General features: G+C 37.0%; 55 protein-coding genes and 1 tRNA gene. 21 read left to right on the forward strand and 35 right to left on the reverse strand.

Translation table 11 applies throughout. The annotated features are described in order from the left end of the window. The coding region (locus VZD24_RS15270; protein ID WP_373693830.1) for a T9SS type B sorting domain-containing protein at nt 1-111 on the forward strand (111 nt) is incomplete at its 5' end. Nucleotides 112-287: 176 nt separating this feature from the next. Here VZD24_RS15270 and VZD24_RS13980 read toward each other — a convergent pair. From VZD24_RS13980 to VZD24_RS13990, 3 genes are all read right to left on the reverse strand, one after another. Next, nucleotides 288-440, reverse strand: a complete 153-nt coding sequence (locus tag VZD24_RS13980) for a hypothetical protein (RefSeq protein ID WP_279450059.1) — start codon at nt 438-440, stop codon at nt 288-290. Between the two features lie 241 nt (nt 441-681). Beyond that, a complete protein-coding gene (locus VZD24_RS13985) occupies nt 682-2,202 on the reverse strand; it encodes an OmpP1/FadL family transporter (RefSeq protein WP_279450060.1) in 1,521 nt (506 codons plus the stop codon). A gap of 111 nt (nt 2,203-2,313) precedes the next feature. After that, the gene (locus VZD24_RS13990) at nt 2,314-3,390 is read right to left on the reverse strand and encodes a hypothetical protein (RefSeq protein WP_279450061.1); all 1,077 of its coding nucleotides are present in this window, start codon (nt 3,388-3,390) and stop codon (nt 2,314-2,316) included. A 71-nt stretch (nt 3,391-3,461) separates the two neighbouring features. On the opposite strand from VZD24_RS13990, the gene proS reads away from it, so the two are divergent. The 3 genes from proS to rpsT all read left to right on the forward strand — a co-directional run bounded on the left by proS (nt 3,462) and on the right by rpsT (nt 5,369). Then, nucleotides 3,462-4,937: a proline--tRNA ligase gene (gene proS / locus VZD24_RS13995; protein WP_279450062.1), complete on the forward strand. Its 1,476-nt coding sequence runs from the start codon at nt 3,462-3,464 to the stop codon at nt 4,935-4,937. 81 nt (nt 4,938-5,018) lie between these two features. Then, nucleotides 5,019-5,090: transfer RNA gene (locus tag VZD24_RS14000), tRNA-Glu, on the forward strand. A gap of 27 nt (nt 5,091-5,117) precedes the next feature. Then, on the forward strand, nt 5,118-5,369 hold the full coding sequence (gene rpsT, locus VZD24_RS14005) for a 30S ribosomal protein S20 (RefSeq protein ID WP_279450063.1): 252 nt from the start codon (nt 5,118-5,120) through the stop codon (nt 5,367-5,369). Nucleotides 5,370-5,437: 68 nt separating this feature from the next. Here rpsT and coaD read toward each other — a convergent pair whose 3' ends face one another. The 3 genes from coaD to surE form a co-directional block, all read right to left on the reverse strand. Further along, nucleotides 5,438-5,890, reverse strand: a complete 453-nt coding sequence (coaD, locus tag VZD24_RS14010; RefSeq protein ID WP_279450064.1) for a pantetheine-phosphate adenylyltransferase — start codon at nt 5,888-5,890, stop codon at nt 5,438-5,440. Nucleotides 5,891-5,993: 103 nt separating this feature from the next. Continuing rightward, nucleotides 5,994-6,281, reverse strand: coding sequence for a hypothetical protein (locus VZD24_RS14015; protein ID WP_279450065.1), 288 nt, complete (start codon nt 6,279-6,281; stop codon nt 5,994-5,996). 52 nt (nt 6,282-6,333) lie between these two features. Further along, complete coding sequence (gene surE, locus VZD24_RS14020; RefSeq protein WP_279450066.1) at nt 6,334-7,113, reverse strand: 5'/3'-nucleotidase SurE; 780 nt, start codon at nt 7,111-7,113, stop codon at nt 6,334-6,336. A 172-nt stretch (nt 7,114-7,285) separates the two neighbouring features. On the opposite strand from surE, the gene VZD24_RS14025 reads away from it, so the two are divergent. The 5 genes from VZD24_RS14025 to VZD24_RS14045 all read left to right on the forward strand — a co-directional run bounded on the left by VZD24_RS14025 (nt 7,286) and on the right by VZD24_RS14045 (nt 12,513). Then, nucleotides 7,286-9,496, forward strand: coding sequence for a carboxy terminal-processing peptidase (locus VZD24_RS14025; RefSeq protein ID WP_342687966.1), 2,211 nt, complete (start codon nt 7,286-7,288; stop codon nt 9,494-9,496). Nucleotides 9,497-9,558: 62 nt separating this feature from the next. Next, the gene (locus tag VZD24_RS14030) at nt 9,559-10,665 is read left to right on the forward strand and encodes an ABC transporter permease (RefSeq protein WP_342687965.1); all 1,107 of its coding nucleotides are present in this window, start codon (nt 9,559-9,561) and stop codon (nt 10,663-10,665) included. Between the two features lie 57 nt (nt 10,666-10,722). Further along, nucleotides 10,723-10,965, forward strand: coding sequence for a hypothetical protein (locus tag VZD24_RS14035; protein WP_279450069.1), 243 nt, complete (start codon nt 10,723-10,725; stop codon nt 10,963-10,965). Next, nucleotides 10,965-11,162: a type II toxin-antitoxin system RelE/ParE family toxin gene (locus VZD24_RS14040; RefSeq protein ID WP_279450070.1), complete on the forward strand. Its 198-nt coding sequence runs from the start codon at nt 10,965-10,967 to the stop codon at nt 11,160-11,162. Before VZD24_RS14035 ends, VZD24_RS14040 begins: the two co-directional genes overlap by 1 nt. A 535-nt stretch (nt 11,163-11,697) precedes the next feature. Further along, a complete protein-coding gene (locus VZD24_RS14045) occupies nt 11,698-12,513 on the forward strand; it encodes a DNA/RNA non-specific endonuclease (protein WP_342687964.1) in 816 nt (271 codons plus the stop codon). Between the two features lie 80 nt (nt 12,514-12,593). On the opposite strand, the gene rodA is transcribed toward VZD24_RS14045, so the two are convergent. The 6 genes from rodA to purH form a co-directional block, all read right to left on the reverse strand. Beyond that, complete coding sequence (gene rodA / locus VZD24_RS14050) at nt 12,594-13,850, reverse strand: rod shape-determining protein RodA (protein WP_279450072.1); 1,257 nt, start codon at nt 13,848-13,850, stop codon at nt 12,594-12,596. Continuing rightward, nucleotides 13,850-15,712, reverse strand: coding sequence for a penicillin-binding protein 2 (gene mrdA / locus VZD24_RS14055; RefSeq protein ID WP_342687963.1), 1,863 nt, complete (start codon nt 15,710-15,712; stop codon nt 13,850-13,852). Before mrdA ends, rodA begins: the two co-directional genes overlap by 1 nt. Continuing rightward, nucleotides 15,709-16,218: a rod shape-determining protein MreD gene (mreD, locus tag VZD24_RS14060; protein WP_279450074.1), complete on the reverse strand. Its 510-nt coding sequence runs from the start codon at nt 16,216-16,218 to the stop codon at nt 15,709-15,711. The genes mrdA and mreD overlap by 4 nt, the downstream gene beginning before the upstream one ends. Next, nucleotides 16,205-17,035, reverse strand: a complete 831-nt coding sequence (gene mreC / locus VZD24_RS14065) for a rod shape-determining protein MreC (protein ID WP_342687962.1) — start codon at nt 17,033-17,035, stop codon at nt 16,205-16,207. The genes mreD and mreC overlap by 14 nt, the downstream gene beginning before the upstream one ends. A 104-nt stretch (nt 17,036-17,139) precedes the next feature. After that, the gene (locus VZD24_RS14070; RefSeq protein ID WP_279450076.1) at nt 17,140-18,168 is read right to left on the reverse strand and encodes a rod shape-determining protein; all 1,029 of its coding nucleotides are present in this window, start codon (nt 18,166-18,168) and stop codon (nt 17,140-17,142) included. A 62-nt stretch (nt 18,169-18,230) separates the two neighbouring features. Next, nucleotides 18,231-19,763, reverse strand: coding sequence for a bifunctional phosphoribosylaminoimidazolecarboxamide formyltransferase/IMP cyclohydrolase (gene purH, locus VZD24_RS14075; protein ID WP_342687961.1), 1,533 nt, complete (start codon nt 19,761-19,763; stop codon nt 18,231-18,233). Between the two features lie 211 nt (nt 19,764-19,974). Here purH and VZD24_RS14080 point away from each other — a divergent pair, with 211 nt between their 5' ends. Continuing rightward, complete coding sequence (locus tag VZD24_RS14080) at nt 19,975-21,231, forward strand: ABC transporter permease (protein ID WP_279450078.1); 1,257 nt, start codon at nt 19,975-19,977, stop codon at nt 21,229-21,231. Between the two features lie 179 nt (nt 21,232-21,410). Here VZD24_RS14080 and VZD24_RS14085 read toward each other — a convergent pair whose 3' ends face one another. Continuing rightward, nucleotides 21,411-21,866, reverse strand: coding sequence for an XrtF-associated fRMsr-like GAF protein (locus VZD24_RS14085; protein WP_342687960.1), 456 nt, complete (start codon nt 21,864-21,866; stop codon nt 21,411-21,413). Nucleotides 21,867-22,011: 145 nt separating this feature from the next. Here VZD24_RS14085 and xrtF point away from each other — a divergent pair, with 145 nt between their 5' ends. From xrtF to VZD24_RS14140, 11 genes are all read left to right on the forward strand, one after another. Continuing rightward, complete coding sequence (gene xrtF, locus VZD24_RS14090) at nt 22,012-22,554, forward strand: exosortase family protein XrtF (protein ID WP_279450080.1); 543 nt, start codon at nt 22,012-22,014, stop codon at nt 22,552-22,554. Beyond that, nucleotides 22,554-22,988 (forward strand): exosortase F system-associated membrane protein, encoded by a 435-nt coding sequence (locus VZD24_RS14095; RefSeq protein ID WP_342687959.1) that lies wholly within the window; start codon nt 22,554-22,556, stop codon nt 22,986-22,988. The genes xrtF and VZD24_RS14095 overlap by 1 nt, the downstream gene beginning before the upstream one ends. Before the next feature lie 38 nt (nt 22,989-23,026). Further along, nucleotides 23,027-23,569, forward strand: a complete 543-nt coding sequence (locus tag VZD24_RS14100) for a DUF3347 domain-containing protein (protein WP_342687958.1) — start codon at nt 23,027-23,029, stop codon at nt 23,567-23,569. A gap of 55 nt (nt 23,570-23,624) precedes the next feature. Continuing rightward, complete coding sequence (locus VZD24_RS14105; protein ID WP_342687957.1) at nt 23,625-24,044, forward strand: HYC_CC_PP family protein; 420 nt, start codon at nt 23,625-23,627, stop codon at nt 24,042-24,044. Nucleotides 24,045-24,129: 85 nt separating this feature from the next. After that, nucleotides 24,130-26,943: a heavy metal translocating P-type ATPase gene (locus VZD24_RS14110; RefSeq protein ID WP_342687956.1), complete on the forward strand. Its 2,814-nt coding sequence runs from the start codon at nt 24,130-24,132 to the stop codon at nt 26,941-26,943. A 112-nt stretch (nt 26,944-27,055) separates the two neighbouring features. Beyond that, entirely contained in the window at nt 27,056-29,290 is a 2,235-nt protein-coding gene (locus tag VZD24_RS14115; RefSeq protein WP_342687955.1) for a TonB-dependent receptor, read from the forward strand. A gap of 74 nt (nt 29,291-29,364) precedes the next feature. Further along, nucleotides 29,365-29,730, forward strand: a complete 366-nt coding sequence (locus VZD24_RS14120) for a heavy-metal-associated domain-containing protein (RefSeq protein ID WP_279450086.1) — start codon at nt 29,365-29,367, stop codon at nt 29,728-29,730. Between the two features lie 78 nt (nt 29,731-29,808). After that, nucleotides 29,809-30,129 carry a four-helix bundle copper-binding protein gene (locus VZD24_RS14125; RefSeq protein ID WP_279450087.1) on the forward strand — a complete coding sequence of 107 codons (321 nt, stop codon included), beginning with the start codon at nt 29,809-29,811 and terminating at the stop codon, nt 30,127-30,129. Between the two features lie 332 nt (nt 30,130-30,461). Further along, nucleotides 30,462-30,998: a DUF8685 domain-containing protein gene (locus VZD24_RS14130; protein WP_342687954.1), complete on the forward strand. Its 537-nt coding sequence runs from the start codon at nt 30,462-30,464 to the stop codon at nt 30,996-30,998. Nucleotides 30,999-31,395: 397 nt separating this feature from the next. Further along, a complete protein-coding gene (locus VZD24_RS14135) occupies nt 31,396-34,605 on the forward strand; it encodes a SusC/RagA family TonB-linked outer membrane protein (protein ID WP_279450089.1) in 3,210 nt (1,069 codons plus the stop codon). A gap of 47 nt (nt 34,606-34,652) precedes the next feature. Then, entirely contained in the window at nt 34,653-36,074 is a 1,422-nt protein-coding gene (locus tag VZD24_RS14140; RefSeq protein WP_342687953.1) for a SusD/RagB family nutrient-binding outer membrane lipoprotein, read from the forward strand. Nucleotides 36,075-36,299: 225 nt separating this feature from the next. On the opposite strand, the gene VZD24_RS14145 is transcribed toward VZD24_RS14140, so the two are convergent. The 22 genes from VZD24_RS14145 to VZD24_RS14250 all read right to left on the reverse strand — a co-directional run bounded on the left by VZD24_RS14145 (nt 36,300) and on the right by VZD24_RS14250 (nt 57,296). Then, nucleotides 36,300-37,274, reverse strand: a complete 975-nt coding sequence (locus VZD24_RS14145; protein WP_279450091.1) for a YpdA family putative bacillithiol disulfide reductase — start codon at nt 37,272-37,274, stop codon at nt 36,300-36,302. Between the two features lie 63 nt (nt 37,275-37,337). Then, nucleotides 37,338-39,614: a T9SS type A sorting domain-containing protein gene (locus VZD24_RS14150; protein WP_342687952.1), complete on the reverse strand. Its 2,277-nt coding sequence runs from the start codon at nt 39,612-39,614 to the stop codon at nt 37,338-37,340. 120 nt (nt 39,615-39,734) lie between these two features. Then, on the reverse strand, nt 39,735-40,394 hold the full coding sequence (gene rpe / locus VZD24_RS14155; RefSeq protein WP_342687951.1) for a ribulose-phosphate 3-epimerase: 660 nt from the start codon (nt 40,392-40,394) through the stop codon (nt 39,735-39,737). A 232-nt stretch (nt 40,395-40,626) separates the two neighbouring features. Next, nucleotides 40,627-41,490, reverse strand: coding sequence for a sigma-70 family RNA polymerase sigma factor (locus VZD24_RS14160; RefSeq protein ID WP_279450095.1), 864 nt, complete (start codon nt 41,488-41,490; stop codon nt 40,627-40,629). 131 nt (nt 41,491-41,621) lie between these two features. Continuing rightward, complete coding sequence (locus VZD24_RS14165; RefSeq protein ID WP_342687950.1) at nt 41,622-42,230, reverse strand: hypothetical protein; 609 nt, start codon at nt 42,228-42,230, stop codon at nt 41,622-41,624. Between the two features lie 3 nt (nt 42,231-42,233). Continuing rightward, nucleotides 42,234-42,779, reverse strand: a complete 546-nt coding sequence (locus VZD24_RS14170) for an RNA polymerase sigma factor (protein ID WP_342687949.1) — start codon at nt 42,777-42,779, stop codon at nt 42,234-42,236. A gap of 15 nt (nt 42,780-42,794) precedes the next feature. Further along, nucleotides 42,795-43,436 (reverse strand): Lcl C-terminal domain-containing protein, encoded by a 642-nt coding sequence (locus VZD24_RS14175; RefSeq protein ID WP_279450098.1) that lies wholly within the window; start codon nt 43,434-43,436, stop codon nt 42,795-42,797. 12 nt (nt 43,437-43,448) lie between these two features. Beyond that, nucleotides 43,449-44,480, reverse strand: a complete 1,032-nt coding sequence (locus VZD24_RS14180) for an FIDD domain-containing protein (protein ID WP_342687948.1) — start codon at nt 44,478-44,480, stop codon at nt 43,449-43,451. Nucleotides 44,481-44,622: 142 nt separating this feature from the next. Beyond that, the gene (locus tag VZD24_RS14185; RefSeq protein WP_342687947.1) at nt 44,623-45,822 is read right to left on the reverse strand and encodes a glutamate-5-semialdehyde dehydrogenase; all 1,200 of its coding nucleotides are present in this window, start codon (nt 45,820-45,822) and stop codon (nt 44,623-44,625) included. 28 nt (nt 45,823-45,850) lie between these two features. Continuing rightward, nucleotides 45,851-46,621, reverse strand: a complete 771-nt coding sequence (gene proB / locus VZD24_RS14190) for a glutamate 5-kinase (RefSeq protein ID WP_279450101.1) — start codon at nt 46,619-46,621, stop codon at nt 45,851-45,853. Nucleotides 46,622-46,640: 19 nt separating this feature from the next. Further along, the gene (proC, locus tag VZD24_RS14195; RefSeq protein ID WP_279450102.1) at nt 46,641-47,441 is read right to left on the reverse strand and encodes a pyrroline-5-carboxylate reductase; all 801 of its coding nucleotides are present in this window, start codon (nt 47,439-47,441) and stop codon (nt 46,641-46,643) included. Nucleotides 47,442-47,932: 491 nt separating this feature from the next. Beyond that, entirely contained in the window at nt 47,933-48,709 is a 777-nt protein-coding gene (locus VZD24_RS14200) for a CPBP family intramembrane glutamic endopeptidase (RefSeq protein WP_279450103.1), read from the reverse strand. A gap of 238 nt (nt 48,710-48,947) precedes the next feature. Beyond that, a complete protein-coding gene (locus tag VZD24_RS14205) occupies nt 48,948-49,247 on the reverse strand; it encodes a type II toxin-antitoxin system RelE/ParE family toxin (RefSeq protein WP_279450104.1) in 300 nt (99 codons plus the stop codon). After that, on the reverse strand, nt 49,240-49,488 hold the full coding sequence (locus VZD24_RS14210) for a type II toxin-antitoxin system ParD family antitoxin (RefSeq protein ID WP_143381536.1): 249 nt from the start codon (nt 49,486-49,488) through the stop codon (nt 49,240-49,242). The genes VZD24_RS14205 and VZD24_RS14210 overlap by 8 nt, the downstream gene beginning before the upstream one ends. A 211-nt stretch (nt 49,489-49,699) precedes the next feature. Further along, nucleotides 49,700-49,984 (reverse strand): helix-turn-helix domain-containing protein, encoded by a 285-nt coding sequence (locus VZD24_RS14215; protein ID WP_150940938.1) that lies wholly within the window; start codon nt 49,982-49,984, stop codon nt 49,700-49,702. 2 nt (nt 49,985-49,986) lie between these two features. After that, on the reverse strand, nt 49,987-50,325 hold the full coding sequence (locus VZD24_RS14220; RefSeq protein ID WP_342687946.1) for a type II toxin-antitoxin system RelE/ParE family toxin: 339 nt from the start codon (nt 50,323-50,325) through the stop codon (nt 49,987-49,989). A gap of 220 nt (nt 50,326-50,545) precedes the next feature. Then, nucleotides 50,546-51,139 carry a DUF4145 domain-containing protein gene (locus VZD24_RS14225; protein WP_342687945.1) on the reverse strand — a complete coding sequence of 198 codons (594 nt, stop codon included), beginning with the start codon at nt 51,137-51,139 and terminating at the stop codon, nt 50,546-50,548. 20 nt (nt 51,140-51,159) lie between these two features. After that, the gene (locus VZD24_RS14230; protein ID WP_342687944.1) at nt 51,160-52,539 is read right to left on the reverse strand and encodes an IS110 family RNA-guided transposase; all 1,380 of its coding nucleotides are present in this window, start codon (nt 52,537-52,539) and stop codon (nt 51,160-51,162) included. A gap of 395 nt (nt 52,540-52,934) precedes the next feature. Then, complete coding sequence (locus VZD24_RS14235) at nt 52,935-53,318, reverse strand: hypothetical protein (protein WP_342687943.1); 384 nt, start codon at nt 53,316-53,318, stop codon at nt 52,935-52,937. A gap of 216 nt (nt 53,319-53,534) precedes the next feature. Further along, a complete protein-coding gene (locus VZD24_RS14240) occupies nt 53,535-56,204 on the reverse strand; it encodes a carboxypeptidase-like regulatory domain-containing protein (RefSeq protein ID WP_279450133.1) in 2,670 nt (889 codons plus the stop codon). Beyond that, nucleotides 56,189-56,959, reverse strand: coding sequence for a GLPGLI family protein (locus VZD24_RS14245; protein ID WP_279450134.1), 771 nt, complete (start codon nt 56,957-56,959; stop codon nt 56,189-56,191). The genes VZD24_RS14240 and VZD24_RS14245 overlap by 16 nt, the downstream gene beginning before the upstream one ends. A 64-nt stretch (nt 56,960-57,023) precedes the next feature. Then, nucleotides 57,024-57,296, reverse strand: coding sequence for a hypothetical protein (locus VZD24_RS14250; RefSeq protein ID WP_279450135.1), 273 nt, complete (start codon nt 57,294-57,296; stop codon nt 57,024-57,026). Nucleotides 57,297-57,671 lie beyond the last annotated feature (375 nt).

Below are 57,671 nucleotides of genomic sequence, written 5' to 3' on the forward strand. Positions count from 1 at the left end.
GGTACCTTCGGGGGCAGGCCCATGCCATCGAGCGATTACTGGTTCCGAGTGGAGTACACCGAGAACGAGATCCCAAAGGAATTCAAAGGACATTTTACCCTAAAACGATAAATAGAAATTAATCAGTAATAAAAAAGAAACCCCACATTTTTGTGGGGTTTTTTGTTTTATAGTATTGAAAACACTCAAAATACCTTAGAATCTATAGATGATTATTGATAAGAGTTATTATAGAAATTTTTAAATTAAGTTTAGGTCAAGATTGAAGGAGGGGCATTCATTCAGAATTATGTTTTTGTCAACCATTCTTTTTGCCTTTTTTTGATTTTTATTAAAATCACTCCGTTTTTTACATCATTGCCATATAAATACTTGGCGCCTAAATCATCTTTTTTAAAGACTGCATAAATTGAATCAATATCTTCTTTATATAAATTCAATTTACATTTTTTTAAGGACTCGTACGTTATGAGTTCACCGTTTAAAACCAACGAAGGTCTGCCGTTAATAAGGCCGGCTCGCTTCAAATTTTTTATATGTTCAATGAGAAAAGTTTTGTCCGGATTATTATCATTTAAAAGATATGGACTGTTGTTGCAACTCAAAAAAGTTAATAGAATAAAAACAAAGCTTAGCTTCTTCATAAGGTGCTAACATTTTAGCTTAAAATTCAACATAGATTTAAAAATTAAAGCCAAGGGACAAAACGAAATTGTTGTAAACCGAATTAATTTCAGCAGTATCGGTTAAACCAATTGAATATAATTGCTGATTTCTTTTTTGTTCAGAACGCGAGTAGGCGAGATCGCCTGTAAAGCTTCCAAAATTATATCCCGCTCCTAAGGAGAAACCGAATACATCACCCAAAATTTCAGTATTTTTGTACGGGCTTTCTTCGTAATGAATACCACCCCGCAAACTTAACTGATTAACGCGATATTCGCCACCAGCTCTGTATTCAGACGTTGCTTTTAGGGTGTTCTCAACAGTATTGTTTAAATCTCTAAAAAACGAATCGTGCGTAGGACTATATTTAATAGATCCATAGTCCTTAAAGGAATAATCGAAACTAATTAAGCCGTTTTGACCAAAAATATACGCAGCACTTGCCGTGGCCTTCGCAGGGGTTTTTAAAGTATAATCTTCAAATACATTTATTACTCTAGGATTAATAATTTGAGTGGTGGATTGTCCTTCAAAAACACGGCGACTTTCGAGGTATTGAGTAGTTTCTTCCGAAATTTGATACCACGTAGGAGTGTCAAAACTCAACCCCAAACGCAGATTGTTTGCTACTTTTGCAATGGCCCCAAATTGTGCAGAAATTCCAGCGCCATTTACCGTTAAGTTATTTTCAAAGCCAATGCTATTAATTGTTGAACCGCTATTATTGTTGGTTTCCAATAAAAACGAACTTTGATTAAAAAAGATTGTATGCGTATTTACATTCACCCCAAAATATAAATGGTCGGTAATTTGAGATGCGAGATTGACTGTAAATTTACTGTTATAACCTTCTGATAGATAGGCGTATTGCTGTTTAAAACTGCCATTTGCAATATTAGACACATAATCTGTATTGGAAGGATTATTGGGGTCTACGGCATCAAAAAGATATGCCTGATACCCAAGAAATGCATTTTGGGCGGTAGTCCCTTTAGATTCTCCCAAATATTGGTAAAGGCTAGAAATTGTTTCAATACCCTGCAATTGTAATAAGTTTAAGGGGAGTCCTTGTGCTTGTTGTAAGAAAAAATCGCCTATAGACGTATTGCCAGTTCCCTCAATATACAATTGGTTTTCGAAGTTTTTAGATATGTTATAATTGAAACCAATGGCCAACTTTTTAAAATCTGATTCTTCGTTTGAATTATTAATTATAAAAACACCGCCTAACTGATTTAACTGGAAATTATTAGCTAAACTTTTTGTGTTGTTGTTGAAATAATTAGATTCATTTTTAATATCGAATAAAGAAGCTGAAAAAGTAAGTGAAGAATTGAGAAATACCGCGCTTCCGGCCGGATTTACGTCAAGTGCCGAAAAATCGCCACCCAATGCTCCCATCGCACCACTTAGTGCGGTATAGCGGGCGGTGCCAATATTTTCCCCAGTACTGTATCGCAAACCGTCGGTTATGTTTTGGGCATTAGAAAATGCCACTGTAAAAATAGTTGCCAATAAAATGGAAATTCTTTTCATTTAATAAGTTCTTTTAAATAATTATGCCCAAAGCTATCATTTCGAATTATTGAGAAATGGCCAATGGGCACAAAGTTGATTTTTTGTAAATATAAAATTATATTATAGCTGTTAACCACGTCCTCCTCGGCCGCTGCTACTACTTCGTCCGCCGCTACTTGAGCGAACACTGCTACCGCTGGAACGTCTGTTACTGCCGGAACTTCTGATAGTGCTATTGCTATTGCTCCTTGTAGGAGAAGAATATGTACTATTTCTGGTGCTATTATTACGTGTAGGTTGTGAGCTGCTATTATTTCTAATTCGTGAGTTAGATCGGGTATTTCTAATTGTATTATTAGAATTGCTGCGTGTGTTTCGCACCGTACTACGTGTGTTTCGCGTAGTTGTATTATTGGCGCGTACATTATTTCTGTTTACACGTCTAGAAAGTTCAGACCGACTATAGGAGCTTCTGCTTGTAGCATTGTTAGATCTACCGCGGGTACTGGTTCTGGTGTAATCTGTGTTTCTTCTACCTCGATTATACGACACGTTATTATAGTGCGAATTGTAATAATAATTGGAATTGTAATAGTGGTGCGAATTGTAAAATCCGTAACCGTAATAAGGATAACCATAGCCGTAACCATAGCCGTAATATGGGTAGCCCCATCCAAAACTCATGCCCCAATACGGAGTGTAGTAATTATAATATGGGTAGCTCCAATATCCCCCATACCAGTAAGGTCTATGGTAAAATCCATACCCATAACCACCATAATTATAAACGTTTACGGTAATATCTTCAGAATTACTCCCCCATGGGCCGTAACCTTCGTCCTGATAATTTTCTTCAATTATAATGTTTCCATCCTCATCTAATCTTTCAGAGGTGGAATAAGCATCAATATCTGTAAAAATAGCGCCGTCTTCTGGGAGATCAGAATAGGCTTCAGATTTACTTCTAAAATATTGCTGGTAGTAGTTCGCTTTGTCGCTATCGGAACCGTTATCGCTGTATTCTTCTTCTGAATATGAATTATTTGAAGAAGAATAAATACCATCATTTTGATTGTAACCTTTGTTATACGTTCCACAAGACGTTAGCATGAAGACGAAAACGCCTATAAATGCTAAAGGAATGAAACGTTTTATATTTGTATTATTGGTGTACATATCTCTGGTAATTTTATTGTTGGACATCATAAAAATAAGTAGTTTTGCGGACAATAACTAATCATTTAACATAGACACAACATTTGTGCCAAAAACCCAGTATGGCAAAGAATATTACAACAAGAGCAGAAGATTATTCTAAATGGTATAACGAGCTAGTAATCAAGGCAGATCTTGCCGAGAATTCTGGTGTTCGTGGCTGTATGGTCATAAAACCATATGGTTTCGCCATTTGGGAACGCATGCAGGCTGAATTAGACAGAATGTTTAAAGAAACTGGACATCAAAATGCTTATTTTCCGTTGTTCATTCCTAAATCATACTTTAGCAAAGAAGCTAGCCACGTTGACGGATTTGCCAAAGAATGTGCAGTTGTTACTCATTACAGGTTAAAAAATGCCGAAGATGGCAGTGGCATAGTTGTAGATCCCGATGCTAAGTTGGAAGAAGAATTAATTGTGCGCCCAACCTCTGAAACAATAATCTGGGATACCTACAGAAAATGGATCCAATCGTATCGCGACTTACCGCTATTAATTAATCAATGGGCAAATGTGGTGCGCTGGGAAATGCGCACCCGTTTATTCTTGCGTACAGCCGAATTTCTGTGGCAAGAAGGTCATACGGCCCACGCTACTAAAAACGAGGCAATTGCTGAAGCAGAGCAAATGATGAATATCTATGCCGAATTTTCTGAAAATTATTTGGCAATACCGGTACTAAAAGGAACAAAAACCGAGAGTGAACGATTTGCCGGCGCATTGGAAACTTATTGTATTGAAGCTTTAATGCAGGATGGAAAAGCCTTGCAGGCAGGAACCTCACATTTTCTTGGTCAGAATTTTGCGAAAGCTTTTGATGTTAAGTTCGCCGCAAAAGATGGCAAGTTAGATTACGTATGGGCAACTTCTTGGGGCGTTTCCACAAGATTAATGGGCGCTTTGATCATGACCCATAGTGACGATAACGGATTGGTTCTGCCGCCTAATTTAGCGCCAGATCAAGTAGTAATTGTTCCTATATATCGTAAGGAAGAAGAGTTTGAAAAGGTAAACGAAGTAGCTCTAGAATTGGTTAAAAAATTACGTTCTAACGGCATTCGTGTAAAATACGATAACCGCGACACGCACAAACCAGGGTGGAAATTTAACGAATACGAATTAAAAGGCGTGCCCGTGCGAATTGCTATTGGTCCAAAGGACGTTGAAAAAGGCACCGTAGAAATGGCACGCAGGGATACACTCACAAAAGAGTTTGTTTCTAACGAAAATGCAGTTTCTAAAGTGCTTTCACTGATGGAAGAAATTCAGGCCAATCTATATACCAAAGCTTCCTCATATAGATCGGAACATACTACCGAAGTTGCTTCATACGAAGAGTTTAAAGAGGTATTAGAAGGTAAAGGTGGCTTTATATTGGCGCATTGGGATGGTACACCGGAGACTGAAGAGCGAATTAAAAATGAAACAAAAGCCACAATTAGGTGTATTCCCCTAGAAGGTGATAATACGCCGGGAAGCTGTATTATTACTGGGAAACCTTCAGAGCGGAAAGTGGTTTTTGCCAAGGCATATTAATTTATTTTTAAAAAAGTTATTTTAGATTTGCTTCATTCAAAAAATATTGTATTTTTGCATCCGCATTTGAAAATAAACAATGGTCCGTTCGTCTAGGGGTTAGGACGCCAGGTTTTCATCCTGGTAACAGGGGTTCGATTCCCCTACGGACTACAAAATTTAGAATTTAATAAAATAGAAATGGCAAATCACCAGTCAGCATTAAAGAGAATTAGAAGCAACGAGGCAAAGCGCTTGCGTAACCGTTATCAGCATAAAACTGCCCGTAACGCCATGAAGAAGTTTCAGGAACTTTCTGATAAAAAGGAGGCTGAAGCAATGTTTCCGAACGTTATTTCAATGATTGACAAATTGGCTAAGAAAAACATTATTCATTCCAATAAGGCTTCCAATTTAAAATCGAATATGGCAAAGCACGTTGCTGCGTTATAATTCTTTTTAAAAACAATTTTTAAAGCCCTTTCAGGAAACTGAGAGGGTTTTTTTGTTTGGGGCGCCTATTATATTCGTACAGACGAAGGAACCAAATAAGTGTAATCGCCCGCGTTTCGCATAACATCGCGTACAATCGTAGAAGATATATTTGAAACCTCCGGCGCACATATTAGGAAGATAGTTTCAACTTTTGCCATTTTGTAATTTGTCTGCGCTATGGGCTGTTCGTAATTTAAATCGGTGGTGTTTCGCAAACCGCGAACTATAAATTGTGCCTCTTCCGAAATGCAATACTTGGCAGTAAGACCGGTATAACTTTTCACCTTCACCTTTGCTTCATCTTTAAAGGTTTCTTCAATAAAATTAACCCGTTCTTGTAAGCTGAACATTGTTTTTTTATCGGCATTTACGCCTATGGCAATTATAAGCTCGTCGAAGAGGGGAAGTGCGCGCAATATAATATCTACATGCCCAAGGGTTATAGGGTCGAAAGTACCGGGAAAAACTGCGCGTTTCATAATTTTTTTACTTATAGGTTAAACTGTATGGTTTATTGTGGCAATAATTTGCAACCATTAAACACGACTAAGTTACTGAGTTATTGGGAATAGACGCTTCATTTTATAAAAATTTTGAAATCAATACGGCGATAGCGGCCAGTACTGTGGCCAGAACTACGCCTCGTGCTCTGTAATATTGGTTCTTTTTTAAAAATATAAAAAACACTATAAGGTTTAAAATTGCGCCTAAGGCAATTAAGCTTCCTAGTAGGTCGTTTGCCCTAGCGTCCTTTAGTGTAACCTCTAAACTGCTATCGGAAAAAAAGAAAATATATAAATAAGTCCCTGCCAAATTAGCTAAAACTCCAATTATAAATCCTTTTAAAATTTCTGCTATATGTGGCTTCATATTTATAATTTCTATTTTATTGGTGTCACTTTAAATTTGTGTGTTAACCTAACTACTTTAACTCCCAGGAATTTAATTCGTCCATAGCGCGATATGCTGTAAGGTCAAATTGCACGGGAACTACCGAAACATACCCATTGCGCAGTGCCCACTCGTCAGTATCTTCGCCTTCATCATCATTTACAAACTCGCCTGAAAGCCAGTAATAATCGCGACCCACTGGGTTGGTGCGTTTGTCAAATTTTTCTTCCCAGTGCGCATTTGCTTGGCGGCAGATTTTAATGCCATTAATTTCCGAAGCATTTAATTTTGGAATATTTACATTTAATACAACCCCTTTTGGCAATCCGTTTTTAAGTGTTTGCTGCGCAATGGCTTTTACAAACTTTTTTGAAGGTCCAAAATCTGCTTCTAAGGAATAATCTAAAAGAGAAAACCCAATAGAAGGTATGCCTTGCGTTCCTGCCTCTACAGCAGCACTCATTGTCCCGCTGTAAATTACATTTATAGACGAATTGCTTCCGTGATTAATACCACTAACACACAGGTCCGGTTTGCGTTTTAAAATTTCGTTTACTGCTATTTTTACGCAGTCAACCGGGGTGCCGCTGCAACTGTACTCTTTATGTGGAGCATCTTTAATTACATTTATACTATTGCAGTACAAAGTATCGTTTATAGTTATTGCGTGGCCCATGCCACTTTGGGGAGAATCCGGTGCTACTACCATTACATCGCCTAAAGTGTTCATGACTTCAATTAAAGCACGAATTCCAGGAGCATTGATGCCATCATCGTTTGTTACCAGAATTAACGGTCTGTTTTCTGACATATTCTTTGAATTTTAAAGGGAAACAAAAATACATTTATTAATCCTGAATACAGAATTTGCTTACGAATAACAGATTCTGCTGTTTAACAAAATATTAGTACCAGAATGCTTTAATGGCACGGTTTTTTGTATAATTTAGGCACTTATAATTAATACCACAACTATGCGAATAATGAAAAAGAATTTTAAAGTTTTGTTTTTGGCGGTTTTCGTTTCTGTGGCTTCTTGCAGTTTTACTACAAAGGAGTTTAATGACCCCAATAAAGACAAGCTGCTTTTGGACTTAATTACCTACGTTATTCAGAAAGGTCATTACGATCCTAAAGATATCAATGATGAATTTTCTATTGGCGTTTACGACAAATTTATAAAAGGTCTCGATCCGTTAAAAAGATATTTTTTGGCATCAGACATTGCTGAATTCAGCAAATATAAAACCGAGATAGACGACCAAATAAAAAACAAGGATCTCTCGTTTTTTGATTTGGTGTACAGTCGCTTTCAAAAAAGAATGGCAGATGTACAAAAGATCTATCCTGAAGTATTAGCTAAACCTTTTGATTTTACTGAAACCGAAACCATAAACGTAGATTACGATAAATTAGCCTATGCTAATTCCCCAAAAGAGTTAAGATCGCGGTGGAAACAACAATTAAAATTCACGACTCTGGCCAGTTATTACGATTCGGTAGAGGATCAAAAAAACAGGGAAAAGGGTGTTTCAGATTCTGATACAAACACAGATGAAGAGGATGAAACAGAATTTCAAGATGCTGCTAAAAATGATTCATCTAAAAAAGAAGAACCTTTTGTACGCAAGTCTTTAACCGAATTGGAGCAGAAAGCGCGTGAAGCTGCTAAAAATTCGCTCGATGAATATTTCGACTTTACAAAAGATTTACAGCGTACGGATTATTTTGCAATTTATTTAAATACCATAGTTGAAGAATTTGACCCGCATACCAATTATTTTGCCCCACCCGATAAAGATAGGTTCGACCTAAGAATGTCTGGTAAGCTGGAGGGTATAGGAGCGCGACTTCAAAAAAAGAACGATTATATTACCGTGATTGAGGTAATTAGTGGCGGCCCAGCATGGCGTAGTGAAAAAATAGAAGTGGGCGACGCAATTCTTAAAGTAAAACAAGAAGACGAAAAAGATGCCGTTAGTATCGTGGGCATGCGTATAGACGATGCTGTTAAATTAATTAAAGGTCCAAAAGGAACTAAAGTTACCTTAACCATTAAAAATGTTGACGGCACGGTATCAGATAAAGTGCTTACCCGCGATGTGGTTGAGCTTGAGGAAACCTACGCAAAATCTTCCTTGATAGAAACATCCGATCGAAAATTTGGACTAATAAATTTGCCGCAGTTTTATTTTGATATGCAGAACTATAAAGAACGAAACGCTGCAACCGATGTTAAAAAAGAAATTATCCGTTTAAAAGAAGAAGGAATGGAAGGCCTTGTTCTGGACCTTCGCGATAATGGGGGCGGTTCTTTGAGAACAGCCGTGGATATTGCAGGATTATTTATTAAAAAAGGCCCCGTTGTGCAAGTGGCATCAAACGGAAATAAAGAGGTACTCGAAGATAAAGACAGCGAAATTGTTTGGGACGGGCCGCTTGTAATATTGGTGAATGAGTTATCTGCCTCTGCTTCAGAAATTTTAGCCGCTGCTATGCAAGATTACAAACGCGCAATAATTATAGGAAGTGCGCAAACGTACGGAAAAGGAACTGTACAGAACGTAATAGACCTAAACCAATGGCTTCGTAAAAACGATTTGGGCGATATGGGCGCGCTAAAAATTACGTCGCAAAAATTTTATCGAGTCAATGGCGGTTCTACACAATTGGAAGGCGTAAAGAGCGATGTTGTAATGCCAGACCGATATAGCTATATAGACGTAGGCGAAAGAGATTATGACAATCCATTACCCTATGATAAAATTGATGCGGCCAAATACAATATTTGGGACGGATATATAGATTATGATGAAACAATTGAGAAGAGCAATGCACGGATGGAGCAAAACGCACATTTAAAATTAATTGACGACAACGCTCGTTGGATCAAAGAACGCAGAGACGAAAAAACGGTTAACTTAAACTATAAAATGTACAGTGCCGATATTGCTCAGCGTAAAGAAGAAACCAAGCGTTTTGATGCTATAAACGAATACGATAACAAGCTTACATTTAAATCATTGCCTTATGAAACTGCGCTGATGAAACAAGATACTACACTGTCAGAAAAACGCAAAAGATGGCATAAAAACCTGAGTAAAGACATGTATATTGAAGAAGCTGTGCACGTATTGGAAGATTTAAAACTCAGTAATATAAAAGCGGGAAAAGTTGCCGATATTAAAAATTAGTATTGCATAAACCGGATGCTTGTTTCTATTTAAAACACACTAAATTTTACTAAATTTGAAGTGTGAAAAATTCCACTTCATTAAGCAGAATAGCGCTCCAGAAGTTTAAAAAAAACTTTTGGGGCGTTTTCAGTTTTGGCTTCTTAATACTTTGTGTGTTCGTGGCAATTTTTGCATACGCTTTAGCGCCAGATAATTCGCAGAATGCCAATCAGATGCATTTATCTGTCCATTCAAAAAATCCAGGATTTTCGGCGCAAATGCTTACTATTCCTGTAGCCGTTGAAAGGCAAAATCCTGTTTCAGTTTTCTTCTTCGGAAAAAAGAATGCAGATACAGAAATTCCAATTTCGAAGTATTCTTTAACCGAAAACTCAATAGCAATAACGGAATATACCCCCGACGGAACTGATGGACTGCAGAAGGAATATGCGCTTTCGCTATTCCCCAATGTTACTACCGTAGAGGAAATTCCCCAAAAATATATTTCAGAAAAAAAATTCCTACTAGGCACCGATAAATACGGCCGAGATCTTTTAAGCCGAATGCTTATCGGAATCAGAATTTCGTTGGCCATTGGCTTTGTTGCTGTATTTATTTCGTTGGTTATTGGTATAACTATGGGAGCCATTGCAGGATATTACGGCGGACGGGTAGATGCCGCAATAATGTGGCTTATTAATGTTACGTGGTCCATTCCAACCTTGCTTTTGGTAATTGCCATCACTTTGGCGCTTGGCAAAGGTTTTTGGCAAGTTTTTATAGCTGTTGGACTCACAATGTGGGTAGAAGTTGCGCGCGTGGTCCGCGGGCAGGTTATGGGCGTAAAACAGATGCAATATGTAACTGCCGCAAGAGCTTTGGGGTTTAATGATTTCAGAATAATTGTAAAACATATTTTGCCCAATAGTATGGCGCCGGTAATCATTATTTCCGCAGCCAATTTTGCGGGAGCTATTCTTATTGAAAGCGGACTTTCGTTTCTGGGAATTGGAGCTCAACCACCAATGCCCAGTTGGGGTGGTATTATTAAAGACCATTACGCATATATAATTTTAGGAAAGCCCTACTTAGCACTAATTCCCGGATTGGCTATTATGAGTCTTGTAACCGCATTTATGTTAATAGGAAATGCCCTGCGCGATGCAATGGACGTGCGGAATGATTAATAAAATTTAAATAACGAAGTATTCGTATATTTGAAATACATTAAAAATTTGCCAACGATGGATATTACGGAAAGAAAATATAGGTTGATTCAACATTGTATGGGTATTTCGACTGTTGAGGAAATAGAACGTGCAGAATATTTTTTTAAGCACGAAATAGAAACAATTGATTTTTGGGATAACTTGCCCGAACAGGTTCAAAAACTAGTACAAAAAAGCAAGGAGCAGAGTAAAAATGATTTGGTAATGCCTCACGAAACAGTTATTGAAAAAGCCCGAAAAAAAATTAAACAGTCTTGATGAAAGTGTTTTGGACACAACTTGCCGATATAACTTTTGAAGACGAAATTGAATTTATCCTGCGCAAGTGGAACAATGCCGAAGCCGAAAAGTTTATAGATTTGGTTGAGGATTTTAAAAAAGCGTTATCTACAAATCCATATATGGGCAAATTGTCTGAAAAAAGTCAAGTTAGAATGTTTGTTTTATCCAAATAAACCACTGTTTTTTACGAAGTTTTTAATGATAAAAAACGTATAGACCTTCAGCTATTTTGGAACAACTCCAAGGATACAAAGGAGCTTGATAAGTATTTGTGAAAAACCATTTTACCACTTTATCACAGTGCTTGATAAGATTATTAGTCAATTTAGAGCTGATAATGTTATCAATTAGACCCGTAATCTTATGAAAAAATTATTTGGGAACTCACAAATCTTGGTTTTGGCTTTTAGTTTGTCTATGTGTAAGGGCAAAATTTCACCACAAAAAACTTATAAGTCTGAAATAGTGAATCCCTATAGATTTTCCAATTATGTTGATGGCTTTTAACAATAATAAAGAAATTAAAAATGAAGCAGTGCCGCTGGATATTGTGGAAATAAAAAACAAAAAGGCGAAGGCTACCCTTGTTTTAAAAATTGCAACTATGTTATCAAAGCGATTAACAAAAAGAATAGCTATCAATTGTTAGAAATAACGGTGGACTAAAAAATATTATTTCTACCTAAATCACTTTTTTACTGTTGATCCATGAATCGAAAATACCTTTATCCCATCCTTATTATCCTCGTTACCGTTGTACTGTACTATGGTGATGAATATGTGGATAAACTGAACAGTCCAGCAAATAAAACACTTTCAAATCCCGAAAGAAGCGGTGCGGAATTTAACGATACATTCCTCCCAGCTTCCACCACGGGTGAAATTGTAAAGCACAATTTTTATACGCTTTCCTATTCTGAAGAACACGAACAAGCAGAATGGGTTGCTTATGAATTGAAGAAAAGTGATCTTTCAAAAAACGAATTTGAGCGCCCTTACTTTATTGAAGACAAAAAGGTGGAAACAAGGTCTGCAGATTGGCGCAACTATAAAAACTCCGGCTACGATCGTGGTCATCTTTGCCCCGCTGGCGATAGAAGAATGTCATTTGAGGCGTATAATGAAACATTTTTGACCAGTAATATAAGTCCGCAAGATCATGATTTTAATGCGGGAATTTGGAACCGTTTGGAACAGAAAGTACGCTATTGGGCTAGAAAATATGATGGTGTTTACGTCGTGACAGGCGGTGTTTTAAAAGGCGACTTAAATACTATTGGACACGAGAATGTTTCTGTTCCCAATAAATTTTATAAAATTGTAGTAGATGTTTCAGGTGAAAGTTATAAAGCCATTGCTTTTTTAATTCCGAATAAACCTTCACGTGAAAGTTTTTACGAATACGCCGTTTCAATCGATGAAATTGAAGATGCAACGGGAATCGATTTTTTTCCACAATTGCCAGATTCCATTGAAAACGAAATGGAACAGACCATTAATCTAAAAGTTTGGGGAAAGAAATAAGTGTGCAATGTATGGTTTTGGGCATACGGTAGAAAGCACCGAGCTAATTAAACTAAAATTTTCATTTCAACTTCTATCTCCTACGAATAATGAAAATTTGCTCCATCTAATTTCACAAAAATAAAGAGTAAAATAGTGAAGCCCCAAAGTGCGGAACCTCCGTAACTAAAGAAGGGCAGTGGGATTCCGACGGTTGGAAAAATTCCTGTAACCATGCCAATATTTACGAAAAAGTGAAAAAATAGAATTGCGGCAACACTGTACCCATACACTCTTCCAAACTGGTTTTTTTGCTTTTCAGCCCTAAAAATAATTCGGGTTATTAATCCTACAAAGAGCAAAATAACTACCATGCTCCCTAAAAACCCCCATTCTTCGCCCACTGTACTAAAAATATAATCTGTGTGCTGTTCGGGGACAAAATTACCTTTGGTTTGCGTTCCTTGAGTCCAACCTTTTCCGAGCCAACTACCGTTGCTTATAGCAATTTCACTTTGATTTGTATTATAACCAATACCACGAGCATCAACTTCTTTTCCTAATATAATATTAAAACGATCGCGATGGTGTTGTTTAAAGACGTTGTTAAAAATATAGCTTACAGAAAATGCAAAGCCAATTGAAGCCACAACAACGAAAATATATTTAATAATATTGGGTCTTTTTTTTCTATTTCTAAAAAATAATAATCCCGCAATAAGTAAAATTCCGGCAGCTACCCAAATTGTACCAAAAGCAAGTGTAGATACAAACAAAACAATTGCAAACAGTGCTAAAAGTAAATATACTCCGTGTAAACCCTCGCGATAAAGAGGAAAAACGAATGCCGCATATATTAAAACACTTCCAGGATCGGGCTGCAATATTATTAAAATAACGGGTAATGCAAGTATAATGAATGCACCAATCTGGTGCTTAAAATCTTGCATGTTCGTTTGAATATCGCTTACATATTTTGATAGGGCAAGGGCAGTAGCCGCTTTAGCAAATTCACTAGGTTGTATGCTGAAACCACCAAAGTCGTACCAGGCAGTAGTGCCTGCAATAGTTCTTCCAAATATAAATAGCCCGACAAGCGAAATTAATGAAGCTATATAAATAACGCTCGCAAAGCGTTCGTAGAACTTAGATTCTATGGCTAGTACGAAAATTATTAAGACAATACTCAGGCCAATCCATAGCATTTGTTTGCCATAAATTTGGTTGAAATCAAAATAGCCTTTTGCTGCATCGCTTAGCGAGGCGGAGTATATATTTATCCAACCCATTGACACCAATGCAATATAGATGAATATAATTAGCCAATCAAAACGTACGTAACTTTTGGTAGCTGCCATTATCTATTAATTGAAAAAGGTTCGCCACTGTACTGTTTGGCATATTCTGCTTCGAGGCTTCCTTGCAACACAAACTTTTCCATATCCGTTCGGGTAATTTCGCCTTTAAGATATTTTTCAATCATGAGTCCGGCTATTCTTCCAGCCCAGCGGGAGCCCCAGTAACCATTTTCAACGAACACGGCAATGGCAATTTTAGGATTGTCTTTGGGTGCAAATGCTACAAAAATAGAATGATCGGTAAGCTGCACGCGTTTACCATCTATTTTTGTGTAGTTTTCTGCAGTACCTGTTTTTCCACAAACTTCAATCCCGGGAACTCTTATTGAGGCTGCAGTACCACGTTCATAAACTTGAAACATACCTTCTACTACCGGTTCAAAATATTCGGGTTCAACAGTGGTGTGGTTTTTCACTTTAAATTTTTGCGGAATGGTGTCCGGGCCAATTATATTTTTTATGATATGCGGCGTGTAATAATAGCCTCGATTAGCAATAGCCGCAGTAAAGTTTGCCATTTGGATTGGCGTTAATAAAACTTCACCCTGCCCAATAGCATTTGAGATGGTTGCCAGCGAAGACCATTTATGCTCCGGGAATTTGTGTATTTTATTATAATATGCCGATGTTGGTATGTTTCCTCTTTTACCACTCGGAAGATCGTAGCCCAAAAAATCGCCTAATCCAAAACTCATAAGATCTTTTCGCCAAGCATCTATGCCTTCTTGAGGGGTAGGATAGGTGTCCATTATCTTTTTATAAACAGTACAAAAATACGTATTACAGGAATTGGCAATCCCTGAAACCATAGCAACTGGCCCGCTATGGTGGCATCGTAAAACTCTTCTGCCAAAATGAAAGCCGCCACTACAACCTATTACGTCGTCTGTTTTAATAGCGTGTTCATGTAATCCAACCAATGCGGTTAACGCTTTAAATGGTGAACCTGGCGGATATTCACCCATTAGAACCCTATCGTATAACGGTTTGGCAATAGTGTCGTACCATAATTTTGTGAAATTTTTTGAACGTTCGCGACCCACCAAGAGTGAAGGATCGTAACTAGGTGCTGTTACCAAAGCAAGTATTTCGCCGGTATCGGGTTCAATAGCAACTATACCACCGCGTTTATGAACCATTAATTCCTGTCCGTATTTTTGGAGCGTGGCATCAATAGTTAGTTGTATATCTAGGCCTCGTTCCGGTAAAGTATCAAAAATACCGTCTTTATACGGGCCAATATCTCTATTAAAACGATCTCTTTGAATGTATTTTACACCTTTTACACCGCGAAGAACTTCCTCATATTCTTTTTCTACACCTGCCGTACCAATGAGTTCGCCCATTTGGTAATATGGATTTTTTTCAATGATGGCATTGTTTACCTCGGCTATGTAACCCATAACGTTCGCCGAATGGTCTACTTGATATTCGCGAAGGGAACGACGCTGAATATAAAACCCTTCGTATTTATACATTTTTTCTGAAAGGGAGGCGTAATCTGCTTTGTTAAGTTGTGGAAGTACTACCGATGGAAGTCTTGGTGAATACACCCGTGCCTTGCGCAATATTTCTTTAAAATCTTCTTTGGTTATTTTTAGCAATCTACAAAATTCTAAGGTATCCAAAGGTTTTACATCTTTTGGGATAACCATAACGTCGTACGACGGTTGGTTTGAAACTAAAAGTTTGTTGTTTCTATCAAACATGTACCCGCGCTGTGGATAGTCGTACATTACTTTTATGGCACTGTTTTGTGTGAGCGAATCTGATGAAGCATCATACACCTGCAAATAGAAAAGCCGAGCGGCAAAAAGCACACCGCTCATCAAAACCAATGCTATGAGTACAATTTTTCTCATTGTGATTTCTTATTAAAAATTATCATTGTACAGACAATAACAATTATAGTAAACAATCCGGAAAACAGGGTAGATTTTAACAGCAACAATGTATGATTGAAACTAAAAATTTCTAGTGAAAACATAACAAAGTGATGCATTAAAACCAAAGATGCAATGTAGGTAAGCCTTTCCATGGGATCGGCTTTTTTAATTTTCACACTGTTGTATTCGTAGCTTACACCGAAGGAATATTTTAATACTACCGGACGAATATATGCCACAAAAGCACAAGCAGCCGCATGCACTCCGCCCGAGTCTTCAAAAATATCGATGGAAAGCCCTAATAAAAAACCGAGAAAAATCAAAACACTTTTATCGCCGTCCAGTGGGTAGAGTACTATAAACAAAATATAGAGATAGGGGTTTATATATCCTCCCAAATTAATATTGTTAAGCACCAGCACCTGCAGAAAAACCAGCAGTACAAAACGACCTATGTTTATTAATATATCACTGTTCGACATCTTCTACTCCTTTCTCTAACTCTAAAATTTCTTGAGCTTCATTGTTTTTTATTAAATAAACGTTTTCCAGGCTCGTCATATCGTTAAACAAGGTTACGTTTACGTAATAATAGTTATCATCATTATCCAAATGAAAATCTTTTACCGCCCCAATTAAAATACCTTCGGGGAAAATTGTCGAGCGTCCGCCAGTAATAATGGTATCGCCTTTTTCTATTTGCGCCAACCGCGGAATATCTATTAATTGCACCACGTTGGGATCTTTCGTATTCCAGATGAGCGATCCAAAATGACTCGATTTTTTTAGCTTTGCGTTAATGCGGCTTTTTGTATTTAAAATAGATTGTACGGTGGCGTAATTTTTTGAAACATCACTAACTATGCCCACAACTCCTTTAGACGAAATAACGCCCAAATCTATTTTTACACTATCTCGCTGGCCCTGATCTAACGTAAGTTGATTCTTCGTTTTTGAAAAATTATTATTGATTACCCGCGCCGTATAATATTGAAATTTACTTGGAAGAATAGTGCTATCTAGTTTTTCAATTGAAATGGCCTCTTCCAAATGCTCCATTTTTTTCCGAAGCATTAAGTTTTCCTGTAATAACTGTTCGTTCTCTTTCGAAAGATTAAAATAATCGGTTATATTATTTCGAAATGTATAAACGCCACCCGAAATAAAGTTGGCAGAACTCACAAATTTATTGTTGTGGTAATTATGAGTTTGAATAGTAAGTGCAACGGAAATCGCGAAAAGCACGGCAAACAACAAGAAATTTTTATTCCGAATGAAGAAAAATATAATCTGCTGCATTGCTTGTTAGGGTTAAAATATTCTGTTTCTTGATGGGAGCAACGCCATAAATGGGCAACTATTCTTTTTAAATTATTTTCAGTATAATAATTTCTATCGAAAAATTACTTAATCAAAACGCTTTTGTACTTATTTAAGTTTTTTAAACAAATACCGGTGCCACGTACAACTGCCCGCAACGGATCTTCGGCAATATACACAGGCAAGTCGGTTTTTTGCGAGAGCCTTTTGTCCAGTCCGCGAAGCATGGATCCACCGCCGGCCAGGTATATTCCGGTGTTGTAAATATCGGCGGCAAGTTCGGGTGGCGTTTGTGAGAGTGTTTCCATTACCGCATCTTCAATTCTAAGAATCGATTTGTCCAATGCCTTTGCTATTTCTCTATAGGAAGTTTGTACTTGTTTTGGTTTTCCTGTTAACAAATCGCGCCCTTGTACGTCCATTTCATCTGGAGGTAACTCTAAATCTTCGGTAGCGGCTCCAATCTGTATTTTAATTTTTTCGGCGGTACGTTCCCCCACATAAAGGTTGTGTTGGGTACGCATATAATATACTATATCGTTTGTAAAAACGTCGCCCGCAATTTTTATAGATTTGTCGCAAACAATTCCGCCAAGTGCAATTACTGCAATTTCGGTAGTTCCGCCTCCTATATCTACAACCATATTTCCTTTGGGCTGCATAATATCTACACCAATACCAATTGCTGCGGCCATGGGTTCATGAATTAAATAAACTTCTTTTCCGTTAACTCGCTCTGCACTTTCTTTTACCGCGCGCATTTCAACTTCAGTAATTCCGCTGGGAATACAGATTACCATTCGCAATGAAGGTTTTAGCCAGCGTTTTTTTAAGGCCGGAATATCATTGATAAACATGTTTATCATTTTTTCACTGGCATCAAAATCTGCAATTACACCATCCTTCAAAGGCCTAATTGTTTTTATGTTTTCATGGGTTTTTCCCTGCATCATGGCAGCTTCGCGCCCTACAGCAATAATTTTGCCGGTAGTACGATCTCGTGCTACGATTGACGGGGCGTCAACAACTACTTTGTCGTTGTGAACAACCAAGGTATTTGCAGTACCCAAGTCAATGGCTATTTCTTCAGTTAGGAAGTCAAAAAATCCCATAATTTATTTTGTTGGAGTTGAAGGTTAACGTGTCTGCTTAATTTTAACAAATGTAATAAATTTTAATGCTTAAAATGGCGTGTACCTGTAAATACCATTGCCATTTTATGTGTATTGCAATAATCTATGCTCAACTGATCTTTTATAGAACCTCCAGGCTGTATTACTGCGGTAATTCCTGCATTATCGGCAATTTCCACACAATCTGGAAACGGAAAAAAAGCATCACTTGCCATAACAGCACCATCGAGATTGAACTTAAATGATGTTGCTTTTTCAATTGCTTGTTTTAATGCGTCTACTCGGCTGGTTTGGCCGGTTCCGCTAGCGCAAAGTTGTTTGCCCTTTGCCAAGACAATTGTATTGCTTTTTGTGTGTTTGCAAATTTTAGATGCAAACAACAGGTCTTCTAACTCCTGTGCACTGGGTTTATTGTCCGTAGCGTGCGTTAAAATTTCGGCAGTATCGGTAATGTTGTCTTTGTCTTGAACAAGCACTCCGTTTAAACAAGTTCTTACGGTATGCGAAGGTAATTGGGTGTTTTTTTGAATTAGTAAAATTCTATTTTTCTTCCCTTTTAAAATTTCCTGTGCCTTAGCCGAAAAGGAAGGCGCAATAACCACTTCGCAGAAAAGATCGTGAATTTCGTTTGCAGTAGCTTCATCAATTTCTACATTGCTAATTAATATACCGCCAAATGCCGATACGGGATCACCTGCCAATGCTGCTAAATACGCTTGTTGTACGGTTTCGCGTTGTGCAATTCCACAGGCGTTATTGTGTTTTAAAATTGCAAAAGTGGGTGCTTCCCCTTTAAATTCGTTCATTAAATTTACGGCAGCATCAACATCCAAAAGGTTGTTATAGCTTAATTCCTTGCCGTGAAGTTTGGTGAACATTTCATCAAAATTTCCGAAGAAAAAACCTTTTTGATGTGGATTTTCGCCGTAGCGTAGCTCCTGGCCGTTAACCGCACTTATTTTATACGCTGGCAATTTTTCTTCTATATTGAAATAATTAAAAATTGCAGTGTCGTAATTAGACGAGACATTGAACGCTTTAGCGGCAAAGCGCTTGCGGTCTTTAAGGGTAACTTCTCCGTTGTTTACGGAAATCACTTTCAAAAATTCGGCGTAATCATCAACCGAAGAAACGCAAATGGTGTCTTTAAAATTTTTAGCGGCCGCGCGAATCAACGATATACCGCCAATATCTATTTTTTCAATTATATCTGTTTCCGAAGCTCCGGAGGCAACCGTTTTTTCAAAAGGATATAAATCTACAATTACCGCATCTATCTGCGGAATGTTGTATTGTGCCATTTCGGCAACATCACCTTGATTGTCCTGTCGGTTTAAGATACCGCCAAAAACCTTCGGGTGAAGCGTTTTTACACGACCGCCCAAAATTGAAGGGTAATCGGTAATATCCTCCACGGCGGTTACTTCAATTCCAAGATCTTGAATGAATTTTTCGGTACCACCGGTTGAGTAAAGTTTTACGTTTTGTTCGTGCAGTTTTTTAACAATTGGGGCGAGGCCTTCTTTGCTAAAAACAGAGATTAATGCTGAGGTAATTTTTTTGGAATTGTTCATTATTGAAAATTAAGGTGCAAAAGTACATAATTGCATAGTAAATTTGTAACATAAGCAGTGAGAAAACGTCTTACTTTTTATAAATTTATCAACCCCTTTTAATAGCGAAATCGAAATCGAAATCGAAATCGAAATCGAAATTGAAATTGAAATTGAAATTGAAATTGAAATTGAAAATTTGAAATCGCCAAACCTTAACTTAAAATCATAAATGCTAATATACCTTCGCGTTTTAAAGGAAAGTTTCAATTTTGCTCTCAGTGCGCTTCGGAACAATAAATTAAGAACCTTTCTTTCATTGGTTGGTGTTACAATCGGTATTTTTTCAATCATAGCGGTACTCGCCGCAGTAGATTCCTTAAAACGCGAAATTGAAGGCAGCATTAGTGGTCTAGATAATAGCACCATAATTGTTATGCGTTTTAATTTTGGTCCGACCGATATTCCACGGTGGAAATGGCAACAATTTCCCGATGTTACCTTTGATGAATATCAGTATATTGAACGAAATACCCCAAATATTGAAGCAGCAACCTTTACGCTGAACGTTCCAAACGAAACCATAAAATACGGAAACAACCAAGTAGACAATGTTCCTATTGGTGCGGTAACCGATAGCTACTACCATATTGAGGCATTGCAGTTATCGGAGGGCAGGTTTTTTAATGGTTCCGAATCCAATAGCGGTTCTATGGTTGTGGTTCTGGGAAATGAAATTGCATTACAATTATTTGGGGGTGCTGCAAACGCTATTGGAAAACAAGTACGTATTTACGGAAGAAAATTTAATGTAATTGGTGTTTTGGAAAAAGAGGGTGCCGGTTTATTTGGAAACTCAAAAGATACATCGGTTTGGATGCCCGTAAATGTGGTTCGCAGAATTTACGGCGACAACAATAAAACTACCTTTCCGCAAATAGTGGTAAAACCTAAAAAGGAAGTGGACCAAGCCGAATTTATTGCTACACTTACACAAAAACTTAGGTTAAAACGTGGTTTAAAACCCGATGAGGTGAGTAATTTTTTTATTAACCAAATGCAGGGTTTTACAGATTTTATTGATGAAATAACCGGTAGCATGAATATTATTGGGCTTATTATCAGTGGTTTTTCACTATTGGTTGGTGGTTTCGGAATTGCCAATATTATGTTTGTAAGCGTAAAGGAAAGAACCAATTTAATTGGTATTCAAAAATCGTTGGGAGCCAAAAATAAATTTATACTTTTTCAATTTTTATTTGAAGCTGTAATTCTCGCAATAATTGGAGGCTTAATTGGTCTGTTTTTAGTATTTATTGCTTCTCTACTTGCTTCACAATTTACGGGCGATTTCAATTTTATCCTGTCTCCGTTTAATATGTTTATCGGCACTGCAATTTCGGCGGCAATTGGTTTAATTGCAGGAATTATTCCGGCTATTTCCGCTTCAAAATTAGATCCGGTGGAGGCGATCCGCACGGGAATGTAAGCTTCGTAAATTCCAAGTTACAAGCACCAAATTCTAAATAAATCTCAAAAAACAGAAGGTAAAAGATAATAAACAGTTACTTCTTACTCTTGAAAGGGCTGGGGTGGGACTTTTGGAGTTTGAAATTTAAAATATTGGAATTTTCGAAGAAGTGGCTGCAAAAAACTTAATTTAAAGAACTAAAGTATCTTTGCAACTTCTTCGTTTACCCATTCCAAAAAGCGTTCGTCTTCCAGCGAAAAAGGATCTGCTACGTGCGAATCAATATCTATTTGGCCAATATTTTTTCCGTCTTTGAAAAGCGGGATTACAATTTCAGATTTTACGGTAATGCTGCACGCAATGTAATTGTCCTGTGCTTTTACATCGGGCACTACAAAGTTTTTGTTGCTTACCGCCACCTGCCCGCAAATTCCTTTACCAAAAGGTATAACGGTGTGGTCTGTGGGTTCGCCTGCGAATGCTTTTAAGTGAAGCGTTTCTTGAGCCGCGTTCGCAAAGTAAAATCCAACCCAATCGTAATAGCCTATAGAGGTTTGGAGAAGCTCACAAACCTCGGTTAAGCGTTGTTCGGTACTTTCGCTATTATTGGCAAGAATGGTAGTTATTTTGGGTTTCAGTTTTAAGAATGACATAATTTTACAGCTAAATATGAGTTGGCAAAAGTATTTTAAAACCCTTACAAACGCCAAAAACAAATACTGTATTTTTGTTAAATACAAAAATTTCAAATACTGTAAAAAGTTGAATATGTTTGAAACAGTAAGTAAGAAATAATTTTTGAAAGAACTTTTTAAAAAATACCGAACCGTTGTTCAATTCATCATCCTATTTTTGGGCACATATTTGTTGCTTGGCGTTGTATATTCACTTTACTTAAAGGCGTCTGCGAGTGGCTATTTTTTTCCGGATTATCTTTCAAATCTCGTTGCAAATCAAAGCAGGGCTGTGTTAGAGTTTTTGGGTTATACTTCTACTTTAAAACCCAATATATTGGAACAGGGAATTTCGCTAACAATAAACAATGCCTATTCTGTTAGTATTGTTGAGGGTTGCAATTCTGCCAGTGTTATTATTTTGTTTGTGGCTTTTATTATTGCTTTCGCAGAAAATTTCAAAAAAACGCTTTTGTTTCTTTTGGCGGGTGCGGTTTTAATTTACAGCGTTAATTTACTGCGAATCGTAATTCTTATTATCGCACTTTACAAATTTCCGCAGTATGAAAATGTGCTTCATTCGGTAGTATTTCCAGGTATAATTTACAGCGTGGTTTTCGTGTTATGGATGATTTGGGTTAAAATGCTAAAATCGAATACGCCGTAATGAAAAAGTCGTTAAACATAGTAAGTATAGTTGTTCTGGCGGGTTTTTTAGTTCTTATTCGAGCTTTTGAACATACGTTGTTTTACGATCCGCTTTTATCTTTTTTTGAAGTTGACTATAAAAGTATGCCGCTGCCACAAATGGACACGTTTGCGTTACAAACCGGGGTTGCGCTCCGATTTTTATTAAATACCATTATTTCTCTCGCAATTATATGGCAGGTATTTAAGGATAAAGAAATTATAAAGTTTTCACTCCTTCTTTACAGCCTTCTTTTTGTGCTGTTTTTTATGATCTTCAGCTTTATAATTTTCACTTCGGAAGAAAGTAGCGGCCACTTTGTATTGTTTTATGTTAGAAGGTTTTTAATTCAACCCTTATTTCTACTTTTATTAGTGCCAGCATTTTATTTTCAGAAATACAAAACTCAATGATTTTTTGATACCTTTGTCTATCTAAAATTTAACTGAAAATGAAAAAATTATCACTTATTTCCCTAGCAATTATTGCATTAAGCCTTTTATCTTGTAAAGACACGGTTAAACAGACCGAGCCCGAAGTTGTTACGGTAAATAATACTGAAACCAAGACTTACGAAATAGCCGTTCCTGAAGTAGAATTCAACGATCCTAATGTTGAAGCAGTATTTAATCAATATTTACAGGTAGAAGCAGCTTTAGTAAATACAAATGCCACCAAAACGGCTGAAGAAGCTGCAAAACTTGAAAAACACTTAAAGGAAATGAATGCCGAAGAAACTGTACAAACTGCAGTTTCCGCTATGGCTGCATCTGACGATATTGCTGTGCAGCGCCAAAATTTTGAAACCTTAAGTAGTGCAATGGAAAGTATGTTGCAGGGCGCGTTAAAATCCGGAACATTATACAAACAATACTGCCCAATGGCCTTTAATAATAAAGGTGCATATTGGATAAGCAGCAGCAAAGATATTTTAAATCCATATTTTGGCGATAAAATGTTGAAATGCGGCAGAGTAGATGCCGAGATAAATTAATTTAACAAAGCCTTCCATTTTAGTGGGGGGCTTTTTTTTGTATTTTTGCAAAAGCGTGAAAAAAACCATTTCCATATTTTTATCTATCCTAATGCTCGTTAGTAGTTCTGGAATAGCCTATGCGCAGCACTTCTGCAGTGGGATGGAAATGATGGCTGAGGTTACCTTGGGCGACAAACTTCTTTCCTGTGGAATGGAGGAAGACGCCACCGCTACAGATTGCGACGATAAAAACTTGGCTCCTGAAGCACACGATTGTTGTAAAAACCACATTACCAAAATACAAACTGACGAAAATTTTGCCAAGGCTTCGTTCGATTTAAAATTGAATAAAACCTTTGTAGCTACTTTCGTTTCTGTTTTTGTATTGCAGGAAGTAGAAATCGCTTCCGCAGAAAAAATCTTTTTCGCGGATTACAGTCCGCCACCCCTCGAACAGGATTTGAACATTCTGTACGAGACTTTCCTAATTTGATTTATACCCCGTGTATGCGGGTAATTCATGACTTAAACCCCAAATATTTATGGGGTAAGAACTCATATTTAATCAAATTATAAAAATGAAACACACATATAAAATACACGGAATGACCTGCAACGGCTGCCGAGGCCATGTGGAACAGACTTTAAGTGAAATTGAAGGCGTTTCCCAAGCATCGGTAAACCTCGAAAAGGCCGAAGCGGTCATCGAAATGGAAAATCACATTCCATTAAAAGTCTTTGAAAAAGCATTGGAAGACGACGGCGGAAGGTATAGTATCCACGAAACAGACGGTCCCCTCCCGACCTCCCTAAAGGAGAGGAGTGAGAAAGGCCACCTTCGGGGGTTGGGGAGACAAGAGGCTGAGGGGGAGTCTTCTGTCATGAAACACACATATAAAATTCACGGAATGACCTGCAACGGCTGCCGAAGCCATGTGGAAAAGACTTTAAGTGAAATTGAAGGCGTTTCCAAAGCGTCGGTAAACCTTGAAAAAGCCGAAGCGGTCATCGAAATGGAAAATCACATTCCATTAAAAGTTTTTGAAAAAGCGTTGGAAGACGACGGCGGAAGCTACAGTATCTCTCTTCCCGATGATGCTGAAGCTGCAGAAAAACATCAAAAGAAAAAAGAGGAAAAACGGGCAAAACAAAGCAGTTCGGGTACGTTTTATTGCCCGATGCACTGCGAAGGCGAGAAGACTTACGACAAGCCTGGCGATTGCCCCGTTTGCGGAATGGATTTGGTAGAAGAGGCAAAAACTTCAACAAACTCGGCAACGGAGTATACCTGCCCAATGCATCCCGAAGTAATTCGCGACGAACCGGGTTCCTGCCCCATCTGCGGGATGGATTTAGTGCCAAAAGAGGCCGACGAATCTGCCGAAAACAAATCGTATAAAAAGTTGCTGAAAAAGTTTTGGATTGCCGTAGCCTTTACGCTACCCATTTTTATAATCGCAATGTCTGAAATGATTCCAAACAATCCGTTATACGATTGGATGCCGATTGTTACTTGGAATTGGATACAATTTGGCCTGTCAATTCCAGTGGTGTTTTACGCCACTTGGATGTTTTTTGAACGCGCCTATCGCTCCATAAAAACCTGGAATCTAAATATGTTTACCCTCATCGGTATCGGTGCGGGGGTGGCTTGGGTTTTTAGTGTTTTTGGGTTGTTGTTCCCCGACTTTTTCCCTCCACAGTTTAAAACCGAATCGGGAACCGTGCACGTTTATTTTGAAGCGGCCTCGGTTATACTCACCTTAGTATTAATGGGACAGGTTTTGGAAGCGCGCGCGCACAATCGAACAAATTCTGCTGTAAAGGAATTGCTGAAATTGGCGCCAAACAAAGCCGTGCGAATTGTTGACGGAAAGGAAGAAACCATCGCAATTGATAAAATTGAAGTTGGCGATAAACTCCGCGTAAAACCCGGAGAGAAAATTCCTGTGGATGGCAGCATTTTGGAAGGCGAAAGCTCCATTGACGAATCAATGATTACCGGCGAACCCGTACCCGTTTCAAAAGCGGTGGGCGATAAAGTAAGTTCCGGAACCATAAACGGCAAACAAACTTTCGTAATGAAAGCCGAAAAAGTGGGAAGCGATACTCTGCTTTTGCAAATTATTGAAATGGTAAATAAAGCCAGCCGTAGCCGTGCGCCGATTCAAAAATTGGCCGATAAAATCTCAGGTTATTTTGTGCCGATTGTGGTTTTGGTTTCAATAATCACATTTATAGTTTGGGCGGTTTTTGGTCCCGAACCGGCCTATGTTTACGCCTTGGTGAACGCCATTGCGGTTTTGATAATTGCGTGTCCGTGTGCTCTTGGGCTCGCCACGCCAATGTCAGTAATGGTTGGAGTGGGAAAGGGCGCCCAAAACGGAGTGCTCATTAAAAATGCCGAAGCGCTGGAGACACTCAACAAAATAGACGTTTTGATTATTGACAAAACCGGAACAATTACCGAGGGAAAACCTTCCGTTGAAAAAGTGGGCGCTGCCGACGGTTTTTCGGAAGAGGAAGTGCTTCAATATATCGTTTCGCTCAATCAAAACAGCGAACATCCATTGGCTGATGCTACGGTTAAATACGGAAAGGAAAAGAATTCCGAAGTTTTAAAAGCTACCGATTTTAATTCGGTTACCGGAAAAGGGGTAACTGGAACTATCAACGGCAAAAAGATTGCGCTCGGGAACGAAAAGATGATGCAGGAGGCTGGTGCGGATATTTCCGAAGCACTTCAAAAGCAAGTTTCAGAAGAACAGAAAAAAGGCAAAACAGTGCCAATGCTTTCCGTTGAGGGAAAAGTGGTTGGCTTCGTTGTGATTGCCGATAAAATAAAGGAAACCAGTAAAAAAGCAATCAACGAACTTCAGAAAAAGAGAATTCAGGTTATAATGCTAACAGGCGATAACCACGACACCGCAAAAGCTGTTGCTTCCGAATTAAATCTCGCCGAATTTAAAGCTGAAATGCTTCCGCAGAACAAATTGGAAGTAGTCGAAAAATTGCAATCCGAAGGCCAAAAAGTAGCCATGGCTGGCGACGGAATAAACGATGCCCCCGCTTTGGCAAAAAGTGATGTAGGAATCGCGATGGGCACAGGTACGGATGTAGCGATAGAAAGTGCCGGCGTTACCTTGGTAAAAGGCGATCTGCACGGCATTGTGAAAGCGTTCCATTTAAGCGAAAAAGTAATGCGTAACATTAAACAAAACCTGTTTTTTGCTTTAATTTATAACGTGCTCGGCGTGCCAATAGCCGCCGGGGTTCTCTTTCCAGTTTTTGGATTATTATTATCGCCGATGATTGCCGCACTGGCAATGAGTTTTAGCTCTGTTTCGGTAATTACAAATGCGCTCAGACTGCGCGCTGCAAGAATTGATTAAATGAAAAATGACATAGGACTTTTAGACATAAGACGTATGAAGAATATAAAATTTTCTCCTACGTCTTATGTCCTACCGTCTTAAGTCACAGAATAAAAATTTATAACATTATATGAAAAACTACATATTTATAGCCTTTTTATTCCCACTCAGTGTTTTTTCACAGGAAAAAGTAACGGGAAAGATTACTGAAAATATCAATAACAAAGAAGTTTCGTTAGCAGGTGCAAACGTTTATTGGCTAAACACTCAAGTGGGAACCGTAACAGATTTTGACGGAAATTTCGAAATTGCGTATAAGCCCGAATACAAAAAAATGGTTATCAGTTTTGTGGGTTATAAAACCGATACTATTTCGGTGAATTCGCCCAAAAGAATTACGCATTCTTTAACTTCTACCGCCAATCTTGATGAGGTTACGGTTACCGCCCGGCAGAAAGCCACGTCGCGTTCCTTCATTCAAGCAACCAATGTTCTCAATGTAAGCAGCGAAGAACTTCTAAAAGCGGCGTGCTGTAACCTCGCGGAAAGCTTTGAAACCAATCCCTCGATTGACGTAAATTTTTCTGATGCCATTTCGGGCACGCGACAGATTAAAATGCTGGGATTAACGAGTCCTTATATTTTAATTACAACTGAAAACGTACCGAGTATTCGCGGGGCTTCGCAAGCGTACGGCTTGAGTTTTATTCCCGGTACTTGGGTGGAAAGTATCCAAATTACCAAAGGTGCGGGAAGCGTTACAAATGGTTTCGAAAGTATCGCGGGACAAATAAATGCCGAACTGCAAAAACCAACATTGGATGATAAGCTTTTTGTAAATGCCTACGGCGCCGGAAATGGACGTTTTGAGTTGAATACGCATTTAAATACAAAAGTTACCGACCGCTGGAGCACGGGGCTGTATATTCACGGGAATATGCGGGATACGGAATTTGATAAAAATGACGACTCCTTTCTCGATGCGCCGTTGATGCAGCAAGTAAACGTGATGAACCGCTGGCAATATACCGATACTGAAAACGGTTATGTTGGGTTTTTTAATGTTCGTTTTTTAAATGATGAAAAGCAGACCGGCCAAACATTTTTTGACCCGGAAAAGGACCGAGGAACCACCGACGCTTGGGGTAGCGAAATAAAAACCCAGCGCTTTGATATTTCGGGAAAATTTGGTTTTGTGAATCCGGACATTCCGTGGCGCAGTGGTGGTTTGCAACTGGCGTATAGCCATCACAATCAGGAATCTTACTTTGGAATCAATGATTATAATATTCAACATAATAGTTTGTACGGAAATTTCCTTTACAATACCATAATAAGCGATTCGCGCCACAAGATTAAAACTGGTGTGAGCGCTACGTATGATAGTTATGATGAATTGGTTCTTACAGAAAATTTCAGCAGGGTTGAAAATTCGGTCGGGGCTTTTTTCGAATATAATTTTGACAATCTGGGCGATCTTAATTTTACGGCTGGTATCCGTGGCGATATTCACAATAGATTGGGAGCGTTTATCACGCCGCGTTTTCATTTGCGCTACACGCCTTGGGAAAAATCTGCCTTTAGAATTTCCGCAGGAAGAGGAAAGCGCAGTGCGAATATTTTTACCGAAAATCAGCAGCTTTTTGCTACTTCTCGCGATTTAAAAATTTTAGGCAACGGAGGCGAAATTTATGGGTTGAATCCCGAAATTGCTTGGAATTATGGGGCTTCGTATATGCAGGGTTTCAATCTTTTTGGAAGAAGGGGCGATGTTACTTTCGATTTTTATAGAACTGATTTTAAGAACCAAATTGTTGTGGATTGGGAAAATCCTTCGGAAATTAATTTTTACAATTTGGATGGAGAAAGTTTTTCGAACAATTATCAATTAGAATTTAATCACAATCCTTTCACCCATTTTGATGTGCGATTGGCATATAAATATTACGATGTGGAAACTACCTATTTAAGTGGAAAGAAGCAAAATCCGTTAACGCCAAATCACCGATTTTTTGCAAATGCTTCTTTTCAAACCCATCAAACACAAAAGGGCGGTAACTGGAAGTTTGACGCGACCTTCAACTATTTGGGCGAACAGCGATTTTCCGGCTCAGAAAATTATTTGAATACCATTGGCCTTTCAGAATTTTCACCATCGGTTTCAACACTGAATGCACAGATTACTAAAGTTTTTTCATCTAATTTTGAAATCTATGTGGGTGGTGAAAACATAACCAATGTAAAACAACCTAACCCAATTGTGGGAAGTGATACTCCGTTTGGAACTACTTTTGACACAACATACGTTTACGGCCCCATTTTTGGAAGCTCGTATTATGCGGGATTACGATATAGAATAAATTAATGATGTTGCGATTTTAATTTACCGCAAAATTAGAAGCCATAAGGCATAATTATAACCCTAGAAAATAGATAGAAATGAAAAAAGCAATTTTAATTATTAGCGTATTATTTATCGGTGCAACCGGTTTTGCCCAAAACAAAAATGCAAAAGCTACCATTGAAGTAGATGGTGTTTGCGGAATGTGCAAGGATCGAATTGAGAAGGCATCCATTCAGGCCAAAGGCGTAAAGTCGGCTATTTGGAATGTAGAAACCCATCAATTAAACTTGATTTATAATGAAAAGAAAACCGATCTAGCCACCATTCAGCAAAGTATTGCCGATAGCGGCCACGATACCCAGGACATTGCTGCCAAGGACGAAGTTTACAATCAAATAGATCCTTGCTGCAAATATCGCGACCAACAAGTAATTGACGACCATAAGCAAGGCGGACATTAATTTTAGGAGGATTTTATAATTTTCTTAATAGCTAATACGCGTTGATTTTGGTAATTTGATTTCATAAAAACAACAATTATGAAAAACGAAAAATTAATTCACGCTTTAGGCAACTGCATTAATCATTGTAATTACTGTGCAGACGCCTGTCTTGACGAAGAAAATGTAAAAATGATGGTGAGCTGCATCCGAACCGATAGGGTTTGTGCAGAAGTCTGCAGTACGCTTAACCAACTTTTGGCCATGAATTTTGGCGATGTGGACGATCTTGTAAGGTATTGTGCAAAAATATGCGAAGCCTGTGCAGACGAGTGTTCGCAACACGAAGCGCAACATTGCCAAGATTGTGCAGAAGCTTGCAGAAAATGTGCAGCGGAATGTAGAGCGTTCCTTGCATAAAATTGGCTGTTAAATTTTAGCCAACGAGAGAATAATTTAACAGTGGCGTCTTTTACCTTTATATTGTTAATTTAAAAAAGTAATTGTTATGCCACAAAATCAGCAAAGCAAAAAGCCGCAACCTGCTAAAGGGCCACAAACCAAAAAGCAGGATAACAAAAAGGCTTCGCCAACTGCTCCTAAAAAGAAGTAGTCCGCGATTGGTTAATAAACCAAGGAAACCATCCCGCGAAAGTTGGATGGTTTTTTCATTTTGGCAACTTTCTGTTTGGAGGTAGAATTTCGGCTATATTTTATATTTTTAGCCTTTTCAAAATTCAAATAAAAAATAGATGAAACAAATTTTAGGAATAGGATCCCGAATCAACCACCCTGAATACGGGAAAGGGGTGGTTACTAATGTTACGGCAAAAATGTATTGGGTAACTTTTATTGACAATGGTCTTGAAACAATTACGCCCGACGACGATTTTGAAATTATTGAGGCTGCTGAGGATGAGGTAGATACGGTAAGCTTTTATGAGGTAGAAAAGAGCCTTCGCAACATTCTCAAGAAATGGAATGGATTTAGTGAGATAGTGCCAATTGCCGATAAATGGAAAGGCGGCACTATTGTTTTAAAACCAGGCGATTCTAATTTAGCTTCAAAGGAAATACCCATTGACACATTTTTCCATAAAATTGTAATGTTGCGTGACCGATTGCGCGTGATGGAGCAAAAAATTAATTCGAGTAAAGAATTGGGAGAACAGGACAAAATAGATTTACAACAATATATTACGCGTTGTTATGGCAGTTTAACCACTTTTAATGTGTTATTTAAAAGTACTTCGCAACATTTTAAGGGAGAGGGTTCTGCAAATAAATAAGCAAAATACAGTTTAAGCCAATTTGCGAAAATTTTATGATTTGTTAGTGTTTTAACACGTTTTATACTAGTGTGTTTTAACGCTGAAGAAAATGTGAAATAAAATATGTTAAAACGCTCCAAAACGCCATGGATTGTAATGTTGGGGCAATTGTTTATAAACTGTTAGAAAAAAAAAGTGTTTATTTTTAAACACTTTTTTTTATTCAGCAATAATTTCCTACGCTCCGCAAGCATAAGAAAACCAAGTCTTTGCAAATTTTTGGGTTAAATTTTAAAGAAAAACTGTTTTTTTAAAATAACTTTTTGATAATATTTTCATAATCTACTTACTATAAAAGTTGGAATTGTAAGATTTTATTGGCACTTTTGGGGTGCTAATTCAAACAAACAAAAAAATGAAAACAAAGTTTAGTGGAATTTTAACACTATTATTAGTGTTAGTTGTGCAGCTCGCTTTTGCACAGGAAAAAACAATTTCCGGGACGGTAACTGATGACACAGGTTTACCGCTTCCAGGAGTTAACATAATTATAAAAGGTACAAGTACTGGAACGCAGTCTGATTTTGATGGTAATTATACCATTGATGCTGCTACTGGGCAAACACTTGTTTATAGTTATGTAGGTTTTGAGACCCAAGAGATTGCTGTTGGGGCCTCAAATAAGATCAATGTTACTATGCAAGCTGGTTCTATGTTGGACGAGGTGGTAGTAACTGCACTTGGTGTATCTCGTGAAAAACAATCATTGGGGTATTCAACACAAGAAGTAGATGGAGAAGATATCTCTACAGTTAAGGGCAACAACTTTACAAACGCTCTTTCTGGTAAAGTATCTGGTCTACAAATTAGAAGAAACAACAACCTTGGTGGTTCTACCAACGTAGTTATTAGAGGTAACACTTCTTTAACGGGAGATAACCAAGCGTTATTTGTTGTTGATGGTGTGCCAATCAGTAACAGAAATACCAACGATGCTGCTCAAGCTCAAGCAAGAGGTAATTACTACGATTACGGTAACGCTGCTGCAGATATTAACCCAGACGATATAGAATCTGTAAACGTGCTAAAAGGAGCGGCTGCTTCGGCACTTTATGGTTCACGTGCGGCTAACGGTGTTATTATCATTACAACTAAAAAAGGTAAAAAATCGAAAGGTATTGGTGTAACTATTAATACGAACGCTACCGTTGGTTTTATTGACAAGAGTACTTTTGCTGAATACCAAACTCAATATGGTCCAGGTTATGGCGATTACTTTACGTTTGAAGATATTAACGGCGATGGTATTGACGATCAGGTAGAGAATTATGTAGATGATGCGTCTTACGGACCAGCTTATGATCCTAATTTATTCATTTACAAGTGGAATTCATTTGATCCTTCGTTACCAACATATTTGCAAAAATCTGCTTATGTAGCTGCTGCAAACGGTCCTTTGAACTTTTTTGAAACTCCTATTTCACTTACCAACTCTATCTCTATTTCAAATGGATTAGAAGGTGGTTCATACCGTATGTCTTATACAAAATTAGATCAGTCTGGTTTAATGCCAAATAGCCAATTAGATCGCCACAACTTTATTTTCAGTGGAACCTACGATGTAACTGAAAAGTTAACTGCAAGCGGTTTTGCGAACTATATTAAAACTGATGCATTGGGTCGTAACTCTACAGGTTATAACGATAACGTTGTAGGTAATATGAAACAATGGTGGTCAGTAAGTACTGATGTTAATGAGCAAAAAGAAGCTTACTTCTTAACTCATAGAAACGTTACTTGGAACCCAGGTAGCGCTACACCGGGTGCTGCTCCTCTATACTGGGATAACCCATATTGGACACGTTATGAAAATTATCAGAATGACGGTAGAAGCCGTTTTATTGGAAACTTTGAGTTAAACTACGAGCTTGCTGATTGGGTTAATGTAACAGGTAGGGTTTCTACAGATACATATAGCGAAAACCAAGAAGAGCGTAGAGCTGTTGGTTCTGTAGCAACTTCATTTGGTGTTTCTCGTGGTAACGTAGATTCTGGTTACCTAAGAAGAGATATTACTGCAACTGAAACAAACTACGATTTAATGTTTAACTTCAACACTGATATTTCAGAAAACTTAAGTTTTGCTGGTATTTTGGGATCAAACATTCGTAGAAGTGAATTTAACTCATTAACATCTTCTACTGCTGGTGGATTAGTGGTTCCTGGTCTTTACTCATTACAGAATGGTGCATCACCACTTCCAAACCCAGTTGAACAAGCTGAGAAAATTGGTGTTGATGGTGTTTACGCTAGTGCATCTTTCGGATTCGCAAACGTTGTTTTCTTAGATGGTACAGTTAGAAGAGACCGTTTTTCTACTTTACCTAAAGATAACAGTGCATTCTACTATCCTTCTGTTTCTACTAGTTTTGTATTTAGTAAATTACTAGATGTTAATGCTATTAGCTTTGGTAAACTTCGTTTAAACTACGCTGAGGTAGGTAATGGAGCTCCGTTTGATAGATTGAGAGATACTTACGTTATTAATGGTGATATCGGAAACTCTATTCCTAATACTGCCAATAACCCGAACCTAGAACCAGAACGTACCAAGAGTTACGAAGCAGGTTTAGAGATGCGTTTTGCAAATAACAGATTAGGTTTTGATGTGTCTTACTACAAATCTAACTCTATTAACCAAATTGTAACTGTTCCAATTTCTCCAACTACCGGTTATACTGGTAAATTGCTAAATGCTGGTGAAATTGAAAACAAAGGTATTGAGGTTTCATTAAATGCAATGCCAATCAAGAATGACAATTTTACTTGGTCTCTTAGCGCTAACTGGTCTCAAAACAAGAGTGAGGTATTAGAATTGCCTGACGGAATTAAGAACCTACAATTAGGTAGATTCCAAGGTGGTGTTTCTATAAACGCCGAATTAGGTCAGCCATACGGTGTAATCTACGGTCAAGATTTTGTTTACTTAAACGGTGAGAAAGTTGTTGATCCAGATAGTGGAAGATACCTTAAAACTCCGGTTTCTAACAATGTACTTGGAGATACTAACCCAGATTGGTTAGCTGGTATTACCAACACATTTACTTACAAAGATCTTTCTTTCAGTTTCCTAATTGATATTCAAGAAGGTGGAAGCCTTTTCTCTCTTGACCAGTATTATGGTGAAGCAACTGGTATCTATGCAAACACTGCATTTACCAATGATTTAGGAAATCCTGTAAGAAGCCCGCTTGATGAAGGTGGTGGATATATTAACCCAGGTGTTAATCCTGATGGGTCAACCAATACAACTAGAACTGATGCAAACGGATTTAGTGGATTTGGATACGCTGCTTTACCAGCTGCTGCATTTGTTTATGATGCGAGCTACATAAAACTTCGTCAAGTTTCATTAAGCTATAATTTGCCATCTAAATACCTTGACAATACCTTTATGACTGGTTTATCTTTTACCCTTTCAGGTTCTAACTTATGGATAATCAATAAAAACTTGCCATACGCTGACCCTGAAGCAGGTTTGAGCTCTGGTAACCTTCAAGGTTATGTTACTGGTTCATTGCCAACTACCCAAGATTACGGGTTTAACATTAAAGCACAATTTTAATATATAAAAAAATGAAGAAAATATTTTTAATCCTAACTGCGGCAGTTATGGCCGTGTCGTGTTCAGACAATCTTGAGGACCTGAACCAGAATATAAAAGATCCTACTGCGGTGAGTGGCGAAAGTTTGTTCGCTTCTGCTCAAAAGCAGTTGGCCGATCAAGTCGTTACTCCGAACGTTAACCTTAATAACTTAAGGTTATGGACGCAGCAATTACAGGAAACTACGTATACAGACGAAAGTCAGTACGATCAAATTACGCGTGCAATTCCTGATAACCACTGGAGAGAAATCTACAGAGATGTACTAAAAGATCTTGATGAAGCTGCTCGAGTAATTTCCGAGACAGATAACGATCTTACTAATGCACTAAAACCTAATAAGCTTGCAATTATTGAAGTGCTTACGGTTTATGCTTATAGTAACTTAGTTGAAACTTACGGAGATGTTCCTTACAGCGAAGCTTTAGATATTGACAATTTGTTGCCAGCGTATGATGACGGACTTACTATTTATAAAGATTTAATTGCGCGTCTTAACTCTGCCATCGGTGGAATGAATACGGGTGTTGGAAGCTTTAGTGATACAGAAGATATGATGTATAGTGGCGATGTTTCACATTGGAAAAAATTTGCTAATTCTTTAAAATTAAGAATGGGAATAATGCTTTCTGATGTAGATGCTGGACTTTCTAAATCTACTGTTGAATCTGCAGTTACAAGTGGTGTATTTACAAGCAATGCAGATAACGGAAGTTATATGTATTCAGCTGCTGCACCTAACAACAACCCTATGAACGATAACCTTGTTCTTAGTGGACGTAATGATTATGTTGCTGCTGTAACAATAATTGATATAATGAACGACCTAGAAGACCCGAGAAGACCCGTTTACTTTACTGATGTAGATGGCGAATATATTGGAGGTGAAATAGGTGAAATATCTGCATATCCAGATTACTCTCACGTTGCTGATCGTTTGGTAGATCCAACTGAGCCTGGTGTGTTACTTTCGTATGTTGAAGTTAGATTTTTAATGGCTGAGGCTGCTGCAAGAGGATACTCTGTTGGTGGCGATGCTGCAACTCACTATGCTGCTGGTATTACCGCATCATTTGATTACTGGGGTGCAGAAGATGTTGCTGCTTACTTAGCTAAACCAGAAGTGGATTACGCTAGTGCATTAGCTACAAGTACTTCTTCGCCAGCTTGGAAACAAGTAATTGGTACACAAGCATATTTGGGTCTTTACAATAGAACCTTTGCAAGCTACCTCTCTATTCGTCGTTTGGATTACCCAATTTTAGCAGAGCCAACAGGCGCTGAATCTGGTTTCCCAACACGTTACTTGTATCCGGTAGGAGAACAAACATTAAACGAAGATAACTATAACGCTGCTTCAACTGCCATTGGTGGTGATGCTCCAGAAACTAGATTATTCTGGGATAAGTTTTATACTTTCGACTTTTAAGAAATAGCTAACAAAGCAATTTCAATTATAGAAAAATCCTCGGCCATATGCCGGGGATTTTTTTATTGGACCATAAAAAATTAATTGGTTGTTATTACTCTATATTACTTATCTGAAGCTTGTGTTATCGTAGCACCAAGGCAATTTGCGCAGAACTACTATCTCTTAATTTGAAATAATTTTGTTGGTTGGGACCCGTATTTTAACTGATAGGAAGATATAAGTTTAAGAAACTTTATTTTTCACAATGTGTTGAATAATCATCGGGGCGTGTATTCTAGAATTTTCAATAAACCATTTGTGCGTTTCCATACCCCCACAAATAACACCTGCTAAATACAGCCCTTTTACGTTGCTTTCCATAGTTTCGGTATTGTAGGTAGGAAATTTGTTTGCGTCTTCGCTAAGGGTAATGCCGAGAGTTTTTAGAAAGTCGAAATTGGGTTTATAACCAGTAAGTGCCACAACAAAATTGTTTTCGAGCGTTACTAACCCTTTTGGAGTTTTAATTTTTACGGAATCTTGAGTTATTTCAGTAATTTCAGAATTAAAGTACGCCATAATGCTGCCTTCTTCAATTCTATTTTCAATATCGGGCTTTACCCAGTATTTAACGCGATCACCTATTTTAGAACCTCTAACCACCATGGTTACGTCGCCCCCTTTACGCCATATTTCCAAAGCCGCATCAACCGAAGAGTTGCTCGCACCAACAACAATTATCTTTTGCATTACAAACGGATGCGCTTCTTTGTAATAATGGGTTACTTTTGGTAAGTTTTCGCCAGGTACGTTGAGCATTTTTGGAATGTCGTAAAATCCAGTACTTACAATTATGTTTTTTGCACTGTAAGTTTTTTTATTTGAAGTAATTTCAAAACTGCTTTCAACCTTTTCAACCGAAATAATTTCTTCGTATAAATTAATATTTAATTCATTTGAAGTTGCAACACGCCGATAATATTCTAAAGCCTCGTTTCGGGTTGGCTTGGGGTTATTACTTATAAAAGGGATACCATCAATTTCCAGTTTTTCTGAAGTGGAAAAAAACGTCATATTAAGCGGATAGTTGTACAATGAATTGGTGAGCGTTCCCTTTTCAACCACTACATAATTTAAGTTGCTTTTTTTGCATTCTAGCGCGCACGCAATACCAATAGGGCCCGCGCCAATAATTAGAACGTCTTTTGTAGAATTCAAACTTTTGCTTTTAAGGCAAATTTAAATAAAAAAGAATCGGTTATGCCAATTGAAGTTTGCAGTTTAGTTTTTTACCAACTTTATGGTTTTGCTTTTTGTGTCTGATGATAATTTGCAAAAATACAAGCCACTGCTTTGATGGGATAAATCTATTGTTATGGAATTCTTGCCTATTTGCGTGCTTTCGTGGGGAATGGTTGTAACCTTTCTCCCCAAGATATCGTATATGTTAATTGTGATAGGGCCTAAATCTTCGGAAATATATTCAATTGTAGTAGTTGTGGAAAAGGGATTTGGATGGTTATATGCCGTTAATGAATAATCTTGATTATTGTCTGAAACGCTAAGTATTCGTTCCAGCGTGTGATCTATGCATTCAAAACCGTCAATGCCGTTGGGATTATAAATACTGAAACCTTCGCTTTGGGTCAATGCCCAAATATTACCGAAACTATCTACCGCTATATCTTCAACTTGTTTATGTGCCAAAGGTGAGCTTCCGTCTAAAAAAGTTGTAAAAGTATTGCCTGTGCCATCAAAATAAGATATGCCGCCGTAATAAGGCCAAATGTATGTATTGTGGGCGCTTAGGTAGATAGTATCGTTCGCATCAATGTCTATAGCGGTAACATGATTTGCGGCTATGTTGCTGTTTGTTTCGTTCCAATTAGTCCAAGTACTACCGTCGTATCTCCATAATCCCTCCTCCGTGGCCAGCCACATAGTATTATTGCTGTCAAATTTTATGTCGAATACATTTGTGATGTTTTGGGCGGTGAGGTCCATGGTGGTCCAGATGCCATTTTCATAGATATCAATTCCTTCATAATTGCCAATGTACATTGCATTTCCATGGGCAGAAAGACATCTGGGCGGACCCGTTAGGCCGTTATTATAGCCCCATTGAGTCCAGGTATTGTTGCTTTTGTCGTACATAGCCGTATTGTATTGGCTGCCTCTTATAAATACTTTTCCATCGTTAGTGGCTTCTATCTCTTCCGGAAATTGCAGACCGGGATAACTATTGGTATTGTCCCAAATAACCCAAGAAGCATAATCTTGGTAGTTTCCATCTGGTATTTGAATGGCATAACCTGAAGTACCATCAAAAGTAAACCAAATATCGCCGTCTGCATCTTCTGAAATTGAACTGCCAATAGTAGTTTGATAAAGCGGTTGGGGGTTGGGGTAGAGGCCTTCGTTGTTGGGGCCATAAACTTCCCAATTTGGGCAGTCAAAAACTTGAATGCCACCGCTACCATTGGCGAACCACTTGCGTCCTTGGCTGTCTATAAAAATATCGTTGTTGAAATTATCCGGAAGCCCTGTGTTGTATTGGGTATATTTTGTATAATCAGTTCCGTCAAATTTTGCTACTTTGCCTGAACCCGAAACCCAATAATTATTTTCAGTATCTATATAACAATCGTACATAGAAAAGCTTGTATATTCTGAAAACCATTCTGTGCCGTCAAAATAAACAATTGTAGTATTGCTGCCCGCTAAGAGAACTTTGTCTTCCCGAATATCCATGGAATATCCATAAAAGTTTGAGATTGGCCAGTCGTTTTGGTTTACTTGAGTCCAGGTTGTGCCATCAAAAATATCGATTGCGTTTCCTACCAACGACCAGATTCTGTCTTGGTTATCTATAGAAATTTCTAAGATATTATCTTCAGAAAGGCCACTGTTGGTAGTTGTATAATGTGTCCAATCTGTACCATCGTATTGTACTAACCCGATATCTGTAGCTATCCATTTAGTATTATTGGCATCTATCTGAATATCCTTTATTTCATTTACATTGGGAAAGTTAGAATTAGCACTTGTGAAAAATTGCCAAGTAGTGCCATCAAAATGTGCTATTCCCGCCTGCGATGGATTGTTATCTGAAATAACTGCCCAAATGCCATCATTATTGTCTATTGCTAATGATGGGGTTACATTGGCTAAAATAGGTGTGTTAGAGGTGTCGTAGAGTTGCCAAACAAGACCATCTTCCGAAGTAACAATACCAAGTTCTGTTGCAACCCAAATTATTCCGGTACTGTCAAAATCCACATCAAAGATAAATCCGTTGGGAAGATAATTTTCATTATAGGTCGCCCAATTGGTATAGATTGTGTCGCTAGTTTTAATACGTACCAAACTGCCTTCATTGGCAGAAGAAGAATAACCTCCTGTCCAAATATTGTTGAAAGCATCTCCGGCAATTGTTGTGTGCTCGAGGCTACCAATACCAGTATTATCGCGCCTTATATACGTCCAGTTTGGATCCTGTGCATAGAATTGTGAACTTATTAAAAACAGAACTAGACTCGAAAGTAAGGTTATCTTCATGATTTCGCATTTTAGATATAACAAATGGAATTGGGAATACCCTACCCCAATATGTATAAATTTATCAAAAAAAATGCAAAACCTCTTATGTTTTAAGGTTTGTATTGTGCAAAATAAAATTTAACTCGTAAGTTTCACTAAATCTGAAATAGTCTGGGTTGGATTGCTCGCACTAAATACATAACTGCCCGCCACCAAAACATCGGCTCCAGCATCTACGAGCTGTTTGGCGTTTTTATTTGTTACGCCGCCATCTATTTCAATTTTGGTTGAAGCGCCATTTGCCTCAATAATTTTTCGGAGCTGCTTTACCTTTTTATAGGTATTCTCAATAAAACTTTGTCCACCAAAACCTGGGTTTACACTCATCATGCAGACCAAATCAATATCATTGATGGTGTCTTCTAAAAGTGAAACGTTGGTGTGGGGATTAATGGCAACTCCAGCTTGCATTCCTTCCGCCTTTATGCCTTGAAGGGTGCGGTGAAGGTGTGTGCAAGCTTCAAAATGAACGGAAAGCACATTTGCTCCCAAATCTGCAAACGTTTTTATGTATCTGTCTGGATCTATTATCATTAAATGTACATCCAGCGGTTTTTTGGCGTGCTGGGCAATACTTTTTATTACAGGCATTCCGAAAGAAATGTTGGGTACAAAAACACCGTCCATTACATCGAGGTGAAACCAATCCGCCTCACTGTTGTTAATCATTTCTATATCGCGTTGTAGATTTGCAAAATCTGCTGCAAGTATGGATGGGGCAATTATTGTATGGCTCATTTTTTTAAATGTTTTTGCAAAGGTAAGGATATATTAAAAAGATGCCGGATAAATTTCTTTTGGAAATTTTCCGGCATGAAAAAACCTCCGGTAATCAGCCGGAGGTCATTCATCAATCAAAAAACGAACAGTTTCGTTCCTGTTTTAGCAGGAAACTCATACTGTAAGTTATCTTTATGGGAATATATTTTAAATAGGCTCCGCTCAACATGTTAGCTGAGCGTAGTTGAAACTATCCCAAATAGGTCATCAATATTTTACTTCGCGAAGTATGCTTTAATCTGCGGATTGCCTTCTCCTTAATCTGTCTAACGCGTTCTCGGGTAAGATCAAAGGTTTCGCCTATTTCTTCTAAAGTCATTGGGTGCTGATCGCCAAGCCCGAAGTATAAACGAATTACATCGGCTTCCCGTGGTGTTAGGGTTTCCAAAGCACGTTCAATTTCTGTACGTAGCGATTCGTGTAATAGCGTACGATCTGGGTTTGGACTTTCACCACTTCGCAATACATCGTACAAATTACTGTCCTCTCCTTCTACAAGTGGTGCATCCATGGATACGTGACGGCCCGAGTTTTTCATGGATTCCTTTACGTCATTGATAGTCATATCCAACTCCTTCGCAATTTCTTCGGCAGAAGGTGGGCGCTCATTAGCTTGTTCAAGATAAGCGTACATTTTATTTATCTTGTTGATGCTTCCAATTTTGTTCAATGGTAAACGCACAATACGCGATTGTTCGGCCAAAGCTTGCAAAATAGATTGACGAATCCACCAAACAGCGTACGAAATAAATTTAAAACCACGTGTTTCATCAAAACGTTGTGCGGCTTTAATTAGGCCCAGATTGCCCTCGTTTATAAGGTCCGGCAGTGTTAGTCCTTGATTTTGGTATTGCTTTGCCACCGATACAACGAAGCGTAAATTAGCTTTGGTTAATTTTTCCAAAGCTCTGTGGTCACCAGCTTTAATACGCTGTGCCAATTCAACTTCTTCGTCTGCGGTGATTAAGTCAACTTTACCAATTTCTTGAAGATACTTGTCTAAAGAAGCAGTTTCCCTGTTGGTAACCTGCTTTGTAATTTTAAGTTGTCTCATTTAAGGTTTGTCCTGTAGATTAAGGTTTAAACTTGTGTGTTAGGTTATACGTAACAAGTTAGAAAAAGGTTACAAAAATTTTATAATTAATTTAATACAGAACCTTTCTAAACTACAGTTTGCCTTCTTTTTTAGTTTAATGTGTCTTTCTTATTGAGGTTTGTAGAATCAATTTCTTTTTTAAACCGTGTTGCCAAACTATCTATTTCGTTTTTATTTTCGGTTACTATTTGCTTTCCATCGCTACTGTTGTAGTAGTAATATTTTTTTGAAACCTGAAAAGTTTCATCAATAGTATTCTTTTTCGAAGCTGGAATTGGTGAATTTTCTGAAATTTTCCTTGAAATTTCTACTTGCTCAATTGAATCTTTTTCAACAGTATTTACCTCAAGCATCTTTTTGGTCTTTGTTAATTCAAGTCCTGTAGAATCTACATTTATCTTTGAAGAAGACTCTTCGTTTTTAAAGTCTTGATTATTGTTTATTTCAGTTTTTACGCTTTGTGTGCTCGGATTAATTGGCGGCATCGGGGTAGTAAATGAATTTCCAAATAGTATCCAGAAACCTATTAAACTAAAAATTCCGAGGCCCATAGTCCAATAGAAGAGTAGTTTTTTCTTTTTGCGTTCTTCTTTTTCTAACGAAGTATCTATTTTTTTCCACAGATTGCTGTTTGGCGATTGCTCTCCTTCCTTCAGCTTGTTTTCAAAAAGCGTTCCTATGTCGTTCTTTTTTGTCATTTTTTAGTGGGCTTTTGGATTAAGAGATTGATTAATTGCAATTAGTTTTTCGCGTAAAATTAGCTTTGCACGATGGTAATTAGATTTTGATGTGCCTTCTGAAATATTTAATAATGAAGCAATTTCTTTATGTAAAAATCCATCCATTTGGTACAAATTAAATACAAGCCGGTATTGATCGGGTAGATTTTGAACAAGTTGAAGAATTTCGTTTAAGGAAATATTTAACCCTTCTTCGGTTTCAACTGAATCTTCGAGTAAATCGTCGTTTATTTCGATATTAACTGGCTTATTGACTTTGTACTTATCAATTGCTTTATAAATGGTTATCCGTTTCATCCAACCTTCAAAAGAGCCTTTGCCTTTATACGTTTTTATCTTTTGAAAAATGGTTATAAAAGCATCGTGCAAATTGTCTTCGGCATCAACCTCGTTTCTGCAATATTTCAGCGAAATAAAGAAAAGGGTATCCTTATACTTCCGGAATAGTTCATTTTGAGCCGTCCGGTCGTTTTTACTACACAGTTTTATTAATTCTTCTATTTTCAAATAGTTCTTTGTATTTTAAAATGATCTTATTGGCCTCACTTTGGCATCACTACCTTTACTTGTGAATAGATTTCGATTATCTGGAAATACCGGGGTGTTCGAAAAATCGTATACTTGATAGTTTAAATATAAAAATCCGCCATCTCCATCATTGGTACCCCAACCTTCAGAAGAACTTGCATAGACATAAAAGCCGTCTTCATCTGGTATATTATTTAAATCTGGAAAGCCGCCAATTAAATCTCTGTGTTCATAGATTAAAGCTAATTCATCGATGGAAGGTAAATACCAATCATCGTAATCATTTCCACTTAAATCATAGGCTAGTCTTGCGGCAATGTCTAGCTCATCGCAGTACTCCAATATAGCAAGTGTATTTTGCAAACCAAACCCTATGCCGTCATTTTGAGCAATTGGAACGGTTGGAGGTACGGGGTCGGGTTGATGAAAACAACCCCACGGCGCATCTGCTAGGTCGTTGGGATACGCTATAAGTCCGTGTTCGGAGGTATCGTCTAGGTAAAAGATTATTCCACCTTGATATTCCTGCCCTATCTCAAAGATTAAAGTTTCTTCTGGAGTGTCGTCATTACTACTGCAAGAAAGAATAAAAAAAGATGCTAAAAACATTAAGGTATTAAAGTAGTATGTTTTCATAATTTGTAAGTTTTAACAGTTAATCACTTTTAAAATTATTGGTAAAAATGCAACCATCTCTCCTGTATTTACATCGTCAAATCTAATATAAATAACTTGTGGGTTGATGGAATTTATATAAAGTAAATTTTGAATAGGGTTGGTGCCGGTCATCATATTTTCATAGGTTTCAAAATAGTGTATTTCTACCGTTGAAGGATCTTCAATTTGCGTTAAAGGAAAGAAACAGTCAAAATAGCTTTCTAAATCAAAAACAGCTGTTTGGGAATCTGGTCGTATTTCGCATTCCTCAAAAAGAAATTGCTTGCAAGGTTCAGCGCATTCTTTGGTGAGTAAAAAACGATCAATACCGTTTGTAATTTCCATTTGCGTTACGTCAAAACTCACCACTTTCCAATCAAAATTCCAGTGGTCGCTTACGGTCTGATCGCCAATTACAAAAATGTTTAAATGTAATTCGTCTTCAATAAAATAGGTAACCCAAGTTCCTCCGTATGCATTGTCTTTATAATTTAAACCCACATTGCCAGTGGCGCACACTTGAAAATACGCTCCGTCATAATGACTATTGGGTCCCTCAAGGTGAGTAATGTGCCAAATGCAAGTGGTTTTTGTAAGAATGTTGTTGCAAGTGGTAACGGTATCTGCCTCTATACATCGATCTATTGCTTCTTTTAACTCTTCGTTGTTATTGATTACATACGATTCGCCGCTCTCTAAAACACTTGTAATTGGATAACTGAGACTTATTGATTGGCTTTCTTCCAGCGTGGTTAAAAACTCGCTAAATTCAAGATCGCTTTTTATAACTTGGTAACCAATTATATCCATTTCTTCATTATAAATTACTAGAGTGAAGGCGTAGTTAAAATCTATACAGGTTATTTCGTTTTCAAAATCGTTACCAGCGGCTTTTTCAATTAAATTATAAAGTTCAGAATCTACTTGAATTACCTTCGACGGATCTGCTTTTCCGAGTGATTCTGTTTCACAGCCACTAAAACAGATAATTGCGAGAATAAGCAGAAGCCAAAAATTTTTCATTGTGAAGATTATTTTAGTTGTTTCCCTATAGTCTGTGAATTTTAAAAAGGTTGCGTGTACTATTATTTAAATATTGAAATAAAAAAACGCCTTCTTCCAAAAATTTGAAGAAGGCGTTTTTTATTTTGAAATTACTACAACATTAAACGCAAACGTGCCCATCGCCATATACGTAATATTTATTGGTAACCAATTGCTTTAGACCCAACGGCCCGCGATGGTGCAATTTATCTGTACTAATGGCCAGTTCTGCGCCAACGCCCATTTGGCCTCCGTCTGTAAAGCGGGTAGAGGCATTGTGATAAACAGCAGCACTATCTATATTTTCCATAAATTGTGCAGCTTTTTCTGGGCTTTCGGTGAGAATTACGGTGGAGTGTCCGCCACTGTATTTATTTATCTTTGAAATAGCTTCATCCATATTGCCTGCCGCGCCAATTGCAATCTTCATGGCTAAAAACTCTTCAAACCAAGTGTCTTCATTTTGTATTAATTCCGAAGAAGTAAGTGTTTCTTTAACTTTAGAATCTACAAGAATATCAACCTTTAAGCTTTCGAGCACTTGTTTTAATTCCTTAAGCTTGGCCTCGTAATTTGTAATGTTTTTATCAACTAAAACTTTATCTAAAGCGTTACAGCCCGAAATTTTATCGGTCTTCGCATTAATAATTACTTCGAGTGTTTTTTTCCAATCGGCATCTTCGGCTACATATAAAAAGTTGTTTCCGCGACCGCTTATTAATACGGCACAGCTGGCATTTTCCTTTACAAATTGAATTAATCTTTCACCACCACGCGGAACAATTAAATCGATTGGTTCATCAGGATTTTTTAAAAATGCCTGTGTTTCATCGCGATTTAGTTCCAGCATTCTGATCCAATCTGTTTTAAGATTGTTTTCCTGCAAAGCTTGGTGCCAGAATTTTACTAAAATTTTATTGCTGTAATAGGCTTCTTTTCCACCTTTAAGTAGAATTTTATTGTTTGCCTTAAATGCGAGTACGGCAGCTTCAATAGTTACATCGGGTCTGGATTCGTAGATTATCATTATCGTACCAAATGGTGCGGTTTTATTAACAATGTTAAGACCGTTGTCCAAGGTAGTATTTGAGATTTCCTGATTTACCGGATCATCTTGTTGGCGGACTTCGGAGATAGCCTGAATCATTCCGTCTATTTTGGAATCATTAACTACTAATCTATCGTATAATGCTTGATCGTCTTTTTTAAAATTTTTTAAATCTTTTTTATTAGCTTCTAAAAGGGCAGCGCGATTTTGCCCTATTATATTTATCATAGAATCTAATACGTTGTTTTTTAAATTTTCGTTTATCAATTTCATAATATCTCTCTTCAATTTAAATTATTATTTATGCGTAGAATTTTGTTCCAATTTTTTTTCCGTCCAAAATATCTACAATTACATTTTTCTGTTTTCCGTTGGCGATATACGTTGGAATATTTTTCTTAGCCGTTTGTTTGGCAATTTTTAATTTAGATTTCATGCCGCCGCGTCCTTCACCTTCACCCTTATTTGAAGCTTGAACGAAATGTTCTACAGCTTCTTCGTGATGAACATTGCTGAGTCTTTTTGAATCTTCATCATCGGGATGTCCGGTATAAAGCCCATCGGTATCGGTTAAAATTACTAAGGCATCGGCGTCGATAAGTTCTGCCACCAAGCTTGCCAATTCGTCATTATCGCTAAACATAGACATTGTTAAGGACACGGCATCGTCTTCATTTGCAATTGGCACTATACCTTCGGCAAGTAAACCTTCGTAACAATTAATCATATTTTCACGATGTTTTCCAGGGGTAAAATCGCGTTTTGTTGCCAGAATTTGTGCACAACGCATGCCGTGATTGTGGAAGAGGCTATAGTAGTGCCGCATCATTCGGGGCTGTCCTACGGACGAATAGATCTGCCTTCTGGTTGCATCGTCTTTTGCCAAGCACTCTCCAAGTACTTCCATTCCTGCAATAGCAGAGCCGGAGGATACTAAAACCGGGGCATAGCCATCTTCGTACAAGGCTGCAATTTGTCTTACCAATTCGTCTAAAATTGGACCGACAATGCGATTGTCTTTATTAGTCATAACGTTGGTTCCTACTTTTATAACCACTCGTTTTTCATTCATAATTCTTTATTTTCTATTTTTATTTTCCTAATTCTGTTGCTCTGTTAAAAGCTGCGTAGGCGGCTTCTTTTATTAATTCGTTTACATTATTATCTTCCATAGAATCTAGTGCAGCTCGCGTTGTACCGCCTTTAGATGCTACCATTTCCATCCAACGGTTTGGCGAAATATTAGCTTCGGTAAATAGTTTTACAGCCCCCTCAAAAGTTTGAGTAACCAATATTTTTGAATCGTTTTGAGAGAAGCCCATTTTTAGAGCGGCTTCCATCATAGATTGCATAAAGTAGAACACATAGGCTGGGCCACTTCCAGAAATACCTGTAGAGGCATTTATAAAATTTTCGTTTTCTACGTGAATGGCTTCACCCGTTGTATCTAATAGATTGCGCACCATTAATAGCTCTACGCGGGTAACGTCTTTAGATTCGGTAAAAGAGGTTACTCCCAAACCAACTTTTGCGGGTAAATTGGGCATAGCGCGAATTACCTTTTTGGCATTTAAGCTATTTTGAATTGTTTCTATAGTAACGCCTGCCATTAATGAAATAAACACTTGGTCTGGATTGACCATCTGCTTCATTTTTACAAATAACTCGTCACTGTGGTATGGTTTTACCACTATAAAAACAATATCGGCCTGAGGGAGACAATCCTCTAAATTATCAAACACATCGAAGTGTGAAATTTTTTCTAAACTTGAAATTTTTTCTGCTGAAACATCGTAAATCATTAAATTTCTACGATTTAATAGTGGCGATTTTGCCATTCCTTCGGCATACGTCAATCCCATATTTCCTGCGCCAATAACTAGTACTTTCATAATTTGTTTTATTGTTAAGTGTTATTAGGTGCAAGTACTATGCAATGGAGCCAGAAATATGAATTAATTCTGAAATGTGAAGCAAACCCCTTTGTTAACGTACTAATGATAGTGGCTAAGGGCTATTTTGAAGTATGGAATTTTAAAATATACAAAGGTGACAGTTTTGCGTATTTTGAAAGAATTCGGTAAATATGGCATAGAATCCTAAATGCGCCTAGAAGTTTAAAGGTGTACAAATCCATCAAAATTGTACAGTTCCAAATTAAGTCCTCGCGGTGAATTGATTCGATTTAAAAAAAAAGTCAGCCGTCAATTCTTCCACTTGAATTTTTCCGAATGGACGACTTTTTTAAGTTAGATTATTTGTTTGGAAATATTGTTTGAGCAATTACATGTAGCGGTTTTGTGTATGATTTCGTTGCGTGTTGAAGCAATTGATTTTATGCTCTGTTGTGTTTGGTGCTTTTTCCGTTATTGTTAGACTGTATTTATTTTTGAATTAAAAGCGCTTTCTTGTTTACAGTCAAGTCAATTCCATTTCTTTTTTTGTAAAGTACAGTTAGGATAATAACCAGTCCAATAGTCACGAATCTGAATACATTTGCGTAAAACCCTCCGAGTGCATTGTCGCTCACAGAGAATAATTCCCACGCCAAATTCATTAGCATATGCAGAAAAACGGGAACCCAGATGTTAAAATTCCATTCTGCATACACCCAAGCAAATAAGATGCCTCCCAAAAATGTAATCAGAAATATACCCAATAACTCGTTAAATTCAGTACTTTGGTATAGATGCAAAAGGCCAAAGTATAGAGCTCCGAAGAATATGGAAAGTATAAATCCTAGTTTCGTTTTTCTAAAAGGTAATCCGAATAAGAATCCTCTGTAGTACAGTTCTTCGAAAAAGCCAGCAGCAACAACTCCAATTAAAATTGTATTTATCTTGATATTTGCATTGAATTCAAATAATATACTAAATCCAATATACATTGGCAAGGTGCAGACCAGGGCAAAAAGAAACCCTTTGATTATTGACTTGTCGAGTCCTAAATTTTGAAAAAAGTCCGTTTTTTTTCCAATAAGTAGAGTTCCTATAAATAAAGGAACACCAGTAATTAAGTATGAAATAATATGACTTGTTCCTAGTTGATTGGTGAGGTCAAAAAACCATCTTCTAATGTCTTTGAATAAAATATCATCAAAAATAAAATACAGTCCGAATGATATTAGGATAGTTATTAGGACTTTGGTTGACTTATTCATTTTAAGTTTAATTTTCGGTTCTATTTACATAGACGAAAAATTTGAATAAAAGGTTGCCTGTAGATTTTATCGATGTGATTTTACATTACACAACGGTTTGGTTAGTCTCTATTTATAATTAGTTGAGTGGTCTGGCACTTGTCTTTGCAAGTACACACCAAACTGAAAATCCGCGAGGATTTTCAGAAGTAGGAGAGAACAAGCAATTACTTATAGCTATTGTTGTGTGTAGTTTTTATTATTCGGTTATTCTCCTTTTCAAATCCATTCGTTCGTGTAAAATTCTCGTGATTTCGATTGGATTCACTTCTGATTTGCGATAGAATATTACGTGTCGATTTGCTTTTAGTCCGAAAAGGTCTGATTTAATTCCTTCATAATTTTTTCCAATTTCTGGATTGTCAGCAATGTCTTGGCAAATATCCAGAAGCATATCGTAATATCTGTCGGCTTGATTTTCAGACCAATTTTCAACTGTATATTCCCAAATTCCATTTAAGTCAGCTACAGCCTTATTGGTCAATTCATATTTAGCCATTCTGTCTGCGTTTAGCTTTTAATTCCTCAAGATTTTTTTTAGGGTCGAAATCGTGAGCAATTCCGCTATCTATTCCTTCTTGAATAGCATTTCTTAACGCAATAACTTTACTTTCTTCATTTTCCAATAAACGAAGTCCAGCTCTGATTACTTCACTTACATTTTTGTAACGTCCAGCAGAAACCTGAGTTTGTACAAACTGGTCAAAATAATTTCCGAGCGATATTGATGTATTTTTCATTCCGTTTTAATTTTAATCAAATATACCAATTTTTGGTAAAATAATTAAATTTGTAGATTTATCCTCAAATTACACCCAACGGTTTTGCATATGATTTATGGCGTATGCAAGCACTAAATTTAGCAAACAAACACCAAATAGAAAGTCCGCGAGGATTTTCGTAAGTAGGCGAGAACCAGCCATTAATTATATACGGTGTTGCCATTAGTACTTATTCAGCTGTTAATTTAATTGATAATCCTAAAGCATTGGCAAGTAAAGCGAAATTTGATAATTGAATATCCTCTCCATTTTCAATTCGGGAAATATATGGTCTTTTCTTTCCAACCTTTTCGGCAAGATTTTCCTGTGTCATATGTAATTCCTTTCGTCTATTTTTAATGATTTCTCCAAAATAATAGGAAAAAGCACTTTCTCTAAATTCTTCACGTTCTTTTGAACCTTCTTTTCCGTATCTCTTTGCAATCAGTTCTTTTGCGTTTATTGATTTTCCCATAATTATTTTTCTTTTAGATAATCTCCTAATATTCTTTCGGCTTGTTTAATTGCCTTTTTATAATCTTTAGTCCCTTTTTTTTGAAATCCACATAAACATACGGCTTTTGTGCATTCGGCAAAATTCAGATGGTCGATAGCAAAGATTACAATTCGATATTCATTTCCTGCTTTAAACATCAATTCGTAAAATTGTGTCGATTGTAGTTTTTTCAGAAAGTTCGAGTTTACAATTTTAATTTCTCCAATAACTTCAATTAGTTGGAAGAATTTCAGCGTAACTCTATCGTTTTGTTTGTCGATAAATTCCAAACATTCTTCTGTAATATCGATTTCTCTCATATTACAAATGTAACGAATTAGTTACAATATTGTTTCATTCATAACGATATTTTTTTCGGCAGACGGATTTTTTTTGTATTAATGGCAACGTTTGGTATAACCGCAGTTACGGGATTAAATTAAATGTTTTTCGTATAAGCACCGACGGTAGCAATTACGCGTGGATTCGGACGCAGTCGAATCCGCCGTAATTGCGGTTATATATTGTTGGCAAACGTTTTTACTCTTCAAGCATATTAGGCAATTCATAAATGAACTTTAAAAGCATTTCGGTAAACATTAATATTTTTAAAGCTTCCTCTTTAGTTTTCGAAACGATTTTATGGTTTGCTTTGTTTCCGTGTTTTTTTATTTCATCTACCCATTTTAGTCCATTTGGCGGAATGTAGTTATTGTCTTTTAGATAATTCACATATTCTACAAAACTCAATCCTTCTTTTGCTCCTTCGCTGACGGAAATATTCATTAATAACTTTCGACAACACATTACAGTCGAAGTGTAAGAATGTACAGATATACATCTCCGAGCTTCTTGATATAAATCCTCAACCTCTTTTTCTTTTATATGTTTAACATTATTCCCAAAACTTGAACCAGGATATTGTTCCTCATCTTCGTCAAAATAAGTGGGATTTTTGCAATTATAGCATATATAGATACGACCTTTGATTCCCTCGTATGAGTCGTGTCTGCCGTGTCTATTCGCACCTACAGTTCCAATAGCCGCAAATCCAAGTTCCGATGCGATTTCTCTTTCACAGAATCCACATTTATATTCTTTTGAAGGTATTTTATATGCTTCTTTCCAATTCATTATTCAAATTCTGACTAACGTCAAATTAAGTTGCTGATATCTAGGGTGTTTGTAAATCCTAGATCTTCAGGTTTTAATTCAAATTTATCAATTTGTTTTTTAATGCGGTTCACCATTCCAAGTTTTCTTTTTTGGTCCAGAAATAAGTATTGTTTCGGGGGTTGATATTCTATCTTTTTGGTGACCATATTCCATAGGATTACCGCAAGTTTTCTTGCCGTCGCACTGACTGCGGAGTGTCTTCCCTTTCGGTAGGCGACCCTTCGGAAGAAGTCTGAAAGATGAGTGTCCTTTAGGTTGCCTATGGCATTGGCCGCTTGGCGTAAGGCAATCTTGAGCCGGTTGCTTCCTTTTGGCACTCGGTTGCTGAGTATTTTCCCGCCTGATATCTTATTGTTGGGTGCGAGCCTGAGCCAAGAAGCAAACTGTTTTGATGAACCAAACTTATGGAAGCCTTCGGGACCTATCTCGCTCATTATGGTCAATACCGTGGAATGACTCAGTCCCTCGATGGCAAAGAGATCAACCCCGTCAAAATAACGGAAGGCTAGTTGGTTCATATCTTTGATCTGGGGTGCATTTTTGTTGATTCTCTTATAGGACTTTTCGGTTGTTTTCATCTTCTTCCGCTCGGGATGCTCTTTAAGCTCTCGCTTTATAAAAAGTTCTATTTCTTTGTCGCAGTCCGCAATCTTTTTCTGAAAAAATTTATAGGCCTCGAACTCCTGTTGTAGCCCAAAGAGATAGTCCGATCGGTTATTGCCGTGGAGCGCCCTAGCAATTTCTTCTTTTGGCTTTCTGCAGTTGTAGTGTCGGTGCTCGGCCAAACTTTGAGGATCAAGGTTGCCCTTGCAGATATCCTCAATGATCTTCATCCCAGTAAGTCCACACACATCCTTGACCACAACGTCTAGCCTAAAGTTCAATAGTTTTAGGTGCTTCTGCATTTTGTGCGTAGTAGAGGCGGCCAGGTCTATCCAATTCCCTCTTTGGCGACAGAACGTCCTTAGCTGTTCGGTTGTAAGATCGGGCAGGAAACTGCCGCTGAGTAACCCTAAGGTGTGTAGCTTCTGTATCCATCGACAGTCTTTTACATCCGTTTTTTTGCCCTTGGCATTCTTGGTGAATTTTCCATTGGCCAGCACTACTTCAAAACCGAAGGAGATAAGCTCTACATACAGATTTTGCCAGTAATCGCCCGTGGACTCCATTGCTACAGTGGTCACGCCAGAGTCCATAAGCCACTGGCAAATTTCTGTGAGATTTTCAGCATAAACACCAAACTCCCTGACATCCTCTAATTCTTGGCCAATGGCCACATAGTGTGAGCGACTGCCCACATCGATTCCGGAAGCATTGAAATTAACAACGTCCATTCCGAGTTTCATTTTTCTTTCCATGATAAAAAAGTTTATGGATTAGTAAAAAATGATCCTAAGGAAATGTAACTTTGATATAGAAAATTATTCTGAACGGGGTTCCTCTTTGACGGACCACCACTGAAATTATCAACAAACCCTTGAATTGATTCTTCGAGGGCTTTTACACTTCAACCAGAATGTGTCCCGAGCTATGACGCACCAGTTTTAAAATCGGCCTTGCATAGGATCGACATAAAGTTCGGGAGTTCTTACCGTTAGCTCAAGAAATTAATAGAAATTTTTTGTGTGGGGAATGTGTGGCAACGTGTTTGTGTAACACGACGTTGCGTGGTTTGGCACTAAAATAGCTAAAAAAAGCACTGCATTTCACGCTTGCGAGGATTTTCCGAAAGGAAAATCAGAAGCAATGCGTGTTACACGGTGTTGGCAATAGTTTTTTTAATGCGGTTTAATTCGGATGCCAATTCACTCCAGGGTTCTGAATTCAGATAAAGCTTTTTAGTCACAACACCATTAGTTCCGTTATATTTTAAAATCAGATTGTGAGAATTAAATAACAAATCAGATTTATAAATTATTTCGGTAAGTTGAGATTCCGAAATTTTAATTTCCTCCTTTTGAGTTACAATTGAGTAAGTCTCAAAGATGTAAAATCCGTCACTCAATTTAATTTTAGTTAATAATTTTGTGCTATAAGCTATTCCAATAAAAAAAATAAAGGCGAGCATTCCAATTCGAATGATGTCAGAATCTACAAAAAAGTAAATTCCCGTTAACCAGATAATTCCAATTGTCAATTGAAATATTTTTTGTTTTCTATATCTTTTTATCAATGCTATTCCTTTTTTTTAAATTATTGCCAACGGTCTCGTATAAGCGCAGTAGCGGGATTGACACACTGACTTTTCGGTTTATACCTGACCATAAATTTATAAAATCACTTTCGGGTTTTGTACTTTTCCGCTATTGTGTTTATACATTTGTTGGTAGCCGTTTTCTATTCAGACCGTATATCAAAACCTATATTCTATTTTTAAAAGCAGCAGTCTTGGTAACAATCTATATTCCGTCGTCGATGTTCCGATATCGCTGATTGAGAAATTTCTAAATTTTATTGTGTTTGACAAGTTTCTGCCTGAAAAACCTATACTCAGTTTATTCTTTACAAGTATATATTTTGCTTCAAAATCCAAAAAAAAATAAATATTGTCAGTTTCAAAATTCCCAAAATAATATCTTTCTGATTGAAATTGAAAATCAAATTTATTATTAAATATGAAGGATAAGTCCAAGAAACTTATATTGTCAGTAAACGAATTGACTATAGATGTCCTTATTTGGTTTGTTGTCCATTTAGTTCCAATATGATAGTTAAAAATGCCGTTAAATCCCGACCGAAGTTCTATGCCGTAATTTGATGTTTTGGATGTCACATTTCTTAAATCAGAGTCATTTACAATATTTTTATATTCAGACTTTGAATATCCAAAATTGATTTTTAGGTTCGATGAAATTCTTTTAAAATAGTAGTTTAAATTTGAAGAAATAGTAAAAAATTCTCTGTCCTTAATAATTATTTTATCTATTTGCGTAAAATTCTGCTCTATTAACGAATTAGTAGAAAAGAAGTTATAATTTTTGTTATATAGAAAAAATGTATTTGCGAAAAAACGTTCACTCCAATTACCGAACTTATAGTCCACCAGTAATGATGATGCGTCTAATTGGCTGAAATCGTCTGTTCCTTTTGAAAATGTGCGAAAGTTGGTCAACACAAAACCGTTGTAAACCTCCAAAAGATTTGAGTTGGTTTTGTTGTACGAATAAGTTGAAGTGATTTTGTTTTTATCGTCAATCTTCCAATTAAGTCCAATACTTGGATTTATAAAAAATGGGTTCTGATTTTTGAAAATAAAGGTAGAAGTAAATTTATTGAATAATTGATGGAGATGAATTTTGCTCACAAGGCTTAAATCTCCAATTTTGTATTCGTATTTTCCTTTAATATACAGATTGTTTACGTGGTAGGTCAGTAAGTTTTGATATCCTTCAGGTTTATCTACGACCATTTCGTTGTTGAGCAACAAAAAGGCTGTATTCAATTTATCTTTTCTGTATTCATTTCCTATCAGTAGTTCAAATAAATCATCATTTGGTTTTCTATTTAATAGATGAGCTTCAACACCAACAAATTGCATTTGATTGGTGGTTTGCTGTTTTACGTTGTCTATAGGCTCAAAATCAGGAAATAAATCTTGATAAAAAAACTGATTTAATTGATAATTTTGTGGCGCTTTTTCATTGATGAAACGACCAGTTAATAAAAAGGCCTTATTATTATCAAATTTGGATGTATAGCTTATTTTTTGGTCGAAAAGACTGTTGGTGCTATTGAGCTTTTCAATTGTTGAATCACCGTTGAATACTAAATTTGAAGTATCTTCAAAATGACCATTATTGAACTTTGTTACTGTTTCTAATGTCTTATTTTTTGAAATACTATAGTTGATGTCCACCTTGCCAAATGCTGTTCTGTTTTTGTTTTGTAAATAATAGTTTTCTATATTGGTAAAATCGACACTATCGGTATTGACCACATCTATTCTATTCCTGAAAAAATCGATTTCGTCCGAATTAAAAAAACCATTCGTTTTTATCTTTAGTTTTTCACTTGGATTAAAGATTGCATTCAAGGAAACTAATGCGGCATTATTAAAGTTTGTTCTGCTTTCTTTTAGGCTTAAGTTAGAACTGGACAAATTTAATAAATCAGTTACATGCTGATTGTCGCCAATCGTTGCAGGTTCATTGGTTCTTGAAGGTCTAATCAAAAAATTAATATTGCCAACGGCATCATTACCTATATTGTTTAAATTGCTTAATATATAATATTTGCTTTTTTTCCCGAAATTCATAAGGTTACCTCGAAATACGTAATTGTCGTTGTTGCCATAACCGATTTCTAAATTTCCAAACCAAATGCGCTTTGATTTTTCATCCAATTTCAGATTTAGTGCCACCTTATTACTTTCTTCAATGTCTTTCAGCAAATTATTATTGGAATAATTTAATAAAACTTCTACTTCTTCAATAGGATAAGCAGGCATGTTCTTTGAAAGTATTCTATAGCCTTTTTCAAAAAAATCATCGCCATCAATCATTAATTTTTCTATTTCTTGATTACCTATTTTAATGGAACCCTGACTGTCAATATGTAAGCCGGGAATTCTTTTAAGTAAATCTTCTACTGTTTGTTCGTTTCCCTGAACAAAATTTTTTGTTTTGAAGGTAATTGTGTCTTTTTTTTCGGAAATTGGTTTTGATGCTTGAATTATTATTTGGTTTAACTCCAAATATTTTTCATTCAATGTAATGTTTTGGTTAATTGATTTCTCTGTGCCGTCAACAAAAATATTAATAGTAAAGTTTTCATATCCTAAAGATGAAAATGTTAAATAAAAATAACCTGTTGCTTTAGTGCTGATTTTATATTTTCCATCAACATCAGAAAAACAGTAATCTATTATAGAGTCATTTGTTTTGTCTTTCATTACGACATTAACTGCTGTTAATTCAATATCGTCTTTATCAGAAATAAAACCGAAAATTTCTGTTTGTGCACTTGAAGAGTTATAGACAAATAAGTAAATAAAAAGATGAAAAAAAATTAATCTTGCTCCCATTCATATTTCATTTCTATTTTTGATGTTCTATCTTTGTTCATTTTTATATTTCTTGCCTTACTGTCTCTGGGCATACTCGCCATTATTTTTTTAAGTTCTTCTTCTTCGCTTTTGTCTATAAGAGATACATATTCCTCCAAACCAATTGTTTTAAAATAATTTGAAGGTAATTCTAAAGCATTTGAATATTCGTCCTCTTTTTTATATTCCAAACTAATTGCTGAAAACTCAACTTGTTCTAAATCATCTGATACTTTTAGAATTAAACCAGGTAATCCTTGAAGTTTCCAAGGTCCAAAATGTACTGGGATGTCAGGCGCATACCACGCCGTATAAGTTCTTCCCCTAAAATTGCCTTTGGCTTTATTGCATAAAAAACCAAGTATTGAATCTTTTTCTTTGAATGATAAATTCCATTCAATTTTTGGTAGTATTTCTTTTATTAAGTATAATTCATTATCTACTAATTCTTCTTTAAATAATTGTTTTTTAGTTAAATCCACATAATATTTTATGGTGTCGTGTTTGCTTTGTTTGTCTTGAATATTTTCTTGTTCTTGCTTTTTTTTAATATTAAATTTTCCTTCAATAAAACAGGATTGATTATTGTTGAAAAATAGTCTTGAAGTATTTTCTGCGGGTAAACCAAGTTTTAGTTTAGTGGTATATTCTACCACTGCAATGGTTGATTTGTTTTGTGCGTAAGTATTTGCAGTGAATAATATAAGCAATATGATAAGTTTTGTTTTTTTCATTTTGTGGATTTTAAAAATGGCTTTGTCATAATGTTACTTTTGACCAAGCCATTTTTTTTACTTTTTACATATAGTGATAAACAATACCATTACAATCAGGATGGCCATCAGGAGCCTCAAGCGTAAAGCTTCCCATTTGAGACCCATCGGGACGAATAACTACATGTAGAATATAGCAAGTAATCTCAGCATTTGTAATGTCGAGATTATAAGTAGCTGTTAATGCCTGCATTAAATCAACGATTTTAGAATGTTCATTTAAAGGATTAACATTCTCAGTTGCAAAAGCAAAGGTTCCAGTTAGCATAAATGCCAAAGCTAAAATTACATTTTTCATAATTTAAAAATATTTAGTTGCTCCATTAAAGGTCTTGAGCGTTAAATTCGACCATTCTTGGTTTTCAAGTTTGTACATTCTTCGAGAGTGAATTTACAATTTTTATTTGAATTCTGTAAGTCGGGTGGTCTTTAAATTCCTCTATTTGTTGTATTCAAATGGCTACCAACGTTTAGTATATGCAAAGTAGGCGATTGCGGGCTTCAAACTTATCAAACCGAGATGAAGTTGAAGCGAGCTACAACCGTTGAATTTACTGCTATTTCGCCTATTTTGTATATACATCTTAAGTTTGATTTTCACTAAATAAGTTAATTTTAAGTATTAATCAGAAAGAACAAAAGAGCGGAGTAAGGTTACTATATACGGTGAAGC

It is taken from the genome of Aequorivita flava (genome assembly GCF_038742595.1).
Classification (GTDB): domain Bacteria; phylum Bacteroidota; class Bacteroidia; order Flavobacteriales; family Flavobacteriaceae; genus Aequorivita; species Aequorivita marisscotiae.

What these genes read in the sequence shown, in the direction of transcription:
- VZD24_RS13985 (WP_279450060.1), bottom strand. Translation starts at nt 2,202, where the DNA reads ATGAAAAGAATTTCCATTTTATTGGCAACTATTTTTACAGTGGCATTT.
- VZD24_RS13990 (WP_279450061.1), bottom strand. Translation starts at nt 3,390, where the DNA reads ATGATGTCCAACAATAAAATTACCAGAGATATGTACACCAATAATACA.
- proS (WP_279450062.1), top strand. Translation starts at nt 3,462, where the DNA reads ATGGCAAAGAATATTACAACAAGAGCAGAAGATTATTCTAAATGGTAT.
- rpsT (WP_279450063.1), top strand. Translation starts at nt 5,118, where the DNA reads ATGGCAAATCACCAGTCAGCATTAAAGAGAATTAGAAGCAACGAGGCA.
- coaD (WP_279450064.1), bottom strand. Translation starts at nt 5,890, where the DNA reads ATGAAACGCGCAGTTTTTCCCGGTACTTTCGACCCTATAACCCTTGGG.
- VZD24_RS14015 (WP_279450065.1), bottom strand. Translation starts at nt 6,281, where the DNA reads ATGAAGCCACATATAGCAGAAATTTTAAAAGGATTTATAATTGGAGTT.
- surE (WP_279450066.1), bottom strand. Translation starts at nt 7,113, where the DNA reads ATGTCAGAAAACAGACCGTTAATTCTGGTAACAAACGATGATGGCATC.
- VZD24_RS14025 (WP_342687966.1), top strand. Translation starts at nt 7,286, where the DNA reads ATGAAAAAGAATTTTAAAGTTTTGTTTTTGGCGGTTTTCGTTTCTGTG.
- VZD24_RS14035 (WP_279450069.1), top strand. Translation starts at nt 10,723, where the DNA reads ATGGATATTACGGAAAGAAAATATAGGTTGATTCAACATTGTATGGGT.
- VZD24_RS14040 (WP_279450070.1), top strand. Translation starts at nt 10,965, where the DNA reads ATGAAAGTGTTTTGGACACAACTTGCCGATATAACTTTTGAAGACGAA.
- VZD24_RS14045 (WP_342687964.1), top strand. Translation starts at nt 11,698, where the DNA reads ATGAATCGAAAATACCTTTATCCCATCCTTATTATCCTCGTTACCGTT.
- rodA (WP_279450072.1), bottom strand. Translation starts at nt 13,850, where the DNA reads ATGGCAGCTACCAAAAGTTACGTACGTTTTGATTGGCTAATTATATTC.
- mrdA (WP_342687963.1), bottom strand. Translation starts at nt 15,712, where the DNA reads ATGAGAAAAATTGTACTCATAGCATTGGTTTTGATGAGCGGTGTGCTT.
- mreD (WP_279450074.1), bottom strand. Translation starts at nt 16,218, where the DNA reads ATGTCGAACAGTGATATATTAATAAACATAGGTCGTTTTGTACTGCTG.
- mreC (WP_342687962.1), bottom strand. Translation starts at nt 17,035, where the DNA reads ATGCAGCAGATTATATTTTTCTTCATTCGGAATAAAAATTTCTTGTTG.
- VZD24_RS14070 (WP_279450076.1), bottom strand. Translation starts at nt 18,168, where the DNA reads ATGGGATTTTTTGACTTCCTAACTGAAGAAATAGCCATTGACTTGGGT.
- purH (WP_342687961.1), bottom strand. Translation starts at nt 19,763, where the DNA reads ATGAACAATTCCAAAAAAATTACCTCAGCATTAATCTCTGTTTTTAGC.
- VZD24_RS14080 (WP_279450078.1), top strand. Translation starts at nt 19,975, where the DNA reads ATGCTAATATACCTTCGCGTTTTAAAGGAAAGTTTCAATTTTGCTCTC.
- VZD24_RS14085 (WP_342687960.1), bottom strand. Translation starts at nt 21,866, where the DNA reads ATGTCATTCTTAAAACTGAAACCCAAAATAACTACCATTCTTGCCAAT.
- VZD24_RS14095 (WP_342687959.1), top strand. Translation starts at nt 22,554, where the DNA reads ATGAAAAAGTCGTTAAACATAGTAAGTATAGTTGTTCTGGCGGGTTTT.
- VZD24_RS14100 (WP_342687958.1), top strand. Translation starts at nt 23,027, where the DNA reads ATGAAAAAATTATCACTTATTTCCCTAGCAATTATTGCATTAAGCCTT.
- VZD24_RS14110 (WP_342687956.1), top strand. Translation starts at nt 24,130, where the DNA reads ATGAAACACACATATAAAATACACGGAATGACCTGCAACGGCTGCCGA.
- VZD24_RS14115 (WP_342687955.1), top strand. Translation starts at nt 27,056, where the DNA reads ATGAAAAACTACATATTTATAGCCTTTTTATTCCCACTCAGTGTTTTT.
- VZD24_RS14120 (WP_279450086.1), top strand. Translation starts at nt 29,365, where the DNA reads ATGAAAAAAGCAATTTTAATTATTAGCGTATTATTTATCGGTGCAACC.
- VZD24_RS14125 (WP_279450087.1), top strand. Translation starts at nt 29,809, where the DNA reads ATGAAAAACGAAAAATTAATTCACGCTTTAGGCAACTGCATTAATCAT.
- VZD24_RS14130 (WP_342687954.1), top strand. Translation starts at nt 30,462, where the DNA reads ATGAAACAAATTTTAGGAATAGGATCCCGAATCAACCACCCTGAATAC.
- VZD24_RS14135 (WP_279450089.1), top strand. Translation starts at nt 31,396, where the DNA reads ATGAAAACAAAGTTTAGTGGAATTTTAACACTATTATTAGTGTTAGTT.
- VZD24_RS14140 (WP_342687953.1), top strand. Translation starts at nt 34,653, where the DNA reads ATGGCCGTGTCGTGTTCAGACAATCTTGAGGACCTGAACCAGAATATA.
- VZD24_RS14150 (WP_342687952.1), bottom strand. Translation starts at nt 39,614, where the DNA reads ATGAAGATAACCTTACTTTCGAGTCTAGTTCTGTTTTTAATAAGTTCA.
- rpe (WP_342687951.1), bottom strand. Translation starts at nt 40,394, where the DNA reads ATGAGCCATACAATAATTGCCCCATCCATACTTGCAGCAGATTTTGCA.
- VZD24_RS14160 (WP_279450095.1), bottom strand. Translation starts at nt 41,490, where the DNA reads ATGAGACAACTTAAAATTACAAAGCAGGTTACCAACAGGGAAACTGCT.
- VZD24_RS14165 (WP_342687950.1), bottom strand. Translation starts at nt 42,230, where the DNA reads ATGACAAAAAAGAACGACATAGGAACGCTTTTTGAAAACAAGCTGAAG.
- VZD24_RS14175 (WP_279450098.1), bottom strand. Translation starts at nt 43,436, where the DNA reads ATGAAAACATACTACTTTAATACCTTAATGTTTTTAGCATCTTTTTTT.
- VZD24_RS14180 (WP_342687948.1), bottom strand. Translation starts at nt 44,480, where the DNA reads ATGAAAAATTTTTGGCTTCTGCTTATTCTCGCAATTATCTGTTTTAGT.
- VZD24_RS14185 (WP_342687947.1), bottom strand. Translation starts at nt 45,822, where the DNA reads ATGAAATTGATAAACGAAAATTTAAAAAACAACGTATTAGATTCTATG.
- proB (WP_279450101.1), bottom strand. Translation starts at nt 46,621, where the DNA reads ATGAATGAAAAACGAGTGGTTATAAAAGTAGGAACCAACGTTATGACT.
- proC (WP_279450102.1), bottom strand. Translation starts at nt 47,441, where the DNA reads ATGAAAGTACTAGTTATTGGCGCAGGAAATATGGGATTGACGTATGCC.
- VZD24_RS14200 (WP_279450103.1), bottom strand. Translation starts at nt 48,709, where the DNA reads ATGAATAAGTCAACCAAAGTCCTAATAACTATCCTAATATCATTCGGA.
- VZD24_RS14205 (WP_279450104.1), bottom strand. Translation starts at nt 49,247, where the DNA reads ATGGCTAAATATGAATTGACCAATAAGGCTGTAGCTGACTTAAATGGA.
- VZD24_RS14210 (WP_143381536.1), bottom strand. Translation starts at nt 49,488, where the DNA reads ATGAAAAATACATCAATATCGCTCGGAAATTATTTTGACCAGTTTGTA.
- VZD24_RS14215 (WP_150940938.1), bottom strand. Translation starts at nt 49,984, where the DNA reads ATGGGAAAATCAATAAACGCAAAAGAACTGATTGCAAAGAGATACGGA.
- VZD24_RS14220 (WP_342687946.1), bottom strand. Translation starts at nt 50,325, where the DNA reads ATGAGAGAAATCGATATTACAGAAGAATGTTTGGAATTTATCGACAAA.
- VZD24_RS14225 (WP_342687945.1), bottom strand. Translation starts at nt 51,139, where the DNA reads ATGAATTGGAAAGAAGCATATAAAATACCTTCAAAAGAATATAAATGT.
- VZD24_RS14230 (WP_342687944.1), bottom strand. Translation starts at nt 52,539, where the DNA reads ATGGAAAGAAAAATGAAACTCGGAATGGACGTTGTTAATTTCAATGCT.
- VZD24_RS14240 (WP_279450133.1), bottom strand. Translation starts at nt 56,204, where the DNA reads ATGGGAGCAAGATTAATTTTTTTTCATCTTTTTATTTACTTATTTGTC.
- VZD24_RS14245 (WP_279450134.1), bottom strand. Translation starts at nt 56,959, where the DNA reads ATGAAAAAAACAAAACTTATCATATTGCTTATATTATTCACTGCAAAT.
- VZD24_RS14250 (WP_279450135.1), bottom strand. Translation starts at nt 57,296, where the DNA reads ATGAAAAATGTAATTTTAGCTTTGGCATTTATGCTAACTGGAACCTTT.